General features: G+C 68.6%; 47 protein-coding genes and 1 pseudogene (2 of these 48 running past the window's edge). 27 read left to right on the forward strand and 21 right to left on the reverse strand.

Annotation, left to right across the window (positions count from 1 at the left end; translation table 11 throughout):
• Window positions 1–202, forward strand: partial view of a benzoate/H(+) symporter BenE family transporter gene (locus AC3IPM_RS19320; protein WP_489301840.1) — the 3' end only. 989 nt of this gene lie to the left of the window's left edge; 202 of the gene's 1,191 nt are visible here — the last part of the coding sequence; the start codon falls outside the window, past its left edge; its stop codon occupies window positions 200–202.
• A gap of 71 nt (window positions 203–273) precedes the next feature.
• Here the strand turns inward: AC3IPM_RS19320 and AC3IPM_RS19325 are convergent, their stop codons facing one another.
• Genes AC3IPM_RS19325 through egtB form a run of 3 tightly spaced genes read right to left on the reverse strand, consistent with a single transcriptional unit; the run spans window position 274 to window position 4,782 of the window.
• Window positions 274–2,454 carry a lytic murein transglycosylase gene (locus AC3IPM_RS19325; protein WP_489301841.1) on the reverse strand — a complete coding sequence of 727 codons (2,181 nt, stop codon included), beginning with the start codon at window positions 2,452–2,454 and terminating at the stop codon, window positions 274–276.
• A gap of 55 nt (window positions 2,455–2,509) precedes the next feature.
• Complete coding sequence (gene egtD, locus AC3IPM_RS19330) at window positions 2,510–3,484, reverse strand: L-histidine N(alpha)-methyltransferase (RefSeq protein WP_489301842.1); 975 nt, start codon at window positions 3,482–3,484, stop codon at window positions 2,510–2,512.
• Window positions 3,481–4,782 (reverse strand): ergothioneine biosynthesis protein EgtB, encoded by a 1,302-nt coding sequence (gene egtB, locus AC3IPM_RS19335; protein WP_489301843.1) that lies wholly within the window; start codon window positions 4,780–4,782, stop codon window positions 3,481–3,483. The genes egtD and egtB overlap by 4 nt, the downstream gene beginning before the upstream one ends.
• A gap of 167 nt (window positions 4,783–4,949) precedes the next feature.
• On the opposite strand from egtB, the gene AC3IPM_RS19340 reads away from it, so the two are divergent.
• A complete protein-coding gene (locus AC3IPM_RS19340) occupies window positions 4,950–6,257 on the forward strand; it encodes a GGDEF domain-containing protein (protein ID WP_489301844.1) in 1,308 nt (435 codons plus the stop codon).
• Here AC3IPM_RS19340 and AC3IPM_RS19345 read toward each other — a convergent pair.
• On the reverse strand, window positions 6,236–6,631 hold the full coding sequence (locus AC3IPM_RS19345) for a YchJ family metal-binding protein (RefSeq protein WP_489301845.1): 396 nt from the start codon (window positions 6,629–6,631) through the stop codon (window positions 6,236–6,238). The genes AC3IPM_RS19340 and AC3IPM_RS19345 overlap by 22 nt on opposite strands.
• 114 nt (window positions 6,632–6,745) lie before the next feature.
• On the opposite strand from AC3IPM_RS19345, the gene AC3IPM_RS19350 reads away from it, so the two are divergent.
• A complete protein-coding gene (locus AC3IPM_RS19350; RefSeq protein ID WP_489301846.1) occupies window positions 6,746–7,519 on the forward strand; it encodes a sulfite exporter TauE/SafE family protein in 774 nt (257 codons plus the stop codon).
• Window positions 7,520–7,566: 47 nt separating this feature from the next.
• Here the strand turns inward: AC3IPM_RS19350 and AC3IPM_RS19355 are convergent, their stop codons facing one another.
• The 4 genes from AC3IPM_RS19355 to folE all read right to left on the reverse strand — a co-directional run bounded on the left by AC3IPM_RS19355 (window position 7,567) and on the right by folE (window position 13,959).
• Window positions 7,567–11,097, reverse strand: a complete 3,531-nt coding sequence (locus AC3IPM_RS19355; protein ID WP_489301847.1) for an SbcC/MukB-like Walker B domain-containing protein — start codon at window positions 11,095–11,097, stop codon at window positions 7,567–7,569.
• Window positions 11,098–11,116: 19 nt separating this feature from the next.
• Window positions 11,117–11,818 (reverse strand): DUF4194 domain-containing protein, encoded by a 702-nt coding sequence (locus AC3IPM_RS19360; protein WP_489301848.1) that lies wholly within the window; start codon window positions 11,816–11,818, stop codon window positions 11,117–11,119.
• Window positions 11,805–13,274: a DUF3375 domain-containing protein gene (locus tag AC3IPM_RS19365; RefSeq protein WP_489301849.1), complete on the reverse strand. Its 1,470-nt coding sequence runs from the start codon at window positions 13,272–13,274 to the stop codon at window positions 11,805–11,807. Before AC3IPM_RS19365 ends, AC3IPM_RS19360 begins: the two co-directional genes overlap by 14 nt.
• 82 nt (window positions 13,275–13,356) lie before the next feature.
• Window positions 13,357–13,959 (reverse strand): GTP cyclohydrolase I FolE, encoded by a 603-nt coding sequence (gene folE / locus AC3IPM_RS19370; protein ID WP_489301850.1) that lies wholly within the window; start codon window positions 13,957–13,959, stop codon window positions 13,357–13,359.
• A 160-nt stretch (window positions 13,960–14,119) separates the two neighbouring features.
• Between folE and AC3IPM_RS19375 the strand changes: the two genes are divergently transcribed.
• From AC3IPM_RS19375 to AC3IPM_RS19400, 6 genes are all read left to right on the forward strand, one after another.
• Entirely contained in the window at window positions 14,120–14,575 is a 456-nt protein-coding gene (locus tag AC3IPM_RS19375) for a MarR family winged helix-turn-helix transcriptional regulator (RefSeq protein ID WP_489301851.1), read from the forward strand.
• Window positions 14,576–14,659: 84 nt separating this feature from the next.
• On the forward strand, window positions 14,660–14,869 hold the full coding sequence (locus AC3IPM_RS19380; RefSeq protein WP_019183984.1) for a DUF1656 domain-containing protein: 210 nt from the start codon (window positions 14,660–14,662) through the stop codon (window positions 14,867–14,869).
• Window positions 14,866–15,774 carry an efflux RND transporter periplasmic adaptor subunit gene (locus AC3IPM_RS19385; RefSeq protein ID WP_489301852.1) on the forward strand — a complete coding sequence of 303 codons (909 nt, stop codon included), beginning with the start codon at window positions 14,866–14,868 and terminating at the stop codon, window positions 15,772–15,774. The genes AC3IPM_RS19380 and AC3IPM_RS19385 overlap by 4 nt, the downstream gene beginning before the upstream one ends.
• The gene (locus tag AC3IPM_RS19390) at window positions 15,771–17,228 is read left to right on the forward strand and encodes an efflux transporter outer membrane subunit (RefSeq protein ID WP_489301853.1); all 1,458 of its coding nucleotides are present in this window, start codon (window positions 15,771–15,773) and stop codon (window positions 17,226–17,228) included. Before AC3IPM_RS19385 ends, AC3IPM_RS19390 begins: the two co-directional genes overlap by 4 nt.
• Before the next feature lie 5 nt (window positions 17,229–17,233).
• Window positions 17,234–19,282 carry an FUSC family protein gene (locus tag AC3IPM_RS19395; RefSeq protein WP_489301854.1) on the forward strand — a complete coding sequence of 683 codons (2,049 nt, stop codon included), beginning with the start codon at window positions 17,234–17,236 and terminating at the stop codon, window positions 19,280–19,282.
• A gap of 76 nt (window positions 19,283–19,358) precedes the next feature.
• A complete protein-coding gene (locus tag AC3IPM_RS19400) occupies window positions 19,359–19,754 on the forward strand; it encodes a hypothetical protein (RefSeq protein ID WP_489301855.1) in 396 nt (131 codons plus the stop codon).
• A gap of 13 nt (window positions 19,755–19,767) precedes the next feature.
• Here AC3IPM_RS19400 and recD read toward each other — a convergent pair whose 3' ends face one another.
• From recD to recC, 3 genes are read right to left on the reverse strand one after another with little or no spacing between them, the layout of a single operon-like run.
• Window positions 19,768–21,663 carry an exodeoxyribonuclease V subunit alpha gene (recD, locus tag AC3IPM_RS19405; protein WP_489301856.1) on the reverse strand — a complete coding sequence of 632 codons (1,896 nt, stop codon included), beginning with the start codon at window positions 21,661–21,663 and terminating at the stop codon, window positions 19,768–19,770.
• Entirely contained in the window at window positions 21,660–25,328 is a 3,669-nt protein-coding gene (recB, locus tag AC3IPM_RS19410; protein WP_489301857.1) for an exodeoxyribonuclease V subunit beta, read from the reverse strand. The genes recD and recB overlap by 4 nt, the downstream gene beginning before the upstream one ends.
• The gene (recC, locus tag AC3IPM_RS19415; protein ID WP_489301858.1) at window positions 25,325–28,669 is read right to left on the reverse strand and encodes an exodeoxyribonuclease V subunit gamma; all 3,345 of its coding nucleotides are present in this window, start codon (window positions 28,667–28,669) and stop codon (window positions 25,325–25,327) included. The genes recB and recC overlap by 4 nt, the downstream gene beginning before the upstream one ends.
• Window positions 28,670–28,879: 210 nt before the next feature.
• Between recC and AC3IPM_RS19420 the strand changes: the two genes are divergently transcribed.
• The 6 genes from AC3IPM_RS19420 (at window position 28,880) to AC3IPM_RS19445 (ending at window position 33,000) form a co-directional block, all read left to right on the forward strand.
• Window positions 28,880–29,668: an ABC transporter ATP-binding protein gene (locus AC3IPM_RS19420; protein WP_489301859.1), complete on the forward strand. Its 789-nt coding sequence runs from the start codon at window positions 28,880–28,882 to the stop codon at window positions 29,666–29,668.
• Window positions 29,668–30,417, forward strand: coding sequence for an MlaE family lipid ABC transporter permease subunit (locus AC3IPM_RS19425; RefSeq protein ID WP_489301860.1), 750 nt, complete (start codon window positions 29,668–29,670; stop codon window positions 30,415–30,417). Before AC3IPM_RS19420 ends, AC3IPM_RS19425 begins: the two co-directional genes overlap by 1 nt.
• A 95-nt stretch (window positions 30,418–30,512) precedes the next feature.
• Window positions 30,513–31,040: an outer membrane lipid asymmetry maintenance protein MlaD gene (mlaD, locus tag AC3IPM_RS19430; RefSeq protein WP_489301861.1), complete on the forward strand. Its 528-nt coding sequence runs from the start codon at window positions 30,513–30,515 to the stop codon at window positions 31,038–31,040.
• Entirely contained in the window at window positions 31,037–31,693 is a 657-nt protein-coding gene (locus AC3IPM_RS19435; protein ID WP_489301862.1) for an MlaC/ttg2D family ABC transporter substrate-binding protein, read from the forward strand. The genes mlaD and AC3IPM_RS19435 overlap by 4 nt, the downstream gene beginning before the upstream one ends.
• Window positions 31,683–31,994, forward strand: coding sequence for an STAS domain-containing protein (locus tag AC3IPM_RS19440; RefSeq protein WP_489301863.1), 312 nt, complete (start codon window positions 31,683–31,685; stop codon window positions 31,992–31,994). The genes AC3IPM_RS19435 and AC3IPM_RS19440 overlap by 11 nt, the downstream gene beginning before the upstream one ends.
• 1 nt (window position 31,995) lies before the next feature.
• Window positions 31,996–33,000 carry an MlaA family lipoprotein gene (locus AC3IPM_RS19445; protein ID WP_489301864.1) on the forward strand — a complete coding sequence of 335 codons (1,005 nt, stop codon included), beginning with the start codon at window positions 31,996–31,998 and terminating at the stop codon, window positions 32,998–33,000.
• 65 nt (window positions 33,001–33,065) lie between these two features.
• On the opposite strand, the gene AC3IPM_RS19450 is transcribed toward AC3IPM_RS19445, so the two are convergent.
• Entirely contained in the window at window positions 33,066–38,363 is a 5,298-nt protein-coding gene (locus AC3IPM_RS19450; protein ID WP_489301865.1) for a putative Ig domain-containing protein, read from the reverse strand.
• Between the two features lie 268 nt (window positions 38,364–38,631).
• On the opposite strand from AC3IPM_RS19450, the gene AC3IPM_RS19455 reads away from it, so the two are divergent.
• The 4 genes from AC3IPM_RS19455 to AC3IPM_RS19470 are packed head-to-tail and all read left to right on the forward strand — an operon-like array spanning window position 38,632 to window position 40,888.
• Window positions 38,632–39,168 (forward strand): phage tail protein, encoded by a 537-nt coding sequence (locus AC3IPM_RS19455; protein WP_489304222.1) that lies wholly within the window; start codon window positions 38,632–38,634, stop codon window positions 39,166–39,168.
• 50 nt (window positions 39,169–39,218) lie between these two features.
• Window positions 39,219–39,752, forward strand: a complete 534-nt coding sequence (locus AC3IPM_RS19460; RefSeq protein WP_489301866.1) for a phage tail protein — start codon at window positions 39,219–39,221, stop codon at window positions 39,750–39,752.
• Window positions 39,753–39,779: 27 nt separating this feature from the next.
• Window positions 39,780–40,319, forward strand: coding sequence for a phage tail protein (locus AC3IPM_RS19465; protein ID WP_489301867.1), 540 nt, complete (start codon window positions 39,780–39,782; stop codon window positions 40,317–40,319).
• Entirely contained in the window at window positions 40,319–40,888 is a 570-nt protein-coding gene (locus AC3IPM_RS19470; RefSeq protein WP_489301868.1) for a GNAT family N-acetyltransferase, read from the forward strand. Before AC3IPM_RS19465 ends, AC3IPM_RS19470 begins: the two co-directional genes overlap by 1 nt.
• On the opposite strand, the gene AC3IPM_RS19475 is transcribed toward AC3IPM_RS19470, so the two are convergent.
• The 6 genes from AC3IPM_RS19475 to AC3IPM_RS19500 form a co-directional block, all read right to left on the reverse strand.
• Window positions 40,881–41,171, reverse strand: coding sequence for a DUF6916 family protein (locus AC3IPM_RS19475; protein ID WP_489301869.1), 291 nt, complete (start codon window positions 41,169–41,171; stop codon window positions 40,881–40,883). The two genes, AC3IPM_RS19470 and AC3IPM_RS19475, sit on opposite strands and share 8 nt — an antisense overlap.
• A gap of 98 nt (window positions 41,172–41,269) precedes the next feature.
• The gene (locus tag AC3IPM_RS19480; RefSeq protein ID WP_489301870.1) at window positions 41,270–41,830 is read right to left on the reverse strand and encodes a glutathione peroxidase; all 561 of its coding nucleotides are present in this window, start codon (window positions 41,828–41,830) and stop codon (window positions 41,270–41,272) included.
• A gap of 58 nt (window positions 41,831–41,888) precedes the next feature.
• Window positions 41,889–42,248 carry a hypothetical protein gene (locus tag AC3IPM_RS19485; RefSeq protein WP_489301871.1) on the reverse strand — a complete coding sequence of 120 codons (360 nt, stop codon included), beginning with the start codon at window positions 42,246–42,248 and terminating at the stop codon, window positions 41,889–41,891.
• Between the two features lie 75 nt (window positions 42,249–42,323).
• Window positions 42,324–43,907: a DNA recombination protein RmuC gene (locus tag AC3IPM_RS19490; RefSeq protein WP_489301872.1), complete on the reverse strand. Its 1,584-nt coding sequence runs from the start codon at window positions 43,905–43,907 to the stop codon at window positions 42,324–42,326.
• A gap of 35 nt (window positions 43,908–43,942) precedes the next feature.
• On the reverse strand, window positions 43,943–44,596 hold the full coding sequence (gene nfsB / locus AC3IPM_RS19495; protein ID WP_489301873.1) for an oxygen-insensitive NAD(P)H nitroreductase: 654 nt from the start codon (window positions 44,594–44,596) through the stop codon (window positions 43,943–43,945).
• A 25-nt stretch (window positions 44,597–44,621) separates the two neighbouring features.
• A complete protein-coding gene (locus AC3IPM_RS19500) occupies window positions 44,622–45,629 on the reverse strand; it encodes a zinc-binding alcohol dehydrogenase family protein (RefSeq protein WP_489301874.1) in 1,008 nt (335 codons plus the stop codon).
• 88 nt (window positions 45,630–45,717) lie between these two features.
• Between AC3IPM_RS19500 and AC3IPM_RS19505 the strand changes: the two are divergent.
• The 3 genes and pseudogenes from AC3IPM_RS19505 to AC3IPM_RS19515 form a co-directional block, all read left to right on the forward strand.
• A pseudogene (locus AC3IPM_RS19505) lies at window positions 45,718–46,682 on the forward strand (LysR family transcriptional regulator); the annotation flags it as partial.
• 18 nt (window positions 46,683–46,700) lie between these two features.
• Window positions 46,701–47,327 (forward strand): leucine efflux protein LeuE, encoded by a 627-nt coding sequence (leuE, locus tag AC3IPM_RS19510; protein WP_489304224.1) that lies wholly within the window; start codon window positions 46,701–46,703, stop codon window positions 47,325–47,327.
• A 163-nt stretch (window positions 47,328–47,490) separates the two neighbouring features.
• A complete protein-coding gene (locus tag AC3IPM_RS19515) occupies window positions 47,491–47,901 on the forward strand; it encodes a hypothetical protein (RefSeq protein WP_489301875.1) in 411 nt (136 codons plus the stop codon).
• Here AC3IPM_RS19515 and AC3IPM_RS19520 read toward each other — a convergent pair.
• Window positions 47,864–48,766 carry a LysR family transcriptional regulator gene (locus AC3IPM_RS19520; protein WP_489301876.1) on the reverse strand — a complete coding sequence of 301 codons (903 nt, stop codon included), beginning with the start codon at window positions 48,764–48,766 and terminating at the stop codon, window positions 47,864–47,866. The two genes, AC3IPM_RS19515 and AC3IPM_RS19520, sit on opposite strands and share 38 nt — an antisense overlap.
• 123 nt (window positions 48,767–48,889) lie before the next feature.
• On the opposite strand from AC3IPM_RS19520, the gene AC3IPM_RS19525 reads away from it, so the two are divergent.
• From AC3IPM_RS19525 to AC3IPM_RS19535, 3 genes are all read left to right on the forward strand, one after another.
• Window positions 48,890–49,885, forward strand: coding sequence for an aldo/keto reductase (locus AC3IPM_RS19525; RefSeq protein WP_489301877.1), 996 nt, complete (start codon window positions 48,890–48,892; stop codon window positions 49,883–49,885).
• 92 nt (window positions 49,886–49,977) lie between these two features.
• Window positions 49,978–50,400: a hypothetical protein gene (locus AC3IPM_RS19530; protein ID WP_489301878.1), complete on the forward strand. Its 423-nt coding sequence runs from the start codon at window positions 49,978–49,980 to the stop codon at window positions 50,398–50,400.
• Between the two features lie 134 nt (window positions 50,401–50,534).
• Window positions 50,535–51,950: an amino acid permease gene (locus AC3IPM_RS19535; protein ID WP_489301879.1), complete on the forward strand. Its 1,416-nt coding sequence runs from the start codon at window positions 50,535–50,537 to the stop codon at window positions 51,948–51,950.
• A gap of 154 nt (window positions 51,951–52,104) precedes the next feature.
• Here AC3IPM_RS19535 and AC3IPM_RS19540 read toward each other — a convergent pair whose 3' ends face one another.
• On the reverse strand, window positions 52,105–53,355 hold the full coding sequence (locus AC3IPM_RS19540; RefSeq protein ID WP_489301880.1) for a dipeptidase: 1,251 nt from the start codon (window positions 53,353–53,355) through the stop codon (window positions 52,105–52,107).
• Between the two features lie 237 nt (window positions 53,356–53,592).
• Window positions 53,593–54,762: a class I SAM-dependent rRNA methyltransferase gene (locus AC3IPM_RS19545; protein ID WP_489301881.1), complete on the reverse strand. Its 1,170-nt coding sequence runs from the start codon at window positions 54,760–54,762 to the stop codon at window positions 53,593–53,595.
• 394 nt (window positions 54,763–55,156) lie between these two features.
• On the opposite strand from AC3IPM_RS19545, the gene AC3IPM_RS19550 reads away from it, so the two are divergent.
• Both AC3IPM_RS19550 and AC3IPM_RS19555 read left to right on the forward strand, forming a co-directional pair.
• Entirely contained in the window at window positions 55,157–56,113 is a 957-nt protein-coding gene (locus AC3IPM_RS19550) for a TerC family protein (RefSeq protein ID WP_489301882.1), read from the forward strand.
• 97 nt (window positions 56,114–56,210) lie between these two features.
• On the forward strand, window positions 56,211–56,349 hold the beginning of the coding sequence (locus AC3IPM_RS19555) for a rhomboid family intramembrane serine protease (protein ID WP_489301883.1). It continues 668 nt past the right edge of the window; the window shows 139 of its 807 coding nt (coding positions 1–139); it begins with the start codon at window positions 56,211–56,213; the stop codon falls past the right edge of the window.

Here is a 56,349-nt window from a genome sequence, read left to right on the forward strand (position 1 = left end):
GGCGGGCATCGCGCTGTTCGGCACGATCGCCAACAGCCTGTCGATGGCGCTGCGCGAGGAGGCCGACCGCGAGGCGGCGCTGGTGACGTTCCTGGTCACCGCCTCGGGCGTGTCGCTGGCCGGGATCGGTTCGGCGTTCTGGGGGTTGGTGGCCGGTGGGATCTGCCTGCTGGCACTGCGGCCACGGACGCCGGCCGGCTGACCCGTCAGTCGCCGGCGAGGACCCGGATCAGGAAATAGAACGCGAATCCCAGGCATTGTGGGGACTGGCGCTCACAGGGGTGCCACCGAGAAGGTCTGCTGCAGTACATGGCGCCCGCCCGGGGCGAGGGTCACCACGTCCGGGCCGGCATTGGCCGCCTCCAGGCACACATAGTTGCGCCAGCCGGCACCGACGTCGGCCATCTTGGTCGCGCCCGCTTCGCCCGGGTTCCACGCCACCAGCGAGCGGCTGCCCTGGGTGGTGATCTCGATGCGCCGCTTCAGTGCCGGGTCCTTCAATACATAGCGACCGCCGGCCCGGGTATAGACGCGGTCACTGCGGCCAGGGTCACGCGGGTCGCGCAGGTTCCAGTCGCCCTGCTGGGTGCGGGCGGTGGCGTAGTTCTCGAACTTGTCCAGGTACGGCAGGCCGTCCAGGCCTTCAACGTTGACCTGCAAGGCGTCACCGACCTTGAAGTAGTTGTGCAGCGCCTGGGTGAAGCTGACTGTCTGGCTACCGGTGTTTTCGGTGACCAGCCGCTGTTCCAGGGTGCGGCCGATGCGCAGTTCCATGCGCAGGCGCAGGGAGAGGTTGTCCAACGTGGGCGGGGCGAGCGTCAGGACGACACTGCCATCGGCCTCGCGCCGCGCGTCCTTCAGGGTCCACGGCAGGGTGCGCACGAAGCCGTGCGCGGGCACGTCGTTGCCCTGCCCCTGGCGGCCGAAGTACGGCCAGCACACCGGGCTGCCGCCGCGGATGGGCGTGGGCAATGCCTGCGCGCTGGGCGACAGCCACAACACGTCCTGGCCACCTTTGGGGATGTAGGACAGCAGCTGGCCGCCGAACACGGCGATGGCCGCCGTGGCAAACGGGGTCTCCACCTTCCAGGCGGGGAAGCCCTGCACCGTGCCCAAGCTCAGGCCCTCAACCTTGGGCAGGGCCGCGCCGGGGCCGGCCGGGGACTGCATCAGGCGGGCATGGTTGGGCGGCAGGGTGAACACGGTGGATGCAGGCATGGCGGTCGTCGTGGCAATCGGGGTGGCGGGCGCACCGCGCAGGGCAGTGAGGATGCGTTGGCCGGCGCGGCCGTCGGCCGGGGCCAGGCCCAGGCGCTGCTGTTCGACCTGGATGGCGCGGCGGGTGGCGGTACCAACCATGCCATCGGCACTGCCGATGTCGTGGCCACGGGCGAGCAGCAGGGTCTGCAGTTCGCGGCGTTCGCGGCGACCGATGCCGGGGTCATCCGTGGGCCAGGCCGCCACGATGCCGGGGCCGCCGCGCAGGCGGTCGGCCAGGGTGGCAATGGCCAGGGCATAGCTTTCGGCGGCGTTGTAGGCGTAGATCGCGTCGTAGTTGCGGAACACCAGCCAGGCCGGCCCCTTGGCGCCGGTGGGCAGCAGCAGGGCGGCGTTGCTGTCGGCCGGCAATCCGGCCGGGGCCAGTGCGCCACCGCCGACCGGGACGATGCCCAGCGCGCGCCAGCTGGCCAGCGGCTTGCGCTGGGTGCGGCCGGCCAGGGCCGGATTGAAGCCCGCGGGCAGGGTCACTTCCAGGCCCCAGGGCTGACCGGTACGCCAGCCGGCCTTGCTCAGATAGTTGGCCGTGGACGCCAGGGCATCGGGAATGCTGGCGACCAGGTCGCGGCGGCCGTCGCCATCGCCGTCCACTGCGATGCGCGCATAGGTGGAGGGCATGAACTGGGTGTGCCCGAACGCGCCCGCCCAGGAACCGGTGAGGCCTTCGGCCTTGAGGTCGCCGGCGTCGAGCAGCTTGAGCAGGGCCAGCAGCTCGCCACGGAAGAACGGCTGGCGGCGACCGTTGCAGGACAGCGTGGCCAGGGATTGCAGCAGCGGGCGCTTGCCGAACACGCGGCCGTAGTCGCTCTCCACGCCCCAGACCGCCACGATGGTGGCGGGATCGACGCCGTACTGCGTCGAGACGGTGTTCAACAGGTCGCGATGCTCGGCCAGGCGCGCGCGGCCGTCATCCACGCGCTGGCTGTCGACCAGCGCGGCCAGGTAGTCCCACAACGGGGTGGTGAACTCGGGCTGCGCATCGAGCAGCGGCAACACGCTCAGGTCCGGGGTGAGCCCGGCGGTGAGGCGGCTGAAACCGGCGGCGCTGACGCCCTGTTTGAGCGCCTGCGGTTGCAGCGTGGCCAGGCAGCGGTCGAAGTCGTCCTGCGGCGCGGCCGTGACCGTGGCACTGGCCAGACAGAGGGCGCCGAGCAGGCAGCCGGTAGTGAACCTCATTGGCGGGAATCCTTGCGGCCAAGTGAGCCTGCATCATAGCGGCAAGCGCGCAGGCTCAGTCCGCCTGCAGCAGGCGCAGGCCAAAGGCAGGGGTGCTCGCATTCCAGTGTGCGGTGACGCGCAGGCCCGCCGCTGCGGCCAAGGCCGCGAAGGAGGCGTCGGTGTATTTGTGGCTGTATTCGACGGTCATCGCTTCGCCTTCGGCGAAATCGAACGCGTGTTCGCCGATCTGCACGGTCTGCGCGCGGGTGCTGACCAGTTCGGTTTCGATGCGCAGCCGCGGCACGCTGTAGCGGGCCCGGTGCTGGAAGCTGTCGAGGTCGAAGTCGCTGCCGATCTCGCGGTTGAGCCGGCGCAGCAGGTTGAGGGTGAACGCGGCGGTGACACCGGCGGCGTCGTTATACGCCGCTTCGATCAGTGCCGGATCCTTGTGCAGGTCGATGCCGATCAGGGCCAGGCCATCGCGGCCCATGGTCTGGCGCATGGCCTGCAGCAGTGCGATGGCGTCATCTTCGACGAAGTTGCCCAGGGTCGAGCCCGGGAAGAACAGCAACCGGCGCGCGGCCGGTGTCTGTGGCCGAGGCAGCTGCACCGGGCGGGTGAAGTCGGCGCAGACCGGCAGCATCTCGATGTCGGGCAGGGCCTGGGCCAGCCGCGCGATGCTGTCCAGCAGGGCCGCACGCGAGATTTCGATCGGGGTGTAGGCGACCGGTTCGGTCAACGCGTGCAGCAGGTGTTCGGTCTTGCGCCCACTGCCGCTGCCGAGTTCGACCACATGCAGGCGCGGGCCGACCACGCGTGCGATGTCGGCCGCGCAGTCCTGCAGCAGCTGCAGTTCGGTGCGGGTGGGGTAGTACTCCGGCTGGCGGGTGATCTGTTCGAACAGCGCCGAGCCGCGTGCGTCGTAGAAGTACTTGGACGGCAACTGGCGCGGACGCAGCGACAGCCCGCGCAGGATGTCGGCGGTGATCCGGGCGCGGTCAGGCTGCAGATCGGTCAGCGCCTCCAGCGCGTCGCTGACCGTGCTCATGCCGCGTCCCGGGCCAGGCGGACACCGGCGAACTGCCAGCGCGCCGAGGGGGCGAAGAAATTGCGGTAGCTGGCGCGGAGGTGATCAGCAGGGGTGACGCAGCTGCCGCCGCGCAGGACCCACTGGCCGCACATGAACTTGCCGTTGTACTCGCCGAGGTTGCCGGGGAAGGTGCGGAAGCCCGGATAGGCACCGTAGGCGCTGCTGGTCCACTCCCAGACATCGCCGAACAGCTGCTGCAACCCGGCAGCGCTGCCCTGCCCGCCCGCCGGCTGGCCCGCAGGATGCAGCAGGTCGGCGTCGGCGAAGTGACCCCGCAACGGCTGGCCGGCGCTGGCCGCTTCCCATTCGAATTCGGTGGGCAGACGTGCGCCGCTCCAGCGGGCGAAGGCATCGGCTTCGTAGTAGCTGAGGTGGCAGACCGGTGCATGCGGGTCCAGCGTACGCCAGCCGCCGAGGGTGAACTCACGCTCCAGGCTGTCATCCCAGTACAGCGGATGCTGCCAGTGCTCGGCCTGGCACAGCGCCCAGCCCTCGCTCATCCAATGCCCGGGTTCGCGATAACCGCCGGCCTGGACGAACTGGCGGTATTCGGCGTTGCTGACCGGACGGCTGGCCAGCGCATGCGCCGGCACCAGCACGCGGTGGACCGGGGATTCATTGTCATAGGCGAACGCGGCGTGATCGGGCCAGGCCGGGGCGCCGATCTCCACAATCTGTTCGGGGCTGGCGCACCACTGCAACGGCAGCGCGACGCCGGCTACGATCGGCAGGTCGTCGCGGTAGGCCGGCTGCAACGGGTTGCACCACAGCGCGTGCTTGATATCGGTGAGCAGCAGTTCCTGGTGCTGCTGTTCGTGGTGCAGACCGAGCAGCAGCTGCTGGCGTGCCGGCGGTTCGAGCGCATCGGCCTGCAGCAGGCCGATCACCTGCTGATCGACGAGGGCGCGGTAGTGCAGCACCTCATCCAGCGACGGCCGCGACAGCAGCCCGCGCTGCGGGCGGGCATGCGCCGGCCCGATGCTCTGGTAGTAACTGTTGAACAGGTAATGCCAGTCGGCGTTGTACGGCGTGTGCCCGGCCTGGCTGGCCAGCACGAAGCGTTCGAAGAACCAGGTGGTGTGGGCCAGGTGCCATTTGGCCGGACTGGCGTCGGGCATGCTCTGCACCATGGCGTCCTCGGCACTGAGCGGCGAGGCCAGGGCAACGCTGCGTGCGCGTACACCGGCATAGCGCACGGCAAGGGCGGCGGTGGGCGACGCCACGACGGGCGGCGGCGGGGCGACGGCGGTATTCATTGCGATCAGGATCTGGCAGCCCGGGTGAGCGCGACGTCATGGCAGTACTCACACCGCGTTGCCGCTCAAGTTGAATACGCGCCTGCCGCTACCGGTAGATCCTCGCCTGCGTGGCCCGGTCTGCACGATGCGGCCATGCCGCGCCGGCCCGTTCTGTGGAACCGTCCTTGCGGAATCACCTGCTACGCCAGCCCGGCCACTATCTGTTCGTTCTACCTGCGGTGCTGGTGGCGCTGGGCGTGTGGTCGGCCACGCCGGCCGACGAGGTGGGCAGCCCGGTGCATCGCATCCTGCCGTTGGTGCTGGCCTGCCTGGGCGTTGGGCTGGGCCTGATCTACAACCGCGTGCGCGCGGTCTGCGTGCTGCTGGCGATCGCGCTGGCCTTCGCGGTGCTGCATGGCCTGGTCGGCAGCTTTCTCAATACCGGCAAGGTGTCGACGCTGACCCCGCTGCTGTTCCACGCCGTTTCGCTGTGGCTGCCGTTGTTGTTGCTGGCGCATGGGCTATGGCCCGAACGCGGGCGGCTGCGCCAGGACCTGCTGCTGCGCGGGGTAGTCAGCGCCGCGGCGTTGGGGCTGTTCAGCCTGCTCGCCGCACAGGGGCCGCAGGGCATGCACGATCTGTTGTCCGACCAGCACTGGCCGTGGCTGCCGACCGGCTGGAGCCGGCTGGCACAGCTGCCGACGCTGCTGTTCTGCCTGGCAACCCTCGGGCTGGGCGTGCAGGCGCTGCGACAGCCGCGGCCGCTGCATACGGCGCTGCTGATCGCGCTGCTGGCGGTGTGGGCGATGCTGCCGCGGGTATTCCTGTCACCGGCGATGCTGCCGGCGCTGGCCAGCATGGCCTTGCTGCTGATCGTGTCGGCGATGCTGCAGGAATCCTTCCATATGGCCTACCGCGACGAGCTGACCGGGTTGCCGGGGCGCCGCGCGTTGAACGAGTGTCTGCAGCGGGTGGGGACGACGTACACGATTGCGATGGTGGATGTGGACCACTTCAAGCGCTTCAACGATACCCACGGCCACGACAGCGGCGACGACGTGCTCAAGCTGGTGGCCGCGCGGCTGGCCGAGGTGGGCGGTGGCGGGCGGGCGTTCCGCTACGGCGGGGAGGAATTCGCGCTGGTGTTCCTGGACCGCCCTGCCCCGGCCTGCGTGGCGGCGGTGGAGGCGATCCGGGCCACGGTGGAAAGTGCGCGCATGCAGTTGCGCGACCGCACGGCGCGGACCGGCGACGATGAACTCGGGCGGCTGCAGCGCGGTCGCGGCGGGGCCGGTACGGTGGTGCAGGTGACGGTGAGCATCGGCATCGCCGACAGCCGTGCCGGTGACAGCGCACAGGCGGTGATCAAGGCCGCCGACCAGGCCCTGTATGCGGCCAAGGATGCCGGCCGCAACTGCGTGCGCGCCCACGGCCAGCAACGGCCCGTGGCGGTGCGCAGCAGCAGCGCGGCTCAGGGCAGCGCGTCGAGGTAGAACCAGCGCCCGTCCTGGCGCAGGAAACGGCTGTGTTCGAGCATCTTGACCGCACTGCCGCCACCGACCTTGTAGCGCGCGGTGAATTTGACCTGGGCGTGGTCCGGGTCGGTCTGGGTGTGGGCGTGGAGGGTCAGGCCCAGCCATTGGGTGCGCTGGCCAGCCGCCTCGTCCAGCGAGAGTTCGGCCGGGCGCGTGTCGGGATGCCAGCTGGCCAACAGATAGTCCGCCCGTTGCCGCACGTAGGCGCTGTAGCGCGAGCGCATCAGGGTTTCGGCATCGGGCGCGGGCGTGCCGGCGTGGTACAGGCCACAGCAGTCGGCGTAGGCCAGCGGGCGGCCGCAGGGACAGGGATCGGTGGGGGCTTTGCTCATGCGGGCATTGTCGCGCCTGGGGCGTGCGGCGTCATGTGGGGTGGCTGCCACGGTGGTGTGGCAATGCGCGATCGCAGGCGTATGCTGGCGCGCCCTGCGTCGCGAAGTCCTGCCGTGCTTGAGATGGTTCCCCCTGAGCTGTACTGGTTGGTGGTGATTGCCTTCATCGCCGGCCTGGTCGATGCCGCCGTGGGCGGCGGCGGGCTGGTGCAGTTGCCCGGGTTGTTCACGGTGCTGCCGCAGCACACCCCGGCGATGCTGTTTGGTACCAACAAGTTCAGCTCGATGTTCGGCACCGGGGCGGCGGCGTGGCGCTATGCGCGCAACGTACGCTTCCCGTGGCGGCCGGTGCTGTTCGCGGCGGCCACGGCGTTCGTGTTCTCCTTCGCCGGGGCCACGGCGGTGAGCCTGTTGCCCAAGGATGCGGTGCGCCCGCTGGTGCTGGTACTGCTGGTGGCGATGCTGGGCTACACGCTGTGGAAGAAGGACTTCGGTGCCCTGCACCGGCCGCGTGAGATCGGCCGCAGGGAACTGGCCACGGCGCTGGCGATCGGTGCGGTGATCGGCTTCTACGACGGCTTCTTCGGGCCCGGTACCGGCAGCTTCCTGATCTTCCTGTTCGTGCGCTTCTTCGGGCTGGACTTCCTGCGTGCCTCGGCCGCCTCGAAGGTGGTGAACCTGGCGACCAACGTGGCCGCCATCTCGTTCTTCGTGCCGACCGGCAACATCCTGTGGCTGTTCGCCGTGCCGATGGCCGCGGCCAACATCGTCGGCTCGGTGGTGGGCACGCGGTTGGCCCTGCGTGGCGGCACGCCGTTCATCCGCAAGCTGTTCGTGGGCCTGGTGGTGGTGCTGATCGCGCGGATGGGCTGGGACACGTTCGCCTGACGGCGACACGGCGGGCCGGCGTAATGCCGACCCGCCGCGGCTGGATCTCAGCGCTTGGTCCGTGCGGTGGGTGCCTTGGCTGCCTTGGTTGCCGTGCGGGGAGCACTCGGCTTGCGCGCGGCGATCACCACTGGCTCGGGCTCCGGTGCGGCCACAACGGCCGGCGGCGGGGTCGGCGCGCTGTCGACCGGGGCCGCTTCCAGCACCGGTGGTGCGGCGGCGGTCTCACCGGTACGGGCGCGCTCGGGCAGCTTCAGGCGCCGGCCTTCTTCGTCGTACTCGATCAGCAGCACGCCCGAATCGTGGCGACCGCTGATTTCCACGAAGCAGGCACCACCGATGAACGGCTCCAGCGTCATCACCGACTTCAACGGGGTGGCCACCACCATCTGGAAACCGAAGTTGTCGAAGATGTTCATCGCCAGCGCGGTGAACTCGTTGTCGGCCTTGTCGAACGCCTCATCGAGCACCACGGCGGCGTAGCTGGGCAACTGGCCGTCGGCGCCACCGAGCTGGTAGCGCAATGCGGCGGCCAGGCAGGTGGTGGCCAGCTTCTGGCGCTGACCACCGGACTTGCCGGCACCGCTGCGATAGATTTCAACCTGCTGGCGGGTGGCGGCATCCAGTTCGACACCGATGAACTCAACATGCAGACGCACGTCCAGCACGTTCTCGCGCCAGCGCTTGTCTTCGCCTTCCTGCGAACCCAGGCGCTTGACCAGCGCACGCAGCACCGCGAACTGGGCTTCGGCCACCTCGCGTTCTTCGGTCTGGTGGTGCGAGAGCACGTCGCGCAGCTGCTGGTGGAACTCCAGCACCTCCGGCAAGCGCCGGTCGCTGAGCTCGATGGTCAGCAGGGTGCCGCGGTTGAACGGCACCTGCTCCAGGCTGGCGTTGACCTCATCCAGGCGCTGGCCGATCGACTTGCGCGCCTCGGCACTGTGCCGCTGCAGGGCCAGCAGGTTGTTTTTGCTCTGGTTCTGCAGCAGGTCGAAGAAACGCTCCTCATGCTGCGGCAGGCCATCGCGCTCCAGCCGCTGCAGGCGGGCGAGGAAGTCGTCGGCCGAGGCGACCGACACGGTGAAATCACCCGATTCCTCCGGCCACGCCTGGGCGAACCGGCGGAAACAGGCCACCAGCTGGGTCTCGACGCGATGCACGTCCTGCTGCGAGGCCGCGAGGCTTTCGTTGATGCCCTTGCTGATCTCGCGCATGTGCGCTTCGAGCGTCTCCAGGCTCAGGCCGCCCAAGGCGTCGAGGCGCTGCTGCAGGCCCGCGGCCTGGGTGACGCCGAGCGCAGGCAGCACCAGGGCACGGCTGCGCTGACGCTGGGCGTCGAGCTTGTCGCGCTCGCGGGCGATCTGGATCAGCTCGACGCGGGTGTCTTCGTAGGTCCGCCGTGCCTGCGCGATGTCCGCACGGGTCAGGTCGATCTGCTGCGCGAGGCGGGCCAGGTCGGCGTTGCCTTCGCGCAGTTCGCGCAGCGCCGATTCGATGTCCTGCAGGCGCTGGATGGAAGTGGCGACATCCACTTCCTCCCAGCTGAAGTTGACCAGCTGGTTGCAGGCCAAGCGCCGTTCGTTGTCGCGGTCGCGCTGGCCGCGCAGGCGCGCGACGTCCTCGTCGCACGCGGCGATGCGCTTGCCCAGCTCCTGCGCTTCCTTGTGGAACAGCGCCAGCTTGTCGCGGTTGTTGAAGCCCAGCAGCCAGCGGCGGCGATCATTGATCGCGCTGCGGTCGTCCTTCTCGAAGCGGTCGCCGGGATGCTTGACCTGGCCTTCGCGGGAGATACCGCGGTCGACGTCGCGCAGCTGTTTGGCATCCACGCACTCGTAGTCGTAGCGCTTGCCCAGCTCGCGGCGCAGCCACGGCTCGAAGACGCTGTCGCGGAATTCGAGCTTGTGCAGCAGCGAGCGCGCCGACGGCTCACGGGCGAAGGCATCATCGTTGCGGCGCACCCGATAGAAGGTGAGGCGCATGCCAAGGTGGGTGCGGTTCACCCACGCGTTGACCTCGTTGTAATGGCGGTCTTCCACCAGCAGCGATTGTGCGAAGCCGAACAATACGCGCTCGATCGCACCCTGCCAGGCGCCCTCGCCCTGGCGGACCTGGATCAGCTCGCCCACGAACGGCAGCGCCGCCTCGGGCACGCCGGTTTCTTCGGCCATGCGGCTGCGCAGCTTCTGCAGCGGCGCGGGAATACTCGACGGATTGCGTTCCATCGCCTCCAGTTCGGCGCGCACCTCGCCGAACCGGCGGGTGTCGTCCTGCTTGCCGGACAGGCGCTCGGTGATGGCATCGTCCAGTGCGGCGGCGGCCTGCTGGCGATTGTCCAGCTCGCCCTGCGCACGGTTGATCAGCTGTGCAAAGCCATGCGCGTCTTCAGGCACCACGTCCTGCAGGGCGTCGGCGGCGTGGCGGGCCTGTTCGCGTTTGGACTGACGACGGTCGCGCTCGGCCTGGGCACGCCCTTGTTCGCGCTCCAGCTCCTCGATGCGTTCGCCGCCCTGCTGGCGGCGCTGCAGCTCCAGGTCGCCCAGGTGCTCTTCGTGGTTGGCCAGCGTCTGCCGACGCTGGGTCTCTTCCCCGAGCAGGCCGCGATGCCGCACCTCGATGTCCTGCAGGCGCTTTTCCAGCAGCTGCTGCAGGCGCGACTCGCGGAAGCTGTCGAGCCCCAGCTTCAGGGTCTCTTCGTCGGCGCGCTGCAGGTTCATCGCCTTCAGCTCGGCGTGGAGCTCACGCGCGGGCAGCAGGGTTTCGACCTGGCGGCGCGCGGTCACCACCGCCTGATGGGCAGCGTCGAGTTCGGCGAAGTCGCTGACCAGGCGCTCGGACGCATCGAAGGTGCGCGGCGTGTCGAGCATGAAGTCGCGCAGGAAGACGTTGAGGTCGCCCAGGTTTTTGGCCGACTGCGTTTTGTGCAGCAGGCGCAGCGCCATGTCGTTGTCGATGCCGAGCAGGTTCCGGAAGCGTTCGGCGAAGCCGGTGAAGCTGTCGAAGTGGTGCACGTCGCCCAGCTTCTGCTTGAGCTTGCGCAGGTCCAGGTCGAAACCGCCCAGATCCTTGGCGACATCGAACGGGCGCTCGGCAATCAGGTAGTGCTTGCGCACATCGGCGGCGGCGGTACCGTTGCCGGCAATCCAGAACAGACGCACCAGGCTGACCACGCGGCCGTCGCCGGCCCGGTATTCGAGCACCAAGGCGGTCCAGGTGGCGCCCTTGCGCAGGTACTGGGTGGCGATTTCGCCGGTGCCGCGGTCCTGCTGGTCGGCCCAGGCACCGCGCACGTAGGACACCAGGTTGCGGTCGCGTCCGCTGCGCTCGGCTTCACGCGCGGCGGCGTTGAAGTCGACGATGGCCGGCGGTACCAGCAGCGCGGACATGGCATCGAGCAGGGTCGACTTGCCCGAACCCGAGCGGCCCACGAACAGGAAGCCGCGCTCGGCGATCGGCACCTCGGTCAGGCCGTTGAAGGTGCCCCAGTTGTGTACCTGCAGGCGGCGCATGCGGAACTGGCGCAGCCGCGGGTCGGACAGACCTTCGGTGAACAGGGCGGGAGTGTGCTTGGAAATGGCCATGCGTTGTCGGTCGTTCCGGTCAGGCTTGGGCAGCCGGGGTCTCGCGCAGCTGGCGGTAGACCGCCGACAGCGCAGAGACATCTTCGGCGGAGAACAGCAGCTTCAGTGCCGGCGATACTTCGTGACGATCTTCCTGGCCCGCCAGACGGGTCAGGATGTGGTTCTCTTTCATCTTCTGCACGGCCGCGGCCACGCGACGATTGAAGCCGGCACGGTCGGTGGACAGGTTCTTCTCGTAGATGGCCAGCGCGTCGGCCATCTCGGTATCGGCCACCACCGCGCGATTGCCGCGCGCATCGGCCTCGGCCAGTTGCTGGCGCAAGTACAGCAGCAGCACCGAGTCGATGAAGGTCAGCGGCGAGCTGCGCAGCAGTACCGGCGCCTCGATGTCCTCGGTGTCGGCCTGGCGGGTGAAGGCCACGCCGCTGTCGCGGTCCAGTACCAGTTCCAGGAACAGGTCGGCCAGCGCCGAGCGGATCGCCGCTTCGCTGCGGATCAGCGCGGGCCACAGCTTGGCGTGGCGCAGCTGGTCGATGCTCGGCCCGATCAGCAGCTGGCACAGCGCGCGACGCGCATCGAGCGGCAGGCGACCGGTATCACCGAGGTAGAACACGTCGTTGCTACGCCGCGGCAGCGGGGTGACCACGACCGGCTCGGCATCGTAATCGGCGGCCTCGGTATCGCTGCGGACGGCTTCAATGGGGTCTTCATGCCAGTTCATGGCGTTTCTCCTGGGTGAACCAAACCAGTGGAATGCGGGCGCGACGCCATTGGCCATCGCCGCCACGCCAATGGGCGATTTCCTGTTCGCCCTCCACCACGTTGCCAAAGCGGGTGCCCAGCGACAGGTAGCCGATGACGCTGCCCAAGCCCTGCGCGGCCTCGCGCTGGGTCAGGGCCTGGGCGATGGTGAGTTTGGGCTGCAGGCCCAGCAGGTCATGCAGGTCGCGGCGCAAGGTGCGGAAGTCGATTTCCGACGACGCCACGAGGTCGCCGACGCTTTCCAGGCTGATGCTGGCCGCGTCGTTGCGCTGCACGCTGCCATCCACATGCGCGCTGCGCGGATCGTGCAGCTTCCACTGCGACCATGAACGCGGGCGGCTGGTGGTGAGCTGCAGGTCGCGGCCGATGCCGCGCTGGGCGGGAAAATCATCGCGCAGCGCCAGCGCTTCGGACTGGGCCTGCTTGAGCAGCTGGGTGAGGCGGCGCTGCTCGAGGTAGCCACGGCTCTGCACGAAACCACGCAGGCTGCGTGCGAAGTGCTGCAGCACGTCATGCACCTGGCCACCGCGATCAAGCATGGCGCTGGTGAAGCCGCGCAGGAAGGTGCGCTCCTCGCGGGCCAGGCTGCGCGCGAAGCCGCGGGCGAGCACGGCCTCCAGCGCGGCATCCAGCTGGGCGCTTTGTTCGGCGTCGTTGAGCAGCCGCCAGAACGCCTGGAAGCTTCTGCCGGCGTCGCTTTCGCCAATGACATCCACGCCTTCGAAGAGCTTGGACAGCACGTCGCCACGCTCGCCTTCGTCATCGATGATGCGTTCGCGGAAGTCGCGGTTGAGCTTCTCGAAGTCATCACGGACGCGGCGGAAGTCCTCGGTCAGCTCATCGGCCAGGCCGATGATCTGGCGTGCACGTTCCAACGCGCGCTTGCTGTCCAGCGACACGATGCGGCCCTGCCCGACCTTCTCGATCTCCGCATCGATGCGGTCGCGCTCGTCGCGCAGCGCCGACAACCGGGCATCGGGATTGGATTCGGTCTGCGCGGCCAACTGCGAGAGCTGTTCGATGACCAGTGCCAGCCGGCTTTCGGTGGCCGCCACGCGGGTCTGTTCCAGGCTGTCGGCGAAGCGGATGGCCTGCAGCGCCTGGGTGGACAGTTCGTACTGTTCCTGATCGGCGCCCTCGGGCAGCCGCCGTTCCAGCCAGCCCTGTGCCAGCCAATGGGCGATGTAGGCCTGGGCGGTGCGCGGCAGATCGCGCGACAGCTCTTCGCCGTTGAGCTGGTCCAAGGCGCGTTGCAGGCGCTCATGCAGGACCGCGGCGGGCAGCGTGCGCTCCCCGTCCATCAGCAGGCTCTGCAGCAGGCCGATGATTTCCGGGGCGTTGGCCGCAGCCAGCAGCTTCCACTGCGGCTGTTCGCGCAGGTGGCGGTAACGGGTGATGCGTTCGCGGTGCTTCATGCAGGCGTGAGGGTCGGCAAAAATGGAGCGCCCACGGCGCGAGGCTGCGGCCAGCGATGGCCGCAGCGCGAATGGGATGTGCTCAGCGCTTGCCGCCTACTTCGATGAAGCGCAGGAACTCGGCGCGGGTGCGGGCGTCCTCGCGGAAGCTGCCCAGCATCTTGGAGGTGACCATGCTGACGCCGCGCTTGTGGATGCCGCGGGTGGTCATGCATTCGTGCCCACCTTCCACCACCACGCCCACGCCGACCGGCTGCAGGACGTCCTGGATGCACTGGGCGATCTGCGCGGTCATCTTTTCCTGGACCTGGAAGCGGCGCGCATACGCCTCGACCACACGGGCCAGCTTGCTGATGCCCACCACCTTGCCGGCCGGCAGGTAGCCGACGTGCACGCGGCCGATGATCGGCGCCATGTGGTGTTCGCAGTGGCTTTCGTACTCGATGTCGCGCAGCACGATCAGCTCGTCATAGCCGGCCACTTCCTCGAAGGTGCGCTCCATGTAGGCGCGCGGGTCATCGCGATAGCCGCTGAACCAGTCGCCATACGCCTCGGCCACGCGCCGCGGGGTATCCAGCAGGCCTTCGCGGGTGGGGTCTTCACCGGCCCAGCGCAGCAGGGTGCGCACGGCCGATTCGGCATCGGCCTGGGTGACCGGGGTGGCGTCGTTGTCTTTCTTGCTCATTACATACAGCACCCGAGGGGGGGTGAGCATCGTACCCGAGACAGCCCTCGGGCGTCCCCCGCCAAGGGTCCTGGCCCCGCCCCGTCAGGCCCGGCGTTGGGCCACGGTTATGCCGGGGGTATTGATAGGAAGCGAATTAGTAGTATCCTATCTATCTGCCATGAAACGCTCCCTCGACGAACGCACCCAGCTGCAGATGCAGCTCAGCTCCGGCCTGCTCCATTCAGGGCGGCAATGGCAGCGCCTGGCCGACCAGGCCCTGGGCAGCTACGGCATTTCGGCCGCGTGCACGATGCCGCTGCTGCTGATCGGGCGCGCCGGCGGGGGTATCCGCCAGGTCGCACTGGCCCAGCAGCTGGGCATGGAAGGGCCGTCGCTGGTGCGCCTGCTGGACAAGCTGGCGGCCAGTGACCTGGTCCGCCGCGAATGCGACGCCAGCGACCGCCGCGCCAACCTGCTGTGGCTCACCGACAAGGGTGAGGCGCTGGTCAGCGAGCTGGAAACCCAGTTGATCGGCCTGCGCGAGCGCGTGTTCGGCGAGTTGACCGTGGACGAACTGCGCACCGTATTGAAGCTGTGGCAGCTGCTGGCCGACGCCGCCGAACGCGTGACGTAAGCCCACGCCCCCCGTTGTGCCCCCGGTGCCGCGCAGCGATGCCGGGGCGATCCCCTTTCCGTTTCCCTGCGAACTTCTGCCTCGATGTACGGTGAATTCAGTCTCTATGGTGTGTTCGTCCCGACCCTGCTCGGGCTGATGCTGCTGGCGTACCTGCTGAAAAGCGGGCTGCGCGTGGTCCTGCAGCGCACCGGCGCCTACCGCCACATCTGGCACCCCGCCCTGTTCAACCTGGCCGTGTACGTGATCGTGCTCGGCGGGTTGTTTTCCCTGATGCGTTGGATGCAATCGTGAACAAGACCCTCAAGCGTGCTTTCCCGGTCGTGCTGACCGTCGTGGCGGTGCTGGCCGCCGTGCTGGTGCTGCGCCACCTGTGGGCGTACTACATGGATGAGCCGTGGACGCGCGATGCGCACGTCAGTGCCGACGTGGTGCAGGTGGCGCCGGATGTGTCCGGGCTGGTGGAAGCGGTGAAGGTGGCCGACAACCAGCCGGTGAAACGCGGCCAGGTGCTGTTCGTGGTGGATCGGGCGCGCTATGAGATCGCGCTGGAGCAGGCCCGCGCCACCCTGGGCGAACGCCGCGCCACGCTGGACCAGCTGCGCCGCGAGATCGCCCGCGACCGCAGCCTGCAGGACCTGGTGGCCGCCGAGGACGCCGAAGTGCGCCGCGCCAAGCTGCAGGCCGCACAGGCCTCCATGGCCACCGCGCAGGCCGCCGTCGACCTGGCCACGCTCAACCTGGCCCGCACCGAGGTGCGCAGCCCCAGCGATGGCCACGTCAACGACCGCACCGTGCGCGCCGGCGACTACGTCACGGCCGGGCGCCCGGTGATGGCGGTGCTGGACACCGGTTCGTTCCGGGTGGATGGCTACTTCGAGGAAACCCGCCTGCGTGGCGTGCATGCCGGGCAGAAGGTGGATATCCGCCTGATGGGCGAGACCCAGCCGCTGCAGGGCCATGTGCAGAGCATCGCCGCCGGCATCGAGGACCGCTACCGCAGCGAAGGCAGCAGCCTGCTGCCGAACGTGACCCCGGCCTTCGACTGGGTGCGGCTGGCGCAGCGCATCCCGGTGCGCATCCATATTGACCAGGTGCCTGCGGGCGTGAACCTGATTGCCGGGCGCACCGCCACCGTCACCATCCAGCCCGATGCCGCCACGGCCACGCCGGCGCACCCGGCACAGGCGGCGTTGTGAGCCGCCCGCTGCTGCGCCCGCTGCTGCTGGGGCTGGCGCTGACCAGCCTGGCCGCGTGCACCACGGTGGGCCCGGACTACGCGGTGCCGGCCGGTTCGGCGTTCCAGCGGCCGGAGGCCAATGCGGCCTTCATCGATACCGGCAACCCGCAGGTGGCGGCCGGTGCCGCGCTGCCTGCGCGCTGGTGGGAGCTGTATCAGGACGACACCCTCAACGCGCTGGTGCAGCAGGCGCTGCGTGACAACGTAGAGCTCAAGGTGGCCGCGGCCAACCTGCGCCGCGCGGCGGCGATGTACGAGCAGGCGCTGGATGCCGGTGGCTTCGAGTACGAAGCCGAAGCGGGTGTGAGCCGCGCGCAGCTGTCGGCCGAGTCGTTCCTGCTCGAACACGAACTGCCGCCGATCAACCTGGCCGACGGCAAGTTCGCGGTGTCCTACCAGTTCGACCTGTTCGGCAAGCTCAAGCGCGCCGCCGAAGCCTCGCACGCCGACGAGCAGGCCAGCGCCGCGGCGATGGACCTGGCGCGGGTGTCGTTGGTGGCACAGGTGGCCGGCAGCTATGTCGAGATCTGCCATGCCAACCACGAGCTGCATGTGGCCGAACACTCCCTGCAGCTGCAGCAGCGCAGCCGCGAGGTGACCCAGCGGCTGATCAACGCCGGCCGCGGCACGCCGCCCGAACTGGCCCGCGCCAACGCGCAGGTGGCGATGCTGGAAGCGGCGCTGCCGCCGCTGCGCGCCCAGCGCCAGGCCTCCGAATATCAGTTGGCCGCCCTGCTCGGCCACACCCCCGGGCAGCTGCCCGACGGCGTGGCCGCGTGCAGCCAGGCGCCGACCCTGGCCCAGCCGCTGCCGGTGGGCGACGGCCGCGCGTTGCTGCAACGCCGCCCCGATGTGCGCCAGGCCGAGCGCCGTCTCGCCGCCGCCACCGCGCGGATCGGCGTGGCCACCGCCGAGCTGTATCCGGACATCCGCCTGGGTGCGTCGGTGGGTGCGGCCGGGCTGCTGTCCGACTTCGGCCAACCGCTCACCCAGCAATGGTCGCTCGGGCCGCTGATTTCCTGGACGCTGCCCTCCTCGGGCACCCACGCGCGCATCCACGCCACCGAAGCCGGTGCCGATGCGGCGCTGGCCGAGTTCGACCACAGCGTGCTGCAGGCGTTGCGCGAAACCCAGACCGCGCTGAGCCGCTACGCGCATGACCTGCAACGGCTGCAATCGCTGCAGACCGCGCAGCAGCAGGCCGCACTGGCCGCCGCGCAGAACCGCCGGCTGTACCAGGGCGGGCGCACGCCCTACCTGTCCAGCCTGGATGCGGACCGCACCCTGGCCGGTGCCGATGCCACCCTGGCCACCGCACAGGCGCAGGTCTCGCGCGACCAGATCCAGCTGTTCCTGGTGCTCGGCGGTGGCTGGAATGCCGATGCCGTGGCCACCGGGACGGCGTCGAGGTAACCCCCATGCTGCTGCGCGACCGATCCGCCTGGCTGTTCTCGATCAAGACCTTCCTGGCTGCGCTGGCCGCGCTGTACATCGGGCTGGCCGGCAACCTGTCGCGGCCCTACTGGGCAATGGCCACGGTGTACATCGTGACCCAGCCGATGCTCGGCCCCACCCGCGCCAAGGGCGCCTACCGCATCATCGGCACGCTGATTGCCGGTGCGGCCACGTTGTGGATGCTGCCGCACCTGGTGGAAACCCCGCTGCTGCTCAGCGCGGCGATGTCGCTGTGGCTGTCGGCGTGCCTGTTCATCGCCCTGCTCAACCGCGGCCCGCGTGGCTACGCGTTCCTGCTGGCCGGCTACACCACGGCCTTCATCGGTTTTCCGGCGGTGACTTCGCCGGACACCATCTTCGACACGGTGGTGGCGCGCAGCGAGGAGATCATCCTGGGCACGGTGGTGGCGGTGCTGTTCGCCTCGCTGTTCTTCCCGACCTCGGTGCAGCCGATGCTGCGTTCGCGGATCGGCAACTGGATGGGCGATGCCGCGCAGTGGTGCCGGCAGATCCTGCTGCGCGGCAACGCGCATGCGCCACGCAACCGGCTGGCCGCCGATCTGGTGCAGTTCGAGGCGCTGATCGAGTTCCTGCGTCGCGATGATCCGCGCCATGCTGGTGCGGCGGTGTCGATGGAGCGGCTGCGCGAGCGCATGCTGCTGATGCTGCCGGTGTTGTCCTCCATCGCCGACCGGCTGGGCGCATTGCGCGCCGGTGGGCGCGCGCTGCCGCCGGGGCTGGAGCCGCTGGTGGCCGACATCGCGCAGTGGCTGGAGCAGCCCGGGCACAGCACGGCCAGCGAATACGCCGCGCTGCGCGGACGCATCCTGGCGCTCAAACCCGCGGTGGACGGCGAACTGGACCACCTGCTGCTGGTCACCCTGCTGCTGCGCCTGGAGGAACTGGTGGACCTGTGGCAGGACTGCAGTGCGCTGCAGCAGGCCATCGAAAACGGCAGCGCTCCGAGCGACACCGCGCACTACCGGATCCGCGCCAAACGCATCGGCCACAACCGCCACGTCGACTACGGCATGGCGCTGTTTTCAGCCGCCAGCGCCGGGGTGGCGTTGATGACCTACTGCGCGCTGTGGATCGGGCTGGGCTGGGAGGGCGGTGGCAATGGCGCGATGATGGCCGCGGTGGCCGCCGCGTTCTTCGCCGCGCAGGACGACCCGGCACCGAGCATGCTGTCGTTCCTGCTGTGGGCGATCGTGGCCAGCCTGGTGGCCGGGGTGTATCTGTTCGGCATCTTCCCGGCGGTGCACGACTTCGGCAGCCTGGCACTGGTACTTGCGGTGGTGTTCCTGCCGGTGGGCCTGCTGCTGCACAAGCCGCAGACCGCGCTGATCGGGCTGCCGCTGATGGTCAACCTGGTGGCGCTGCTGAACGTGCAGAACACCTACAACGCCAACATCCAGAGTTTCATCAATTCGGCAGTGGCGATGTTCATCGGCATCGGCTTTGCCGTGGTGATGACCCGCCTGTTCCGCTCGGTGGGTGCCGAATGGACCGCGCGCCGGCTGGTGCGGCAGGGCTGGAGCACGCTGGCCGAGGCCGCCGAAGGCCGTGGCCAGCAGGACCGCCAGCAGTTCGCCGCGCGCATGCTGGACCTGCTCGGCCTGCTCGCCCCGCGCCTGGCCGCCACCCCGGAAGGCAGCGACATCGCCTCGGTGGACATGCTCACCGAGGCGCGCATCGGGCTCAACATCCTGCAGCTGCGCCGCGCCCGGCAGGGCCTGCCGCTGGCGAGCATGCAGGCGATCGAGGCGATCCTGGACGATATCGCCGCGCACTACCGCGCACAGGTGGCGCAACGGCGGCCGCTGCCGGCACCGGTGGGCCTGCAGGCCAAGCTGGAGGCCTCGCTCAAGCGGGTGCAGACGGTGGACCCGGGCAAGGCACGCGATGAGGCGCTGATGGGCGTGCTGGGGCTGCGCTATGCGCTGTTCCCGGAGGCCGCCGCGGTGGTGGCCCGTGCTGAAGACGCCGGCGCGCTGCCCACTGCGCGCTGAACCGTGCCGGCCGCGTCGCGCCGATCAGCGTATCCTGCGGCCCATTCCCCCTACTGAAGCAATCAAGGCCCCCCCGATGAGTTACGACATGATGGTGTTCGACCCCGCCGTGGCCCCGCGCGATGCGGCGGCATTCCTGGAGTGGTACGACGCCCAGACTGAATGGAAAGAGACGCACGACTACGACGATGCGGCCGTGTCGGTGCCGGCGCTGCAGGCGTTCTTCGCCGCGCTCGTCGAGCATTTCCCGCCGATGGATGGCCCGTTGGCCGATGACGAGGATGAGCGCCCCGAAGTGACCGACTACAGCGTCGGCCAGCACGTGATCTACGCCTCGTTCGATGATGAAGTGGCCGAGAACGCGCATGGCTTGGTGCAGGTGCTGGCCAATACCCACCAGCTGGGCTTCTTCGATGTCAGCGGTGACGGCGCCATCGTGTTTCCCGATGGCACCGTGGTGATTCCGGAGTAAGTCAACGGCAGGGTCAGAACAACTGACCCTGTGCGGGCGCCGTGGCCGGTCCCTCCAGGACCGGCACGGCCTCGCCCCCCTGCAGCCGCGCCGCCAAGCCGGACAAGCGGCTGGCATGCCGGCCCAACGCGGCCTGCAGTACGTCCGCACTGCCCAGTACATGCAGCGATTGCCGTGCCCGGGTCATGCCGGTGTAGACCAGCTCGCGGGACAACACGCGGTTGTCGCGACGTGGCAGCTGCAACCAGACCGCATCGAATTCAGACCCCTGCGCCTTGTGTACGGTCATCGCGAAGGCGCTTTCGTGCGCCGGCAGCGCGGCCGGATGGAAGGCGCGTGGGTGCTCGGCGGTGTCGCCCGGGAACCACGCCATCATGCTGCCCTCGGCGCTGCGCAGGCAGATCCCGATATCGCCGTTGAACAGGCGGTGGCGGTAGCTGTTTTCGGTGATCAGCAGCAGGCGGCCGTGGAAGTAGCCGGGGCCGACGCCTGGCCGTGCGGCGCCCGCCAACAACGCCTCGATCCGGGCGTTCAGGCCACGCGCACCCTGCGGGCCTTCGCGCAGGGCGGTGAGCAGGCGCAGGCGACCGGCATCGGCCAGTGCCTGCGCCGGGTCGGCGGCTTCGCCCAGCCTGCGCCAATGCGCCAGCAGGGCCTCGCGGTGCTGCTGCAGCGGATCGCCCTGGTCTTCGTGGAAGTGCACGCCCGCCAGTTGGCCACCCCGCAGCAGCTGCAGGGCCAAGCCACTGTCGCCTTCACGCACTGCAGCGGCCAACGGTGCCAGCGCCAGGTCATCGCTCTGCCGGTAACCGCGCTGCAGCTGCACGCGCCGCCCGGCGAAGGCCTGCGGCGGTGCCAGCGGTTGCAGCACGTCTTCGCGCAGCAGCGGGCGCAACGGCGCCACATCCTCGGCCTGGGTGCCCAGGCCATCACCACTGGCCTGCAGGATCGCGCTGAGCACATCGCCGGCTTCCACCGAGGGCAGCTGGTCCGGATCACCCAGCAACACTACGCGGGTGCCGGTGGCGATCGCATCGACCAGCTTGGCCATCAGCGGCAGGTCGATCATCGAGGCCTCGTCGACCACGATCACGTCATAGGCCAGCGGATTGTCGGCGTGGTGGCGGAAGCGTGGCGAATCGGGAATCACCCCGAGCAGCCGGTGCAGCGTGGTGCCGGTGCTGGGCATGGCATCGCACAGCCCCGCGTCGATGCCGACCAGGCGCAGCCGCTGCACCGCCTGGCGCAGGCTTTCGGCCATGCGCTCGGCGGCGCGGCCCGTGGGTGCCGCCAATGCCACCCGCGGCAGCGACTGGCCGGACTGCGCGGCCTGTGCGGCCAGCAGCACCAGCAGGCGCGCGATGGTGGTGGTCTTGCCGGTGCCGGGGCCGCCGGTGACCAGCACCAGCGGATGCCGCAATGCGATGGCCGCGGCCCGCGCCTGATGGTCGATGCCTTCGCGCGCCTGCGGGAACAGCTGGGCAAACAACGTGGCCAAGGCTGCCGGTTCCGCGGCAGGCAGCGGGTGCCCGGCGATGCGCTGCAGGCCCAGCGCCAGCCGACGCTCGTACTCGCGGTAGCGGCGCAGGTAGAGCAGGCCGTTCTCCAGCACCAACGGCGTATCGGCGGCCACGGCATCGGCGTGCGCGGGCTGATCAACCCAGTCCGACGCGCGCAGCTGCTGCAGCCAGAGGTCGGCATCGGGCCAATCGATGCCGGCGTCGACCAGGCGCTGTGGCTGGTGCGGATCCAGGCCGGCATGGCCCTGTGCAATTGCCAGCGAGGCCAGTGCAGCGGCCGCCAGCACGTTGTCCGGCGTCTGCGGCTGCAACCGACGCAGGCTCTGCGCCAGTGCGTGGTCCAGCGTGCGCAGGGCACCCTGGCGATACAGCGCGGTGAGCAGGCTCATGCTTCACCCCGCGCGCGTGCCACCAGCGCGGCATGTGCCTGGCCGCCACCGGCGAACAGCGCATCGAGCGCATCGACCAGCGCCGCATCGAAGCGGTGCGTGTACAGCCCCGGGGCCAGTGGATCGGTCGCATCCAGACCGCGGCAGAACAGGTAGCGGATGCCGCCCATATCGCGTTCGTAGTCGTACTGCGCGCCCAGCCGGAAGCGCAGCCAGCGGTGCAGGGCCACGGTGTAGATCAAGGCCTGCAGGTCGTACTCGCTGTGCTGCATGGCGCTCTTCAAACGGGCCGCGTCGTAGCCGGGCAGGCGGTTGGACTTGTAGTCGAGCACGTACCAGCGCCCGTGCTGCACGTAGGTGAGATCGATCTTGCCGGTCATCAGCCCTTCCAGCTGACGGCGCGTGCCGAAGCCATGGCGATCACGGACCAGCTCGTAGCGGTGCAGCAGCTGCAGCAACGCCGGCACCGCGGTGGGCTGCATGGCGAAGTGGAACTCGATCTCGGCGCGTCGCGCCTCCGGTGCCAGGCCATGCAAGGCACCGCCCTCGGGCAGCGGCACGGTCAATGTCTGCCCGACCAGCGGGGTCAGCACGGCCACGCCGTCCTCCAGATCCAGGTCGGCATAGCCTTCGCTGCGCAGCGATTCGCGCAGCACCTCGGCTTCCTCGCCGGGTGCCGTATCACCGGCGTGCCAATGCGCCCATTGTGCGAAGTCGGTGTTCTCCAGCGCATCGTGCAGCACGTTGCCGAAGCGGCTGCCCATGAAGCGGGGATCGATGTCGGCCGGAGCATCGGCCGCCGCCACCGGCGTCTCGGCCTCCAGCGCCAGCTCGGGGCCGGCCGGTTCGTCGGCGGCGGGCGCCGGCGCTTCGGTCGCCGCGGCATCGGTGTCATGGCCGGCATCGGCATGCGCCAGCTGGGTGAAACTGTAGACCCACCAGTCGTGCGGCACCCGTCGGGTCAGCGCGCGTACCGGCGGCAGCACGCCTTCGCGTTCCAGCGCCAACGCTGGCGGACGCTGTTCGGCCGGGCCTTCGATCACGGCGATGTCCGGGTGCGCACGCAGCGCGTCCAACCCGGCCAGCATCGGCGCCAGGCGGGTGCGTGCCATGCCGGCCAGGTCGCCCGCAGCAATCCACAGCGCGTGCTCGGCGCGGGTCAGCCCGACATAGAGCAGGCGCGCGTCTTCGGCCTGTTGCTCCTGCGCGGCACGGCTGGCGGCCTGGCTCCAGGCCTCGTCCTTGTCCAGTTTCCAGTGCAGCTCGCGGCGGCCGTTGGCATACACGGTGCAGTGCGCATCGGTATTCGGTGCGCCGCCATCGATGCCGATGAAGGGCAGGAACACCAGCGGGTATTCCAGCCCCTTGCTCTTGTGCAGGGTGATGATCTGCACGCGGCGCGCATCCGATTCCAGCCGCAGCAGCTGCTGCTCATCGTCCTGGTCGGCGTGCGCCATCTGTGCCTGCAGCCAATCCAGCAGGCCATGCATGCCCAGGGTCTGGCCCGCGGCCTGCTGCAGCAGCTCACCCAGCTGCAGATAGTTGGTCAGCCGGCGCTCGCCATCGAGCAGGCCCAGCAGGCGCTCGGCATGCTCGGCGCACAGATCGGCGATCACCGCGAACGGTCCGCCGCGCAGCCAGCGCTCGCGCCACAGCAGCAACAAGGTCTGGAAGCGGCGCTGCGGGTCGCCGTCGCGCTCCATCGCATCGATCGCGGCGGCGCTCTCGCCCAGCAGTACCGTCGACAACGCTGTGCGCAGGCGGCCCTCGTCGGCCGGTTGCAGCAACGCCAGCAGCAGCACCCGCAGCTCGCGCGCCTCGGCGGTGGCATACAGGCTCTGCTTGCCGGCGGCGACCGCCGGAATACCCACCACGCTCAGCGCCTGCTGGATCCGCGTGGCCTCGTGGTGACGGCGTACCAGCACTGCGATATCACCGGGCTGCACCGGTTTGCCCTGCAGCAGCGCGCGCCCCTGGCGGGCGTCGCCGAGCACCTGGTGGATGGCCGCCACGCAGGCGTCGGTGGCCTGCTGCCGCGACGGATCGGCCTTGAGCTCGGCACCGTCGGCGCTGCGCAGCAGGCGCAGCGTCACCCCGGGGGCGGGCGTGTCATCGCGCAGGTAATCCGCATCGCTGCGGGTGCTGCCCGGCAGCACCGGTTCAAAGCCGATATCCGCTTCCAGGAAGGCCTGTTCGCCGGCGTTGTCGTACAGCGCCTGCAGCGCACGCAGCACGCCGGGGCGCGAGCGGAAGTTGCGGTTCAACGCGGGCGCCGCGACGGCATCGCGCTTGGCCTTGAGGTAGGTGTGGATATCGCCACCGCGGAAGCCATAAATAGCCTGCTTGGGATCACCGATCAGGAACAGCGCCGGGGCCAGCCCGGCCGCGCGGGTTTCCGGCGAATCGCCGAACACGCGCTGGAAGATGCTCCACTGGCGGTCATCGGTGTCCTGGAATTCATCGACCAGCGCAATGCGGTACTGCGCGCGCAGCTGCTGCACCAGCGCGGCGCGGTGTGGGCCTTCCAGCGCGTCGGCCACGCCATCGATCAAATCATCATAGGTCTGCACCCGGCCCACCCGCTTGAGTTCGGCCAGGCGCGCACGCGCTTCCGCGCGCAACTGGTGCAGGAAGCCGACGGCCTGCGCGCGCTGCCATTGCGCCTGCGCATCGGCGGCATGCCACCAGCGTTGCAGCGCATCGAACAACGGCGACTGCGGGCACTGGCCCTGCTGGTCTTCCTTGCAGAAAGCCAGCAGCTGCACCGGCAGCAGCTTGCCCAGGTGGCCTTTGTCCTCACGCACCCACGCCAGGCGTTCGCGGCCGGCCAACAGCGCGTCGAAGGCCTTGTCGAAACTGGGCCGTTTGGCACGGCGACCATCGAACACCTTGCGATCGAAGGCGCTGGCGATCTGTGCCTGCGCCTCTTCGGTATGGGCGTCGATGGCGGCCCCCAGCTGTTCGGCAGCCGCCTGCAGCGTGGCGGCGAGATCCTCGCCGAGCGCTTCGCCACCGCCGTGTGTGGAGGGCGCCGGCACCAGCGGCAGCGGCTTGATCAACGCCGACAGGTCGCGCGCCAAAGCCTCCGGGCCGCCGCTCCAGAGCCGGGTCAGCGCCTCAACCGTGGCCGGGTCATTGGCATGTACCCGCCACAGGTCGGCGGCGAGCTGGTCGTGCAGTTCGCGTTCGCTGGGCAACAGCGTGGGTGGGTCGAAGGTATGCCCGCTTTCCAAGGCATGCTCGCGCAGCACCCGCGTGCAGAACCCATGGATGGTGAAGATGGCCGCCAGGTCGATCTCGTCGGCCGCGGTCTGCAACCGCCGCGCAAGCGCGGACGGGGTTTCCTCGCCGCGCGCCAGCTGGCGCTGCAGGATGTGGCGGGTGAGCAGCACGTCCGGGCCGTCGTCGGCGTGCGGCGCGCGCTCCACCAGCTGCGCGGCCAGCGCCAGGCGCTCGCGGATGCGCTTGCGCAGTTCCTGGGTGGCGGCATCGGTGAAGGTCACCGCCAGGATCTGGCCGATGCGCCAGCCCTGCTCCACCACCAGTCGGGTAAACAGCGTAGCCAGGGTGAAGGTCTTGCCGGTACCGGCGCTGGCCTCGATCAGCTGCACGCCTTCCAGCGGCAGCGCCAGGTAAGGATCGTCGAGTAGAACGGGGGCGCTCATGCGGCGGCTCCGTCATCGTGGAAGCCGCCGAATACGCGGCCCTCGCGTACGGCGCTGAACACCACGAAGCTGTTGTGCAGCAGTTGCTGGTAATGGCTTGGATCGGTGAACGGATCGCGCCCGCGCAGCGCCAGCTGGTACGCCGCTTCGCCGGCCTCGGCCCAGCGCCGGTCGCCGCCGTGCCACTGGCCGCGTGCTTCGGCCTCGCGCTTGGCGGCCGGCGCGTTGTAGATCGCCCAACCCGTGTACGGCGCGTACCACAGCGGCGCGCGCAGACCGTCCTCGCGCAGCTGCAGCAGCGCACGCAGGGCGGCCTTGGCCTGTGCCGGGGCAAGCGCGGGCAGAACGTGCGGGCCCAGCCCGGCATCGCCGCCATCATGGAACTGCACCAGTGGCAGCGCATCGCCGGCCGCGTTGGCCAGCAGCCAGTCCAGGCCATGACGGATCGCAGCCAGGCCATTGAGGCCACCCGGGCGCAGGCGCACGATGCCGTGCGGATGGATATCGTCCACCCGCCCATGCAGGCGCAGGCCGTCGATCTGGACCTCGTAACGGCGGCTGTCGGCGGCCGAGGCATCCATCCACTGCGCCAATGCCCGTGCATAGGGCCGGGTCTCGTCCTGCAATGCCTGGAACTGGCGTTCGCCCAGTGCGCCGGAGGGCAGCAGCGCACGGGCGCGCAGGCGCGGGTACAAGGGCGTGTCGTCGCCGTGCAGGGTCGCTTCGATCACGGCCTGCTGCAGCTGGCGCTGCTCGCGGCCGCGGCCAGCCATCACCAGCGGCTCCAGGTCATCGGCGCTGTCCAGGGCATCGGGCAGGCGCAGGCCGAGCCGCTGCGAAAGGAACTGCCCGGCCGGGTCGGACAGGAAGCGGCGCAGGCCATCCAGTGACAACTCCGGGTCCGGGCCGGGGTCCAGCGGCGGCAGTACCTGTTCGAACCAGGCCGGCGGCGCGCGCCGCGCACTGCCCAGACTTCCGGCGGCCGGGTACCACTGGCGCCGATAGCTGAAACGCCGCGGCTCGTCACCGCCACCGAAGGCCGCCGGCGAGAACGGCTGCAGCGCATGCCGTACGGTCAGCGCGCGCACCACGGCCGGTGGATCCTGGTGGTACTCGGCGGCGGCATCGATCAACTCGCTGACCAGCACCGAGGGTTCGCGCACGCTGCCATCGCGCGGATCCGCGCCGAGGTAGCTGAGATAGAACACGTCCTGCGCCGAGGCGAACAGCTGCAGGAACAGGAAGCGGTCATCCTCGCGCAGCGAGCGGTCGCCATGCCGGCGCTTGTCGGTGCCGAGCTCGGCGGTGAGCTGGTTGAGCCCGGCGGCGGGATCGCGGCGCGGAAAGTCGCCATCGTTGAGGCCGAGCACGCAGATCACCCGGAACGGCAACAGGCGCATCGGCACCATGCGCCCGAAGCTGACCCCGCCGGTGAGCAACGGCGCACGCGTGTCGGCCTCGGCCAGCACCCCGGCGAAATGCGCGCGCACCACTTCCGGCGGCACCGCGGCGTCGAAGCCGGCGCGCTCGGCGTCGCGGGCGAATTCGTTGACCAGCTTGCGCAGCCGTTCCAGCGCGCGCTGGCCGCTGGGCGCACTGGGCGGCTCCGGCAGCAGCGCCTCCAGCAATGCCAGCAGGCGCTGGCGCCAGTGCGCCGGGGTCAGGGCCTCGCCGAGCACACGCTGATAGCGCGCCAGCACGCGCAACAGGCGCAGCAGCCGGTCCAACGCATCCAGCGCACTGCCTTCCAGCTCCGGCCACGGCGCCACCCCGTCGATATCGCCATCGCCGCCACTGGCGTGGCCGAGCAGCAACCGGTCCAGCGCGAACTGCCAGGTGAACGCATCATCGCTCGGCGCCTGGTGCTGGGCGCGGTGGCTGGCGTCCAGGCCCCAGCGCGCGCCGGCTGCCTGCAGCCAGTCGTGCAGCCGGTCGAACGCGGCCGCATCCAGCCCGGCCGCTTCGGCCAGCGGGCCGCTGGCCAGCAGGTCCAGCACTTCGTTCAAGCCGAAGCGCGACACCGGCAGGCCCAGCAGGTGCACGAATACATCGGCCAGCGGTTCGCCGGCCAGCGGGCTGGTGTCGGCCAGCGCATAGGGAATGTGGTCATCGCCCCCGCTGCGGCCGCCGAACACCGCCTCCAGGTAGGGCACGTAGGGATCGATGTCCGGCGCCAGCACGGCGATGTCGCGGGCCTGCAGCGGCGGATCGAAGCGTGCGTCCTGCAGCAGCCCGCGCAGCTGGTCGTGCAGCACCTGCAGTTCGCGCAGGCGGGTGTGGCAGGCGTGCACCTGCAGGCTCGGGTCGTTGGTCAGCAGTGCGGGGCGCAGCATGCCGGAGGGCAACCCGCGACGGTGGAACAGGTCGCGCTGCAGGCGGTGCAGCAGGCTGTCGGACAAGCCGCCGTGTTCCAGGGTAGGGCGAACATCGTCTTCGGGATCGTCGTAAGCGGCGATCTCCCCGGAGGGGTGCACCACTTCATAGCTGCCCAGCACCGCCATGAAATCGCGCCCGGCCGCGCCCCACGCCTGCAGCAGCCGGTTCTCGCCCGCCGCTTCACCGAACGGGTCGGCAGCGCCGCTGCGCAGTTTCTCGGCCAGCGTCTGCAGGTCGCCCCAGTACGCCTGGGTGGGGGTGGGCAGGTAGAAATGCAGGGTGCCCACCCGCGCCTGGGTGGCCACCACACGCAGCACGTCCGGGGAGACGTTCAAGGTGGCGAAGGCGAACATGCGCGGTGGCAGCCCCTGCGGCAACGGCCGGCCAGCCCCTTCGAAGCGTTCCAGGTAGGCGTGGATGCGCCGCGCCCGGTACTGGTGCCCGCTGGCGATATGCCGCCACAGGATCGCCTGCGGGTCCTGCGCATCGGCACCGGCCTCCCAGCGCAGCAGCCAGTCGCGGCGCCAGGCCTGGTACTTCTCGAACACCGCCGCCAGCTCACCGGCCAGCGCCCACGGCTTGAGCGGATCGTGCACGGACAGGTAGCTGTGCAGCGCACCCAGCGCCGGCTGGGCCATCAGCGCCGGGTCGGTCAGCGCCGCGTACAGCCGCCAGCGCAGCGCCGCCGCGGTGAGGTCGTCGTGCTCGCCCGGCACATTGGCGTTCAGCGCGCGGGCCACCAGCTCACCGGGGGTGAGGAATTCCAGATTGGCGGCAATGCCATACTCAGCCGCCAGGGTGGACTGCAGCCAGCGGCGCATCGCCACCTGCGGGATCAGCACCACCTCCGGCACCAGAATCGACTGCCCGGCCACCGGCTCGCGCACCGTGCGGGCCAGCAGCGCGGCCAGGACGTCGAGCGAATTGGAGTGGTACAGGCGGAAATCGGCAACAGCGTCGGTCATTGTCACAGTGTGCCGCAGCGGCCGTCCATCCCGTAGCTGGACGTACTGTCGGCGGGTCGAAAACGTCGATGCCGGCGGCCGACACGGTGTGTTGCGGCCCCGGCCAGCGGCGATCCGCGGCGGCCATGCCAGAATACTGCACGGTCCAGTTCGCTTATGTTCAGCCGTTCACCACGATCTTACAACGTTGGAATTTTGTTAATGGCGTCCATGACGGCTTCCGAAGAAAGTCTGGTGCAGTTGTCCAACGTGCGTATCGATCGCGGCGGTCGTACGATCCTGCGCGACGTTTCGCTGTCGGTCCCGCGCGGCAGCATCACCGCCGTGCTGGGCCCGTCGGGCAGCGGCAAGTCGACCCTGCTGGCGGCGCTGACCGGCGAACTGCGCCCGGCCGCCGGCGATGTCACCCTGTTCGGCAAGCCCATCCCCACCGGCGCCAGTGCGCTGCTGGAGATGCGCAAGAGCGTGGGCGTGCTGCTGCAGGGCAATGGCCTGCTCACCGACCTCACCGTGGCCGAGAACGTCGCCCTGCCGCTGCGCACGCATACCCGCCTGCCCACCGCGGTGCTGCGCCGGCTGGTACAGATGAAGCTGCACGCGGTGGGCCTGCTGGCCGTCGCCGATGCCTGGCCGCGCGAGCTGTCTGGCGGCATGGCGCGCCGGGTCGCGCTGGCCCGCGCGCTGGCCCTGGACCCGCCGCTGATGATCTACGACGAGCCGCTGACCGGGCTGGACCCGATCGCCTCTGGCGTGATCATGAGCCTGATCCAGCGCCTCAACCACAGCCTGGGGCTGACCAGCATCATCGTCAGCCACCATGTGCACGAGACCCTGCCGATCTGCGACCAGGTGATCGCGATCGCCAACGGCGGCGTGGTCTTCCAGGGCAGCCCGGCCGAACTGGATGCCAGCCAGGACCCGCTGCTGCGCCAGTTCCTGCACGGGCAGCCGGATGGCCCGATCGCATTCGATGCCGCGCCCCGCGCGAAGGTGGCCTGATGCCGTTCGTTGAGGCTACCCGCTCGCTGGGCCGCGCCGGCCTGTTCTCGCTGACGGTGCTGCGCGGCTCACTGCCGACCGCCGACTTCCTGGCCGAGCTCACACGCGAAATCTACAAGATCGGCGCGCGTTCGCTGCCGATCATCGCTGTTGGCGGCGCGTTCGTCGGCCTTGTGTTGACCCTGCAGGGCTACCGCACGCTTACCACCTTCGGCGCGGCCGATGCGCTGTCCACCCTGCTCGGGCTGTCGCTGTACCGCGAACTGGCCCCGGTGCTGACCGCGTTGCTGTTCATCGGCCGCGCCGGCAGCTCGATCGCCGCCGAACTGGGGCTGATGCGCGCCACCGACCAGATCAAGGCGCTGGAGCTGATGGCGATCGACCCGATCGCCAAGGTGGTGGCGCCGCGCTTCTGGGCGGCCGTGCTGACCGTGCCGCTGCTGACCGGCATCTTCTGCTCGCTGGCGATCAGTGCCAGCTACTTCGAGGCCGTGCATGTGCTCGGCCTGGACAACGGGGTGTTCTGGTCGGCGCTGAGCAACAGCGTGGACTTCTGGGACGACTTCGGCGTGGCGATGCTGAAGTCGGCGATCTTCGGCGGTACCGCCGCGCTGGTGGCCTCCTATGTCGGTTTCCATGCCGAGCCGACCATCGAAGGCACCTCGGTGGCCACCACCCGCGCGGTGGTCAACGCCTCGCTGCTGGTGCTGATGTTCAACTTCGTGCTGTCGGCAATGATGTTCACCTAGGTACCCGCCATTGGCGGGTACGCATGACGGCTACGCAATGAAACCCGCTCCGGCACACCCGCCGGGGCACCTGACAAAAGAACAGTGAGAAACCCATGGCCATCCGCGGTCCCAGACTAGAATTTTCCGTCGGCGCGTTCCTGCTGCTGGCGCTGGCCTCGCTGCTGGTGCTCGCCGTGGCCTCCACCAACCAGCGGTGGGGCCTGGGCAGCGACGGCTACGAGCTCAAGGCACGCTTCACCCAGATCGGCCAGCTGCGCAAGCAGGCCCCGGTCAAGATCGGCGGCGTCACGATCGGCCAGGTTGCCGCGATCGAGCTGGACCCAACCAAGTTCGACTCCATCGTCACCCTGAAGCTGGACGGCAAGTTCAAGGACCTGCCAGCCGACACCTCCGCAGGCATATTCACCAGCGGTTTGCTCGGTGAGAGCTATATCGGACTGCAGCCGGGCGGTGATCCGGACGTGCTCAAGTCCGGCGACGAAATCGTCTTCACCCAGCCGGCGGTGGACCTGCTGCAGCTGGTCGGCAAATACATGTTCAGCGGCCCGGCCAATACCGGCGGCGCTGCCCCCCAAGATGGCAACGGCGCCGCAGCGCCTGCAAAGGAACCGCAACCATGAACAACAAACTGATCCCGGCCCTGCTCGCCACGGCCCTGCTCGCCAGCCTGCCCGTGTTGGGTTTCGCCCAGGCCGCGCCGGCCGCCGCCTCGGCCCAGCAGGGCCAGGCCAGCAAGGTGGTGCTCGATGCCAGCACCCGCATCCTGGCCACCCTGCAGCAGCGCCGCGCGGAGTTCCGCAGCAACCCCACCGCGCTGCGCAGCTACATCAACGGCGAGCTCACCAAGACCTTCGACCGTGACTATGCCGCCCGCCTGGTGCTGGGCATCCATGGCCGCGGCGCGTCCGATGCCGACGTCAAGCTGTTCGCCGACGCGATGGCCGACAACCTGATGCAGCGCTACGGTTCGGCCCTGCTCGACATCCAGGGCAAGCCCAGCTTCCGCCTGAAGTCCGAGCAGCCGCTGCCGGGCAACCGCGGCATGAAGGTGTCCACCGAACTGGTCCGTGCCGGCAGCGAAGCCACCCCGGTGGAGTACCTGATGCGCAACACCAACGGCCAGTGGAAGATCTTCGATGTGATGATCGAAGGCATCTCCTACGTGCAGACCTTCAAGACCCAGTTCGATGCCCCGCTGCGCCAGAAGTCGATCCAGCAGGTGGCCACCGAACTGCGCAACGGCAGCATGCAGGCCGCCCCGAGTGGCAAGTAACCCGGCCAGCATCAACCGCCAGGGCACGTCGCTGCTGTTCAGCGGCGTGCTGGATCGCGCCGCGGTCAGTGCGTTGTGGAAACCCCTGCAGGCGCTGGACGGCGTGCAGGTACTGGACCTGACCGGCGTGCCGCGGATCGACAGCGCCGGGCTGGCGCTGCTGGCCGAACTGGCCGCGCAGCTGCGTGCAAAAGGCGTCACCGCACACTTCAACGGCAGCCCTGCCGGCTTCAACGAACTCAGTGCCGCCTACCGGCTGGCACCGACCCTGGATTTCAATGCCCCCACTGCGGCGAGCTGACATGAACGTCATACGCACCCTTCCCCTCCTTGTGCTGGCCACCGCACTGACCGCCTGCGCCGGCAAGCCCGCACGCGAGGCCGCACCGGCCAGCGTGGCCGTGGCCGACGCACCGGCCGCCAGCGACAGCATCGACACCCCGATGGATGCCGTTGCCGCACCGACCGACCGCGTCGCCCCGGCGCCGGTTGCCACGGACAGCCCTACGCCGGTGGCAGCCGCGACCGGCACCGAGACCGCGCCGACCGACGCCGAAGACGACTTCGCCGCCCTGTACGGTGGCCCGGCGCCGAGTGCCGACGGCAGCGAACCGGCGCGCCCGGCCTACGATCCGTGGGAACCGTTCAACCGCAAGGTGCACAGCTTCAACAATGTGGTCGACCGCGCCGTCGCCCGTCCGTTGGCTACCGCCTACACCAAGGTGGTGCCGCGCTTCGCCCGGACCGGCGTGAGCAACTTCTTCAGCAACCTGCGCGCCCCGGTGACCATCACCAACCAGCTGCTGCAGGGTCGCCCGGCCGATGCCTGGGACAGCCTGGGCCGCTTCGTCATGAACTCCACGCTGGGCCTGGGTGGCTTGTTCGACCCGGCCAGCAAGGCGCTGGTGCCGCGCCGCAGTGAAGACTTCGGCCAGACCCTGGGTGCCTGGGGCTGGCGCGGTTCGCGTTACGTGGAACTGCCGTTCTTCGGCCCGCGTACCGTGCGCGACGTGTTCGGCCTGGCCGGCGATATTCCGCTGTCGCCGATCCGCACGATCGAAGAAGACAAGATCCGCATCGGCCTGCAGGGCCTGCAGCTGGTGGACATGCGCAGCCAGCTGATGGCGCTGGATGACATCCGCGACAACGCCGTGGACGAGTACGCGTTGACCCGCGATGCCTGGCTGCAGCGCCGCAACTACCAGATCGAGAACGACCTGCGCGACAAGCACACACGCGGCAAGGACGCCGACGACACCGCACCGATTCCGGTCGATGCGATGCCCATGCCGACCTGGGGCAATTGAGCAAAAAGAAACCCCGCCTTGGCGGGGTTTCTTTTTTGCTTCGTCCCGGCAGCGTCGGGGGTGGATCAGAGCTGCTTGTCCAGACTGATCTGCACCCCGTGGTCGCGGTCGTCGCCACTGCCCACCAACCCGCGATAGTCCACGCGCAGGCCCCAGGCACGTCCGAAGTCGAACATCACCCCGGCGCCCAGCATCCAGCGGCTGCGGTCGAAGCCGTCCAGCGTGGTGTTGTAGAACGGCACTCCCACCAGGTCGGCGTACTGCATCGTCGCGGTGCCGCTGCCGGTGAAGTCGTGCTGGTACTCCACCCGCAGCTGCGGGGTCCAGTTGCCCCACCCTGCCGTCTGTCGCACTTCGATGCGCAGGCCGGCGTTGCCGGTGCTGGTGTCCACGTCCTGGTCGCCGTAGCGCAGTGCGAACAGATCACTGCCCTGCTCCACGTAGCGGTCCAGCGTGCCCCGCGCCGCATCCAGGCGCGCATACGGGGTGAACTGCCAGTTGCCGCGGGCGAGGTCGGCGCCGAAGGCCACCGATGCCAGCCACTGGTGGCCATCACGGCGGGCGTGGACGAAGCTGCCATCGCTGGTGACATAGCGGCGCAGGTCGTAATCGATCAACTGGTGACCCACCAGCGCATCCACGAACAGGTGCTGGCCCGGGCTGTAGCTGCCGTACAACGCCAGCGTGTAGGCCTGGCCATCGCTGCGGCTGCCGTTCTCACCCACGTCGGTGCGGTCGCGGCCGTAGCCCAGGCCGGCGCCGAGCGCGAGACCATCGCTGACCCGCAGGTCGGTGCCCAGGGTGACGCCATCGGTCTGGAAGTCGGTGCCGGCACGACGGCCGCCATCGGTACGTCCGGAGCGGATCGCCCCGCCCACCCAGAAGCCGAGCGGTGCCTGCGACGGCTCGGCCGAAGACATCGGTGCCTCCAGCCCCGGTTCGCGATCGAACGGCTGGCGACGCTGCGCATCGCACCCGGCGCCGGGCAGCGTGCCCACGGCCGGTTCGCAACGCTGTGCCCCGTAGGCCAGGCTCACATTGTTGCTGAAGCCATTGCTGCGGCTGGCCCCATGCAGGCGCTGCATGCGCTGCTGGAAGTTGTCGATCTGCGAGGAGGCGAAGCGACGGGCCGCATCGGTCTGTGCCGACAGCAGACCGCGCACTTCCGGGTCGCGGGTCGGGTCCGGGCGCTGCGCGATCTGCACCGTGTAGTCGCGCTTGCCGGTGAAGCCCAGCGCGTCCGTGGCGGTCACCGTGAAGGCAAAGCCACCGGCAGCGGTCGGCGTCCCGGTCAACGCACCGGACGTGGCCAGCGCCAGACCGCCCGGCAATGCGCCGGTGGTCACCGCGTAGGTGTAGGGCGCGGTGCCGCCGGCGGCCGTCAGCGTCTGCTGGTAGGCATTGGCAAACAGGCCGGCCGGCAGCGTGGCCGGGGTCAGGGTCAGCACCGGCGCCGCCACGTTCACGCTGTAGGCCTGGCTGGCCGTGCCAGTGGTACCGGCCGTGCTGTCGGTAACGGTCACGCCGAAGCTGAAGCTGCCCGCCGCGGTCGGCGTACCGGACACACGGCCCGTGGCCGCCTCCAGCACCAGCCCGGCCGGCAAGGCACCGGAACTGACCGCGAAGGTGTACGGGGCCACGCCACCTGCGGCAGTGAACGCCACCTGGTAGGCACTGCCCGCCGTGGTCGCCGGCAACACGCCGGCCACCGGGCTCAGGCTCACGCTGGGCGCGGCGACCTGCAGCGTGTAGTTCTGCGCCACGCTGGCCGGCGTGCCGCCGGTGCTGTCGGTGATGGTGACCGTCAGCGCGAACGTGCCGGACTGCGTCGGTGTACCCGACAGCGTGCCGGTGCTGCCATCGAAGGCCAGCCCCGCCGGCAGTGCGCCACTCAGCACCTGGCTGTAAGGCGCGGTACCGCCGCTGGCGGTGATCACCTGCTGGTAGGCGCTGCCGGCCGTGGCCGACGGCAAGGTTGCCGGTGTCACCACCAGCACCGCGCTGCCGACGGTGAGCGTGAATGCCTGCCCGACGGTGAACGGCCCGTTGCCGGTGCTGCTGTCGGAGGCGGAAGCGTTCAAGGTGAACGAACCCGCTTGGGTCGGCGTACCGCTGACGGTAACGCTGTTGGCGGTGGTGGCGGTAATCGCCACGCCCGCCGGCAGACCGGTCACCTGATGGCCGGTGAACGGCAGGCTGCCACCGGACCAGGTGAAGGTCTGGCTGTAGCTGGTACCGGCTACGGCACTGAAGACACCGCTGGCGGACACGCTGATGGTCGGGTTGCCAACCGTGATGGTGACCGTGCCCGGCGCCGAGGTACCGCTGCCGTTGGTGGCGGTGTAGGTGAAGCTGTCAGCGCCGGCATGACCGGCAGTGGGCTGATAGCTGAGGGTGGTGGCGCCGGTCACCAGCACGGTGCCGTGCGCAGGCGCCGTCGCCACGGCTACCGAACTGGCCGCACCACCAGACAGGCTCAGCATGACCGGTACTGCCGCGCTGCCATAGGCGACCGAAAGCACGCTGGTGCCGGCTATCGGCGTTGCATCCGAGACGGTGATCGCAGCAGGCACGGACGACGTGTAGGGCCCGCTGCCGGTACTGCTGTCGGTGGCGGTCACGATGAAGTTGAAGGTTCCCAGCGCCGTCGGCGTACCGCTGATCACACCCAGCGACGACAAGCTCAGCCCAGCCGGCAGCGCACCTGCGGCGATCGTGTAGGCATACGGGGCGGTGCCACCACTGGCCGGCCCAACGCTGCCCGTATATGCCTGCCCGAGCGTTGCGCCGGGCAGCGCAGGTGCAGGAAGTGACACTGTGGGCGTGGCCACATTCACCGAATAGGCCCGTGCGGCGTTGTTGGGGCCAGGGATGGTGCTGCTGTCGGTCGCCCTCACGGTGAAGTTGAACGTGCCACCCGCGGTGGGCGTACCGGCCAGTACACCGGAGGCACTCAGGCTCAGACCCGTCGGCAGGATGCCCGTCGTGATCGCATAGGTGTACGGGGCAGTGCCGCCGGTGGCCGTCACCGTCTGGCTGTACGCGGTTGCCACGGTGCCTGCCGGCAACGTGGTCGGTGTCACCCCCATCTGCTGGTCGTCATTGAGAATGGTGATGGTGCTCTGCGGATCGGCCAGCGTGGCGTTTGCCGCGCCGGTCAGATTCACCACGAAGGTCTCGTCGGTTTCCGGCAGGGAATCGCCATTCACCAGCACCGCCAGGGTCTGCGTGAGCGCACCCGGGGCGAAGGTAAGCGTACCGCTGGCGGCGGTGTAGTCCGTCGGCGCGGTGGCCGTGCCATCGGCGGAGGCGTAGTTCACCGTGACGGTCTGCGCACTGGCCGCCGACAGGGTGACAGTCAGCGTTGCCGTGGTGGTACCGGCGTTGCCTTCGATCACCGAGACATCGTTGATGGACAGGCTGGGCACCGGATCATCATTGAGGATCGTGCCCAGGCCCTGCCCATCCGCGACGGTGGCGCCGCTGACATTGCCGACGTTGACGAAGAACGTCTCATTGGGCTCGTTCAACGTGTCGCCGCTGACCTGCACGTTGACCGTTGTACTGGTGCTGCCTGCCGGAATGATCTGCCCGGTCAGGGCCAGTGCGGAATAGTCGGCACCGGCGATGGTGGCGGTGCCGTCGGCGGTGGCGATATCGAAACTCACCCCGCCCGGGCCGGCCGGTGCGCTGAGACTGACCGTGAAGGTAAACAGGGTGACGCCCGCATTGCCCTCGTTGGCACTGACGTCGCTGACGCTCAGCGCCGGCAGGTCGTCATCGCGGATCGTACCGGTCGCCGATGCGGGGGCGCCGACCGTGTAGCCAGCACCGGCGGCCAGGGTAAGCACTACCGTTTCATCGGCTTCCACCGTGCTGTCTGCGGTGGGCGTGACGGTGACGGTGCCTGTGGTGGCGCCGGCGGCGATCACCAGCGGTGACACCACCGCGGCGTAGTCCGAGCCACTGGTGGCGGTGCCGCTCACGATGAAGCCCACCGATACCGGCGTCAGACTGGCCTGGTTGAGGGTCACGGTGTAGACCAGCGGGCTGCCGCTGTCTTCATTCACGCTTGCCGGCGCCACGGCGATGCTGGCCGAGGGCACGTCATCGTTGAGGATCGTACCGGTAGCGCTGGCCGGGGCACCCACGGTGTATCCGGCGCCCGCGGCGACGGTCAGGATCACCGTCTCGTCCGCCTCCACCAGCGCATCGGCGGTCGGATTGATGATGACGGTGGTGGTGGTGGCACCGGCAGGAATGCTCGCGGTGGCCACACCGCCGGTGTAGTCCGTGCCGCTGGTCGCGGTGCCGGTAGTGGTCAGGTTGACCACCGTGGCCGAGGCCAGGTTGAGGCTGCGGGTAAGCGTGTAGACCAGGTTGGTCGCGCCGTCTTCACTGACACTGGCCGGGGCCACCGCGATGCTCACCGACGGTGCCGCACTGACGGTCAGGGTGAAGTTCTCCACTTCGAAATAGCTGCCGCTGCCGGTGCTGCTGTCGGTCACCCGTATCGTGAGCGGATAGCTGGCCGGCGCGGCACTGGTGGTGCCGCTGATCAACCCGCCATTGCTGAGCGTCAGGCCCGCCGGCAGCGTGCCGGTTTCCACCGCGAAGATGTACGGAGCGACGCCGCCGTTGACCGCCAGCGTCTCGGAGAACGCAATGCTCTGGATGGCCGTGGCCGACGCCGAGGTCAGCGACAAGCTGGGGTTCTGCACCGTGCCACTGTAGGTCTTGTCGACCGTGGCCGAGGTGCTGTCGGTGGCGCGTACGCTGACGGTGTAGGCACCGCGCACGGTGGGTGCACCGCCGAACGTGCCCGCAGTGAAGGTCATGCCAGGCGGCAAGGTGCCGCCCACCAGTGTGTAGGTGTAAGGACCGGTACCGCCGGTGGCGCTGAGCGAGGTCGACACCGGGCTGCCGGCGGTCAGGGTCGGCAGCGCCGCAGGGGCCACCACGATGCTCGAGTTGGCCGGGGTGATGGTGATCGTGACCCGCACCGCGCCGCCGTTGCCGGAGGCTTCACCGTCGGTGAACTCGAACGCGTCGGTGGTGGTGGCGCTGCCGTCATGTCCGTAATCAACGTACCAGCGGGTGCCCGCCACACGCAGGTTGGCCGTGCCATGCAGCGGTAGCGCAGGGCCATCCACTGGACCAAGGCCGAAGAAGGCCGGCCCTGCCGCGCAGTCGGTGATCTCGATCGATACCGTGCCGCCGTTGGCCACGGTGGCGTTTTTTGCCGCACACACCGGCGAGGTGTGCGCGGCCCACGCGGCACCGGGCCAGCACAGTGCGGCGAAAAACAGGAATGCGGAGTACGCGAAAAGACGCGCGATGCGCGTGCGGATACGGAATGCCATGACCTTTCCCCCTTGGAAAGAATCCACCTGGATGCAAAACAACATCGAGGTGCGCGTCCCATGCCGGCTGTCCCGGAAGCTTGCTGCCCCCGTCCTTCCCTGACCTCGCCAGCGGCAGGCATTCCACGCCTCCCCCCTTGGCGCCATTGGAACAGAGTCGTCGGGGCGAGGGAAGGGCCCTGGGGAGGGGCTTGTGAACATCCTGAATGGCGTTCAGAGTATGCCCGCGCCAGTCCGGCGCCTACGCTCAGCATCCAAGGGGGATCAGATGAGCGAGTATTTCCTCGGCCAGATCATGATGGCCGGCTTCAGTTTTGCGCCTCGCGGTTTCGCACAATGCAACGGGCAGCTGTTGCCCATCCAGCAGAACGCCGCGCTGTTTACCCTGCTGGGCACCCAGTACGGCGGCAACGGCTCAACGAACTTCCAGCTCCCCGATCTTCGCGGCCGGGCACCGGTGGCATACGGCAATTCCGTGGATGCGAGCTGGCAGCCACCCGCCACATTGATCGGGCAATCCGCCGGCGTCGAGAACGTCACGCTGCTGGCAAACCAGCTGCCGCCGCATGGGCATCAGGTGATGGGCGTGGCGGCTCCGGGCGACAACCGCAACCCCAGCAGCCGCGCGTTTGCCGGTACCAACGGGGGCGTCAAGTTCTACGCCACCCAGGGCGGTACCGAGGTGCTGCAGGCGCCCGGCTCGGTGGCACCGGCAGGCGGCAATACACCGCACCCGAACATGCAGCCCTACACCACGCTGAACTTCTGCATCGCCCTGACCGGCATCTTCCCGCCGCGCAACTGATCGTATTGCGCAGGGCCGGTGGCCCTGTTTCACACAAGGAGCACGACCAGATGAGCCAACCTTTTGTCGGTGAAATTCGCATGTTCGGGTTTGGGCGCGTCCCCAATGGCTGGTTTGCCTGCGATGGGTCGCTGGTAGCCATCGCCGAGTACGAAGTGTTGTTCGTCCTGCTCGGTACCACCTATGGCGGCAATGGGCAGACGACGTTTGCCGTGCCCGATCTGCGCGGCCGGTTGCCGCTTCACCAGGGCCAGGGCCAGGGCCTGACGCCGCGCGTGATCGGTATGACGTCAGGCACCGAATCGGTGACGCTGACTACCACGCAGATGCCGTCGCATACCCATGCACTGGTGGCCACCAGCGTCGCCGCGTCGCTGGATACACCGACGGCCACAGCCCTGCCTGGCGCAGTCAGCGGCGAGACGTTCTACGTCAGTGACGTGGTGACCGACGCTACCGCGATTCCGATGGAACCGGCGGCGGTATCCGCCAGCGGCGGCAGCCTGCCGCATGAGAACTGCATGCCCACCCTGACCGTGCAGTACTGCATCGCCTGGGCCGGTATCTACCCGTCGCAGTCCTGACCTCCCTCAACGCGTAGAGAGACGACCATGTCCGACTCGTTCATCGGTGAAATCCAGATGTTCGGCTTCAACTTCAATCCGCAGGGATGGGCGTTCTGCAATGGCGCCACCCTGCCCATCCAGCAGAACTCCGCCCTGTTTTCGCTGCTGGGTGTCCAGTACGGCGGCAATGGCCAGACCAACTTCCAGCTGCCCAACCTGGTGGCACGGGGTGCGTGTACACAAGGCCAGGGCCCGGGCCTGACGTCACGCACGATCGGGGAAACGTTCGGGGTCAGCAGCGTGGCGCTGAACAGCCAGGAGATGCCTGCGCACCAGCATACCCTGACCGCCTACCTGCAGTCCGACACCGCCAAGCGCACCGGCATGCCGGTCGCTGGTGGCGGCTTGTCCCAGCCCGGTGCCAACGCGGTCAAACCGTTCAGCGCCGCCCCGCCCAACACGGTGATGTCGCCGAACATGCTCAAGCCGTTCACCAGCCCTGCCGCGGCGCACCCGAACCAGCAACCCTACCTGGCGGTGAATTTCTGCATCGCCCTGCAAGGCATCTTCCCCTCGTTCGGATGATGCCGTTTGATGCGCTGACGCCGTTTCCGGCAGCGCGACGCCCCGCGCTGGCCGCCATCGCCCCCGGGCGTTGGCGCTGGCGTGGGCTGCGTGACGATGACCACGCCTGGCTGGCCGCGTTGTATGCCAGTACCCGCGCGCAGGAACTGCAGGCGGTGCCGTGGCCGGCGCCGGCCAAGCAGCAGTTCCTGGCCCAGCAGTTCGCCGCGCAGCACCAGCACTATCTGGCCCAGTACCCGCAGGCGCACTACCTGGCAATCGAATGCGACGACCAGCCGGTGGGCCGCTGCTACATCGATGAAACCGGCGAAGACGATCTGCTGGTGGACATCAGTCTGTTCCCGCAGTGGCGCGGCCAGGGTATCGGGCGGGCGGTGATCGCCTGCCAGCAGCAGGCGTCGGCAGCGCGCGGCCGCGGCGTGGCCCTGCATGTGCTGATCCACAACACCGCCGCGCGACGCCTGTATGAGCGGTTGGGCTTCGTGGTGGGCACGGACGCGCAGAACGGCCTGTACCTGCCGATGCGCTGGCAACAGACCGCACGCGATCCGGCTCAGACGGTCAGTTGAAGACGGCCTGGTAGAGGAACCCGGCGCGTTCCTGCGCGATCGGCACGAGGAAAATGCCGACTTCACCCACCCGTGCGTGCCGCAGCGGATAGATCTTCTGTGGGAACACGATCGGCGCACCGTTGCGGAACAGCAACGAGAACGGCGCCCGCGGGGCGTCGGGGCGCGCTGCGGACAGCGGGCGTGCCTCCACCAATACGAAGTCCACCTGCATGCCATCGAACTCGGCGGCGAACGTCTCGTTCACGCAGCCGGCGAAGTGTTCCAGCGTCAACAGTTCCATGTCCTCTCCCCTGTGTGCTGCCGCGGCCGTCGCGGCAGCGCTCATCCTCGCCGCAACGGGTGACGCGCACAAGCGTCACCCGTTGCAGTCTGGAGCGCTCAGGCAGCCAGTGCAGCGTCGATCGCCGCCACCAGGCGTGCGTCATCGGCCGGCACATCCGGAGCGAAGCGCGCAATGACCTGGCCATCGCGACCGATCAGGAACTTCTCGAAGTTCCACAGCACGCCCGGTGCGGCATTCACCACCAGCTCCGGGTACTTGGCCACGGCGCCCTGCAGCTTTTCGCGCATCGGGCCTTCGCCGGTGGCGCTGGGCTGGGCCGCGGTGAGCTGCTGGTACAGCGGATGGGTGTCGGCACCGGCGACGCTGATCTTGGCGAACATCGGGAAGCTGACGTTGTATTCCAGCTGGCAGAACTGCTGGATCTCCGCTTCGTTGCCCGGCTCCTGGGCCAGGAAGTTGTTGGCCGGGAAGCCGAGCACTTCCAGGCCGGCATCGTGCTTGTCGGCGTACAGCTGCTGCAGGCCTTCGTACTGCGGGGTCAGGCCGCACTTGGAGGCGACATTGACCACCAGCAGCACCTTGCCGCGGTAGTCGGCCAGCGAGGCCGGCTGGCCTTCGATGGTGTTGACGGGGATGTCATAGACGGTCTGGGTCACTTCGGATTCCTGATGTTGGCGCAATGGAAGGCGCGGCGGTGCCGTGCCCGGTAAAAAATCAGTCAACGCAGATCGTGCCCAGTGCCACGCCGCCGTCGATGCGCTGACGGCAACCGAAGTTCTGGCTGACATCGCGCTGGCAGGTGCCGCTGGTTTTCGCGCCTGGCGCCACCGCATCCGCCGCCAGGCACTGGCCGGTGCAGTCGGACGTGGCGGTGCAGGCCTTGCCGGCGTCGGCGTAGGTCACCACGCACTGCGCGCGCTGCAGCCGGCCCAGCGGCTGCAGGCTGCCTCCTGCGGCAGTGCAGGCAGCCGCGTCATTGCCGGGAATGCCCGTGGCGGCCGTCGACGCCGCGGGCGTGGTACTGGCGCAGCCGGCCATGGCCAGCAACAGGGAAAGCAGGAGGGTCAAGCGCATGCGGGCGTTCCTTGGGCGAGCGGAAAGGGGCACAGCATGCGCGAACCCGTGCATGCGCGGTATCGACGTGGTGTGTCAGTCCGGTGTGTTTGCACCTTCGTCCACCGCGCTGTCCTCATCCTCACCGGCGCCGTCTTCGAGCAGGTCCTGGCTCTGTTCGGCCGTGAGCGATTCCACCCCGCGCAGGCGGCGTTCGATGGTGCGGGTCTTGCGGCTGGCCTCGCCCAGGCTGCGGCCCACCGTGCTGATCTGCTTCTCGGCCTTTTCCAGGATGCCGGCGAACTTGCCGAACTCGCTCTTGACCGCACCCAGCAGGCTCCACACTTCGCTGGAGCGCTGTTCGATGGCCAGCGTGCGGAAGCCCATCTGCAGGCTGTTGAGCAGTGCGGTGACGGTGGTCGGCCCGGCCACCACCACGCGGTGTTCGCGCTGCAGCAGGTCGACCAGGCCGGGGCGACGGATCACCTCGGCGTACAGGCCTTCGGTGGGCAGGAACATCACCGCGAAATCGGTGGTGTGCGGCGGCACGATGTACTTGTCGCTGATCGACTTGGCCTGGACGCGGATCGCCCGTTCCAGCTGTGCGCCCTGCACACGCACGCCATCGGCATCGCCCTGTTCCTGCGCGTCGAGCAGGCGCTCGTAGTCTTCGCGCGGGAACTTGGAATCGATCGGCAGCCACACCGGCGTGTCCTCATGACCACGCCCTGGCAGGCGCACGGCGATGTCCACGATCTCCCCGCTGTCCGGGCGCACCTTGACCCCGCGTGCGTACTGCTCCTGGGTGAGGGTCTGCTCGAGGATGTTGTCCAGCTGCACTTCACCCCAGCTGCCGCGGTTCTTGACGTTGGTCAGCACACGCTTGAGGTCGCCCACGCCGGTGGCCAGCTGCTGCATTTCGCCGAGGCCACGCTGGACCTGCTCCAGGCGATCGGAGACCAGCTGGAACGACGCACCCAGGCGCGCTTCCAGCGTGGTCTGCAGCTTCTCGTCCACGGTGACGCGCATCTGGTCGAGCTTTTCGGCGTTGTCGGTCTGCAGGCTCTTGAGCTGCTGCTCCAGCGTGGCGCGCATCTCGCCGATACGCGCCTCGTTGCGCTGGGTCATCTCCTGCAGGCGCAGGCCCAGCGATTCGCCCAGGCGCTGCTGCGACTGCGCGGTTTCCTCGCGGCCCTTGCGCGCGTCCTCGGCCAGCGCCTGGCGCAGGGCGGTCATGTGCGTGTCGGTGCGCGTGGTCAGTTCCACCAGCTGTTGGCCGAAGGCCTCGATACGGGCCTGCTGTTGTTGGCCGAACACGTCCAGCTGCGCGCGCATGTCGTGCAGGCGCTGGGCCAGCAGTTCGCCGGTGCGCTGCTGGGCCAGCCCGCTTTCTTCGCGGGCCTTGCGTGCGTCTTCACCGAGCGCGTCGCGCAGCAGGTCCAGGCGCTGGTCTGTACGGGTGGACAGGTCGGTCAGCGCGCGTGCGAAAGATTCCAGCCGCGCGTCCTGCTGCCGCCCCAGGCCTTCGAGCTGCTCGCGCAGCTCGCCGCGGCCCACCCGCGCTTCATCACGCAGGGCCTGTTCAAGCCCGCCGTGCTGGGAACGCCGCAGCAGAACCAGCAGCTGCAGGACGAGGACGGCACAGACCAGGCCGCCGAGGATCAGGAATTCGGTTTGCATGGCGCAAGTGTAGGCCGGCCAGGCGGGTCTGCGGACTACAGGTGGGTGAACACCTGCTCGCGCGGCAACCGCGACTTGGGCAGGTCGGCGTTGAAGTTGGCCTCACTGCCGTAGCCCAGTGCCACCAGCACCACGCTGGTGAGGCCGCGCTCGTGCAGGCCCAGTTCGGCATCCAGCACCGCCGCGTCGAAGCCTTCCATCGGGGTGGCGTCGATGCCATGCACGCCGGCCGCCAGCAGCAGCGTGCCCAGTGCCAGATAAGTCTGCTTCTGCATCCAGTGCTGCGCGTCATCCAGGGTGTGGCGGTGCAGGTTGACGTAGTGGTGCAGCGCGCCGTGCTGCCCGGCGCGCGCGTCGGGCGTGGGGAAGCGGCCGTCGGCGGCCTCCTGCTCGATCAGCTGGTCCAGGTGCGCATCGTCGATGGCGGTACGGGTGGCGAACACGATCACATGCGAGGCGTCGGTGATCTTGGCCGTGTTGTAGGGCTGGCCCGGCTGCGTGGCGCGGGCGATGCGGGCGCGGGCCTCGTCGGTGCCGGCCACCAGGAAATGCCAGGGCTGCGAGTTCACCGAGGAGGGCGCGTGGTGCAGCACCTCCAGCAGGTCGTTCAGCACGGCTGGCGGCAGCGTGCGGGTGGGATCGTAGGCTTTGGTGGTGTGGCGGCGGCGCGCCACGGGTGCGAGGGTCATGCGGGTGGGTTCCATTGGAGGGGGATCAGAAGCCTTCGAGCACGAGCTTGCCGCGCGCGCGATGGCTTTCCAGCAACGCATGCGCACGGCGCAGGTTGCTGGCGTTGATGCGGCCGTAGTGCTCACCCAGGGTGGTGCGCAGCACGCCGGCATCAACCAGCGCGGACACGCGTTCGAGCAGGTCGTGCTGGCGCTGCAGGTCCGGGGTATTGAAGCTGGAGCGGGTGAACATCGATTCCCAGTGCAGCGACAGGCTCTTGCGCTTGAGCGCCATCACATCAAGCTGGCCCGGGTCGTCGATCAACGCCAACTGGCCCTGCGGGGCCAGCGCGGACACGATCTGGTCGTAGTGCTGGTCGGTATGGGTGAGGCTGGCCACATGCTCCACCGCATCGATACCCAGCCGCTGCAGGCCATCGGTCAGCGGCTGCGCATGGTCGATCACGTGGTGCGCGCCCAACCCGTAAACCCAATCCTGGGTATCCGGGCGCGAGGCGGTGCCGATCACGGTCAGCCGGGTCAGCTGGCGCGCCAGCTGGATCAGGATCGAGCCGACCCCGCCGGCCGCACCGATCACCAGCAGGGTCTGGCCCTCGCCGCCGTCTTCGGCGATACGCAGGCGATCGAACAACAGCTCCCAGGCCGTGATCGCGGTCAGCGGCAGTGCCGCCGCGGCGGCATCGTCGAGGCTGGCCGGCTTGTGGCCGACGATGCGCTCATCCACCAGCTGGTACTCGGCGTTGCTGCCGGCCCGGCCGATCGCGCCGGCGTAGTAGACCGCGTCGCCGGGCTGGAACAGGCTGACCTCGCTGCCCACCGCGTCCACCACGCCCACCGCATCCCAGCCCAGCACGCGCGGTTCACTGACCGCCACGCCGATACGCACCTTGGTATCGACCGGGTTGACCGAGATCGCACGGACCTGCACGCGCAGGTCGCGCGGGCCGGGCTCGGGCAACGGCAGGGTGATGTCGAGCAGCGCGCCGGGGTCGGCGATGGGCAGGCCGTGCTGGGTGTAAGCAACCGCTTTCATGGGCATATCCCGTAGAGAAGGTGCCCAGCGTGCGCGTAGCCGGCCCGATGAGAAAGGCGCAGAATCGGACAGCACTTTCACTGCTGGAATGAAAATGGTCCGATTCGACGACCTCGCCCTGTTCGCCCGTACCGCGGCATTGGGCAGCTTTTCCAATGCCGCACGCGAGGCCGACCTGCTGCCCGGCCAGGTCGCCGCGGCGGTGGCGCGGCTGGAGCGCGAGCTGGACCTGCGCCTGTTCGTGCGCTCCACGCGCAGCCTGCGCCTGACCGCCGAGGGCGCGCTGTACCTGCCCTACGCACAGGAGGTGCTGGCCACGCTGCGCGAGGGCGAGGCGCGGGTGCGCGGCGAGGATGCCGAGCTGCGCGGCACGCTGCAGGTGGCCGCGCCGTCGGACCTGGGCCGCAACCTGCTGCTGCCCTGGCTCACCGAATTCCGCGCCGCACACCCGAAGCTGCAGTTGCGCCTGCAATTGTCCGATCAGGTCACCGACGTGTTCCGCGATCCGGTCGACATCGCCTTTCGGCTGGGCCGTTTCGACAACGCCAGCTACGTGGCGCTGCCGCTGCTGCCGGGCAACCGCCGGGTCCTCGCCGCCGCACCGTCCTACCTGGCCCGGCATGGCACACCGGAAAATCTGGAAGCGCTCAAGGACCACCACTGCCTGCTCTACCAGCTGGCCGGGCGTGCTTACGACCGCTGGAACTTCGAGCTCGACGGCCGCCGCCTGGTGGTACCGGTGCGCGGCAACATGGTCTGCGACGATGCCGACGTGGTCCGCCGCTGGGCCGTGGCCGGCGAAGGCATCGTGTTCAAGTCGTGGCTGGACGTATGCGAGGACGTGCGCGCCGGGCGCCTGCAGGTGTTGCTCGATGGCGTCGGCGACAGCCTGCCGTTGAACCTGGTGTGCCCGCATCGCAAGCAGTTCTCACCGGCGATCCGCCAATTGCATGCGTTGTTCGAACAGCGCCTGCAACCGCTGCTGAAGGGGTTGCCCAGCGGCGCACGCTGACGCTATCGGCCACCGCGCCGGTACCGGACAATGGCCCACCCCGTTGTCGAGTCGCCGCCATGCCGTGGATGGGCATCCAGGATCTTGGAACCTTCGTTGCCGCCGTGCTGGTCTTCCTGGCCCTGCCCGGGCCCGGCACCTTCACCCTGCTCACCGCCACCGGGCGGGGCGGCGTACGCGGCGGCTATACCGCGCTGTTCGGGCTGCTGCTCGGCGACCAGATCCTGATGTGGCTGGCGGTGGCCGGCGTGGCCGCCCTGCTCAAGGCCAACCCGCTGGTGTTCCACGCGGTGCAGTACCTGGGCGCGGCCTACCTGGTGTGGATCGGCATCGGCCTGCTGCGCCAGCCGCGCGGCGCCAGCGAGGAAGGCGGCATCCGCCTGCAGCCCGGGCACTACTTCCGCCAGGCGGTGCTGATCAACCTGCTCAATCCCAAGGCGATCATCTTCTACATGGCCTTCCTGCCGTTGTTCATCGATCCGGCGCGGCACCAGGGCGTGACCACCTTCGCGACCATGGCGGTGATCATCTTCGTCATGGGGCTGGCGTACTGCTCGGTGTTGATCGGGGTGGGCAACCTGGCCCGGCGGCGTCTGCTGCAGCATCCGAAGATGGCCGTGTGGCTGCGTCGCGCGGCGGGGGTGTTCCTGATCGGCTTCGGGGTGCGCCTGGGGGTCAGCGGCTGACGCTGCGCATCATTCGGAATGGAACCATACGCATAGGCACGGTCTAACTTCCGCGCCGGGTCGATCCAAACTTTGAGATTCCCCTGCGTGCCGACGCGGTGTCCAATCGGCCCCAGCGCCAACGGATGCCGTGCCGGCGTCCGCGCGTTGCCGCGAGGATCCCATGCCACCAGCCGCTGTCTACTTCGTGCAGCACCTGAGCGGCCATGACGAGCGTCTGTTCGGCATGGCCACCGGCCGCGTCAATCTGGCCCACCCGGCGGTCGGCCGGATCATGGCCGGGCTGCAGCCCCTGGACCGCATCGACCTGCGGGTGTGCCGCTTCGACTGCCAGGCCAGCCTGGTGCGGGGCCTGCGCCATTGCATCGCCGGGGCCGAAGCGGCCAACCAGGGCTGGCGCGTGTTCGATGCCGACGGTGTACTGCGCTGCAAGCGCTTCCCCGGCGATGCACAGGTGATCTTTCCGCATGGGCACGCCGCGCAGGCGCTGTGGACGCGCGCGCTGCAGGCGGCCGGGCCCGAACCGGGCGAGATCGCTACAGCGGCCGCTGCGCCTGGCGCAGGTGGTCGATGAACACCCGCAGCTTGGGTGCCATCTGCTCGCGCGCCGGGTAGTACAGGTGGAAGCCGGCGAACGGTTGCTGCCAGTCCTGCAGCACGCAGCGCAGCCGCCCGCTGGCCACGTCCTGGGCCATCACCGCGGCAAAGCCCTGCGCCATGCCCATGCCCTCGCGCACTGCGGCATGCACCAGCGCGGCATCGTTGAACACCAGCCGCCCCTCCACCGCCACCTCGAAGTCGCGCCCGTCGCGGGTGAACTCCCACGGCATCAGGCGCCCGTTGCTGCGCCGGTGCACGATGCAGGCGTGCTCGACCAGGTCGGCCGGGGTCTGTGGTTCGCCATGCGCGGCGAAGTAATCCGCGGTGGCCACCACCACCTGCCGCTCCAGTGGCCCGATCGGCACCGCGATCATGTCGCGGGCCAGGCATTCACCCAGCCGGATGCCGGCATCGAAGCCACCGGCGACCAGATCGGCCAGGGCCGGTTCCACGAACAACTCCACCTGCACCTGCGGATAGCGCGCCAGGAACGCGGGCAGGTGCGGCATCACCAGCAGTTCGGCCGCGATACGCGGCACGTTGACGCGCAGCGTGCCGGCCGGCACCTCGCGCAGGCTGTCCAGGTCCTCGAAGGCGGCTTCGATCTGGGCCAGGCCCCCACGCACCCGCTCCAGGAAGCGCGCGCCATGTTCGGTCAGGCCCACCCGTCGTGTGGTCCGGTGCAGCAGCCGCACGCCCATGCTGGCCTCCAGCGCGCGCACCGTCTGCGACAGCGCCGAGGGCGAGACACCCAGGTCATCGGCGGCACGGGTGAAACTGGCATGGTGCGCAACGCGGGCGAACGCGACCACGGCCGGCAAGGGGTGCTGGGAGGACATTGTGAAGCCTGCCTTCAAAGAGGATGCGGCTGACGACGGTTTATCCACATAGTACAGCGGAGGATGCTGGGGCTCCGCCAGGCACCGCCTGTCGTCACTTCCCCCGCTTCCGGAGATTCCCCCATGCACACCCGCACCCTTGGCCAGCACGGCCCCACCGTTTCCGCACTCGGCCTTGGTTGCATGGGCATGAGCGCCTTCTATGGCGGCCGTGGCAGCGATGCCGAGGCCATCGCGGTGATCCACCGCGCGCTGGAGTTGGGCGTGAACCTGCTCGACACCGCCGACATGTACGGCCCGCATACCAATGAAGTGCTGGTCGGCAAAGCCATCGCCGGCCGCCGCGACCAGGTGTTCCTGGCCACCAAGTTCGGCATCAAGCTGGAGCCCAGCGACAGCGCCGCGCGCAGTGTCGATGGCCGCCCCGAGTATGTGATCGCCGCCTGCGAGGCCAGCCTCGCGCGGCTGGGTGTGGACCACATCGACCTGTACTACCAGCACCGCGTGGATGCCAGCGTGCCGATCGAGGACACGATCGGGGCAATGGCGCGGCTGGTGGAACAGGGCAAGGTGCGCTTCCTCGGCCTGTCGGAGGCCTCGGCCGCCACCATCCGCCGCGCGCATGCGGTGCACCCGATCACCGCCGTGCAGACCGAGTACTCGCTGTGGTCGCGCGACCCCGAGGACAACGGCGTGCTTGAAACCGTGCGCGCGCTGGGCATCGGCTTCGTGCCGTACTCACCGCTCGGCCGTGGTTTCCTGACCGGGGCGATCCGCAGCCCGGACGATTTCGATGCCGACGACTACCGCCGCCACTCGCCGCGCTTCCAGGGCGACAACTTCGCGCGCAACCTGGCCCTGGTCGATGCAGTCACCGCCATGGCCCAGGACAAGGGCGTCAGCCCCGGGCAACTGGCGCTGGCCTGGGTGCTGGCGCAGGGAGAGAACCTGGTGCCGATTCCCGGTACCAAGCGCATCGCCTACCTGGAGGAAAACCTGGGGGCGATGCAGGTGCAGCTCAGCGCGGCCGAGCTGGCCCGGATCGATGCGATCTTCCCGCCGAATGCCGCCGCCGGCCCGCGCTACGCCGAAGCGGCGATGGCCACGTTGAACCGTTGATCCACTGCGGCGGGGCCGGTATCCCCGGCCCCGCCCAGCACGCACGCGCGGATCGGCCGACAATGGGCCTCCTTCCGCACACGGACGTCGCCATGCATCGGTTTGCCCTGCTGCCCCTGCTGCTGATCGCCCCCTTGGCGCACGCCGACGAGATCCGCTGCCTGACCGGCGGCGAGCGCCAGCAGATCCATCTGGAATGGAAACTGCCCGGCAGCAACGCTGGCGAGGAACGGCTCAGCCACGTCCGCTACGCCGGCAAAAGCCAATGGCTGCGCCTGACCCTGCAGACCCAGGACAGCAGCGAAATGGCCGAAGGTCGCCCCTGGCAGTTCGACACGGTGTGGAACGAGCACCTGGACGGCAAGGTGACCGGGCGCTATGAGATCAGCACCCAGGGCGCGCGCATCTATGGGTTTACCTACGTCAACGCGCGCAATGGCCGTACAACCGAGTTCAGCGAGGACCTCGCTGCCCTCACCGAACACGGTTGCCACTGGGACCCGGCCACCCGCTGATTGTGCCGGTTTCGTCACCCCTGCCCCAGTCAGAGTGCCCCCACGCCGGTGCGCGACGCTTGGCAGTAGTAATGCTGCGCCGCGTTGGGTAAAACTCGCAGACTTGTCGTTAACAGTCATCTTCGCGAGGTCCCATGTCATCGTTGCTCCGGCGCAAGTCCCTAGACCAAGTCACCGTCCATGAAGCCGGCAGGCGACTGGTCCCGACCCTGAGCTGGCCGCATCTGATCGCATTGGGCATCGGCGCCATCGTCGGCACCGGCATCTACACCCTGATCGGGGTGGGCGCCAACCTGGCCGGCCCGGCCGTGTTGATCTCCTTCGCCATCGCCGGCGCGGTCTGCGCCTGCGCGGCGCTGTCCTACGCCGAACTGGCCACGATGATGCCGGCCGCCGGCAGCGCCTACACCTACAGTTACGCCGCGCTGGGCGAGGTGGTGGCCTGGGTGGTGGGCTGGAGCCTGATCCTGGAGTACTCGCTGGTGGTGAGTACCGTGGCGGTGGGGTGGTCGGGCTACTTTGTCGGCTTCCTGCACGGCTGGGGCATCGAGCTGCCGTTGATGCTCAGTGCCGGCCCGCACGTGGCAGGCGGTTTCATCAACCTGCCCGCCGTGCTGATCACCTTCGTGGTGGCCGGCATGCTGATGGCGGGCACCAAGGAAAGCGCCACCCTCAATGCGATTCTGGTGGTGGTCAAGATCATCGCCCTGACCGTGTTCGTGGCGATCGCCCTGCCGCACTTCGACACCGGCCACATGGAGCCGTTCATGCCGTTCGGCTTCGTCAAATCGCTGGGCGCCGATGGCGTCGAGCACGGCGTGATGGCCGCGGCGGCAATCATCTTCTTCGCCTTCTACGGCTTCGATGCGATCTCCACCGCCGCCGAGGAAACCAAGAAGCCGGACCGCGACCTGGCCATCGGCATCATCGGCTCGATGGTCGGCTGCACCATCATCTACGTGCTGGTGGCGCTGGCGGCCGTGGGCGCGATGAGCTACACCGTGTTCGGCAAGAGTGCCGAACCGCTGGCGCTGATCCTGCGCGAACTGGGCAGCCCGGGCCCGGCCAAGTGGATTGGTGCGGCGGCGGTGATCGCCCTGCCGACCGTGCTGCTGGCCTTCCTGTACGGGCAGAGCCGCATCTTCTTCGTCATGTCGCGTGATGGCCTGCTGCCGCGTGGCCTGTCCAAGGTCAGCGCGCGCACCGGCACCCCGATTGCAACCACGCTGTTCACCGCCGTGCTGGTCGCTGCGCTGGCCGGCGTGGCGCGCCTGGATGAAATCGCCGCACTGGCCAACGCCGGCACGCTGGCCGCGTTCACCGCGGTGGGCCTGTGCCTGGTGGTGCTGCGCAAGCGCGAGCCGAACCGCGTGCGCAAGTTCCGCACCCCGCTGGCCTACATCGTCGGCCCGCTGGCGGTGATCGGCTGCGTGTACCTGTTCTTCAGCCTGCCCAGCAAGACCCAGCTGTACTTCCTGGCGTGGAACGTCGTGGGCCTGATCGCGTACTTCGCCTACGGGCGTCGCAATGCGGTGATCAACAAGGCCTGATGGAGTGAGCGTGCCGACCCTCGATGGTCGGCACGTCCACCGGTAGAGCCGAGCCATGCTCGGCTGCTTTTTTGCCGCGTTGCCGAGCATGGCTCGGCACTACCGGGTGTTGATGTTGCCGAGCATGGCTCGGCACTACCTTGTGTTGGTGCGATCAGCGCTTTGCCGCGGCGATTTTTGCTGCGTGATCCTGCGCCTGCTGCATCACCCGCAACAGGTTGCCGCCCCAGATGCCCGCAATCTGCTTTTCGCTGTAGCCCTTGCGCAGCAACCACGCGGTGATCTTCGGCAACTGGCTGACGTCGGGCAGGTCGGCCAGGCCGCCACCGCCATCCCAGTCCAGGCCGATGCCTACATGCTCGGGGCCAACCACCGTGAGGATGTGCTCGAAGTGGGTGAAGAAGTCGTCCAGGGTTGCCTTGCGCACCGGGTAGCGCTGGTCGATCGCTTCCAGCCCCTGCTTCAGCGCTACGCCCTGGGCCATGCTCAGCCCGTCGTAGTTGGTGCCCAGCTGTTCCATCAACTTGCTCTCCGCTTCCGAGCGCTGCTCACTCTTGCCGGTGTCGATCAGGTAGCCGCCATAGGCGTTGACCTGGATCACCCCACCGGCCTTGGCCAGCTGCTTCAAGCGCACGTCGTCGAGATTGCGCGGATGGTTGTAGATCGCCTTGGCCGAACTGTGCGACAGCACGAAGGGGACCGGCAGGCGCTCGATCAGGTCATCGAACACCGCATCGGAGGCATGCGACTGGTCGATCACGATGCCCAGCCGCACGGCTTCATCCACCAGCGCCTTGCCGGCCGGGCTCAGCCCTTTCCATTCGGCGCCCTTCTTGTCGGTCGCCGAGTCGGCGAATTCGTTGTTGGCGAAATGCACCGTGCTGAGCAGGCGCAGGCCGGCCAGGTGATAGAAGCTCAACAGCGAGGGGTCGTCCACCAGCGGGCTGGCGTTCTCCATGCTGATGTAGACCACGCGCTTGCCGGCCGCCTTGATCCTGGCGGCATCAGCGGCGGTCAGTGCCAGCTGGAAGGTGTCCGGGTGCGCGGCCAGCATTTCGCGGATTTCCATCAGCCGCAGTAGGCCGTGGTCGCGCTCGTTGCGATGCGCCTGTGCGCTGCGGTCGCCCTGGTCGGTATAGATCGCCCAGAAGCCACCGTCCAGCCCGCCCTCGACCATGCGCGGGTAGTCCACCTGCGACAGCGCGTTGTGGTCATGGCGCTGCTGGATGTCGAAGCCGGCGCGGCCGAAGTTGGCCGGCGTATCCAGATGGCTGTCCAGGGTCAGCAGCTTGTGCTGCAGGGTGTTGGCCTTGGCCAGCTCCTGCGCCGTGAACTCGATGGCGTGGGCCGACAGCGGCGTGCACAACGCCAGCGATACCATCAAAGACAGACTGCGCAACATCATGACGCCTCACCCCGCGGTTGGAAGCATCCGACCTTACCGCTGTCGGACGCCTCACGGTAGAGCCGAGCCATGCTCGGCTGCTCTTGGCGGCGACATAGAAATCTACCGGTAAGGCCCTTGCCGAGCATGGCTCGGCACTACCGGGATCGCGGAATCATCCGCAACGCGCACCGCCTTGGTAGAGCCGAGCCATGCTCGGCTGCACGTGGCGGTGGCATCCACAACGACCGGCCGGGATCAGTCCAGCACGCGGCAGAACACCGCCTTGAGGTAACGCGATTCCTGCACGTGGGCCATGAACGGGTGGTCCGGACCGGCACCGGAGACCTTCAGGATCTGGATGGTGCGGCCGGAGTAGAACGCTGCGCGGCGCAGCATGTCCAGGAACTGGTCCTCGGCCACCAGGCCGGTGCACGAGAACGTGGCGAACAGGCCACCGGGCTTGACCACGCCGAGTGCCAGCTTGTTCATGTCCAGGTACTTCTTCAGGGCGGTGATCACCTGGTCGCGGTCGCGGGTCATCTTGGCCGGATCCAGGATCACCACGTCGAACTGCTCGCCGCGGTTGGCCGCATCGCGCAGCCACGGGAACACGTCGGACTGGATGAACTTCGGGCGCACGTTGTTGAGACGCGAATTGCCCTTGGCGATCGCCAGCACGTCTTCATCGATATCGATGCCCACCACGTCGGAGGCGCCGCGCACGGCGGCATACACCGCAAAACCACCGGTGTTGCAGCACAGGTCGAGCACGCTCTTGCCGGCCACCTGCTGGCTCAGCCACTCGCGGTTTTCGCGCTGGTCGGCGAAGAAACCGGTCTTGTGCGCGCCGGCCGGATCGGCGCGGAACTTCACGCCGTACTCGGTGATCACCGACGCTTCGGTGGTGGTGTTGCCGTGGAAGTCGAAGCTTTCCTGCTTCTGCACGTGTTCGTCGGCGAAGCTGTGGAAACGGCAGCCCGGGAACTGCTCGCGCAGCGCCTCGTAGATCCATTCGCGGTGGCGGAACATGCCAGCGGCGAAGAACTCCACCACTACCAGGTCGTTGTAACGGTCCACCACCAGGCCGGACAGGCCATCGCCTTCGCTGTGCACCACGCGCCAGGCATCGGAGACCTCCTCCAGCTTGAGCACGTCACGACGCAGCGACACCGCCTGGGCGATCTTGCGCGAGAACCAGCCGGCATCGACCGGGATGGCGGGGTCAGTTTCCAGGATGCGCACGGCAATGCGCGAGTGACCGTTGTAGAAGCCACGCCCGATCCACTCTCCATCCACGCCGACAACGTCGACGATGGCACCGGGTTTGGGACGGACGGCCGGCTTTTCGACCAGTTTCTGGAAGATCCACGGGTGGCTGGAGCGCCAGGCGTTCTTGAGGCGGACAACGGGGGCAGGGGTATTCATGTGCGCATTGTATGACGCGCCACCGCATGCGCGCTGCCGCCCCACGGTCTGCTGCGCATACCGCGGGCCCCGTCATACCCGCAACCACACCCCTGCGCCGGCGGCGCTGCCCCCTGACTCAGGGGGCGATCATTCAGCACGAACCGGGCATGGAAACCATTTGACGCCGGCCCCGGCAGCCCGCAGAATCGGCCCCAGAAGGGGAGTAGCTCCCAGACGTTGTCGCCGTCAATTCGAGCCCGCAGGCTCCGGTGCAACGGCAGTCCCACCCATCGGGGCTGCGAGCGAGACCTTCGCCGTATGGCGAAGCTCTGTCCCTGGATCCCCCTGATCCTCCGTTGCAGATCCTCGCCGTCCGGCTTGAGGCTTTTTTCTTTATCCAACGGACAAACCCATGCAGACGATCGGTAATTTGTGGTTGTGGGGCGGCTTCGGCGCGGTGGTGATCATCGCGTTGCTGGTCGACCTTGTTTTGATGCGACACGGCGGCCCACACAAGGTCACCTTCAAGGAGGCCCTGTGGTGGTCGATCGGCTGGGTGGCCCTGGCCCTGGCCTTCAACGGTGGCCTCTGGTACTACCTGAACGAGACGGCTGGCCAGGTCGTGGCCAACAAGGTCGGCCTGGAGTTCCTGACCGGTTACCTGGTCGAGAAGGCCCTGGCGGTCGACAACATCTTCGTGTTCCTGATGATCATGGGCTATTTCGCGGTGCCCGAAGAACAGCGCCAAAAGGTGCTGATCATCGGCATCCTGGGTGCGATCGTGCTGCGTACGATCATGATCTTCGCCGGCAGCGTGCTGCTCACCAAGTTCCATTGGCTGCTCTACGTGTTCGGCGCCTTCCTGCTGTTCACCGGCTGGAAGATGTGGTTCTCGGCCGGCTCCGAGCCCGACCTTGAGACCAACCCGGCGCTGCGCTGGATGCGCAAGCACCTGCGCCTGCTGCCCGATTACGCCGGCAATGCGATGAGCGTCATGCGTGACGGCAAGCGCTGGTTCACCCCGTTGTTCGTGGTGCTGATCCTGATCGCGGTCACCGACGTGATCTTCGCCGTGGACAGTATCCCGGCGATCTTCGCCATCACCACCGACCCGTTCATCGTGCTCACCTCCAACGTGTTCGCGGTGCTGGGCCTGCGCGCGATGTTCTTCCTGCTGGCCGGCATGGCCGATCGCTTCCACCTGCTGCCGTACGGCCTGGCCCTGGTGCTGGCCTTCATCGGTATCAAGATGATGCTGATCGACATCTTCAAGATCCCCACCCCGATCTCGCTGGGCGTGGTCGCGGTGATCATCGCCGCCACCGTGGTGCTGAGCCTGAAGAACCCGCCGAAGACCGGCGACGCGTAACCCTGCGTGCCACCGGCGGGATTGTCCCGCCGGTGGTACTACTCTCTCCCGCCGCGTTGCCCTTGTGTTCAGCCCGGGCGACGCAATCCCTTAGGGTATGAACGCCAACCTGCCCCAGCCCCTGCCCGCCGGCGACGCGCCGGCCCCGCCCCGCAGCGACCGTGGTCGCGTGATGCGGGCGTTCAACTTCAGCCTGGCCTTCGTGCTGGTGCTGGTGGCGGTGTTCACCGCCCAAG

Source organism: Stenotrophomonas sp. GL_111, from assembly GCF_057835245.1.

What these genes read in the sequence shown, in the direction of transcription:
- AC3IPM_RS19365 (WP_489301849.1), bottom strand. Translation starts at nt 13,274, where the DNA reads ATGAAGCACCGCGAACGCATCACCCGTTACCGCCACCTGCGCGAACAG.
- AC3IPM_RS19525 (WP_489301877.1), top strand. Translation starts at nt 48,890, where the DNA reads ATGCACACCCGCACCCTTGGCCAGCACGGCCCCACCGTTTCCGCACTC.
- AC3IPM_RS19395 (WP_489301854.1), top strand. Translation starts at nt 17,234, where the DNA reads ATGCTGCTGCGCGACCGATCCGCCTGGCTGTTCTCGATCAAGACCTTC.
- AC3IPM_RS19470 (WP_489301868.1), top strand. Translation starts at nt 40,319, where the DNA reads ATGCCGTTTGATGCGCTGACGCCGTTTCCGGCAGCGCGACGCCCCGCG.
- AC3IPM_RS19490 (WP_489301872.1), bottom strand. Translation starts at nt 43,907, where the DNA reads ATGCAAACCGAATTCCTGATCCTCGGCGGCCTGGTCTGTGCCGTCCTC.
- AC3IPM_RS19380 (WP_019183984.1), top strand. Translation starts at nt 14,660, where the DNA reads ATGTACGGTGAATTCAGTCTCTATGGTGTGTTCGTCCCGACCCTGCTC.
- mlaD (WP_489301861.1), top strand. Translation starts at nt 30,513, where the DNA reads ATGGCCATCCGCGGTCCCAGACTAGAATTTTCCGTCGGCGCGTTCCTG.
- AC3IPM_RS19550 (WP_489301882.1), top strand. Translation starts at nt 55,157, where the DNA reads ATGCAGACGATCGGTAATTTGTGGTTGTGGGGCGGCTTCGGCGCGGTG.
- AC3IPM_RS19355 (WP_489301847.1), bottom strand. Translation starts at nt 11,097, where the DNA reads ATGGCCATTTCCAAGCACACTCCCGCCCTGTTCACCGAAGGTCTGTCC.
- egtB (WP_489301843.1), bottom strand. Translation starts at nt 4,782, where the DNA reads ATGAATACCGCCGTCGCCCCGCCGCCGCCCGTCGTGGCGTCGCCCACC.
- AC3IPM_RS19400 (WP_489301855.1), top strand. Translation starts at nt 19,359, where the DNA reads ATGAGTTACGACATGATGGTGTTCGACCCCGCCGTGGCCCCGCGCGAT.
- AC3IPM_RS19375 (WP_489301851.1), top strand. Translation starts at nt 14,120, where the DNA reads ATGAAACGCTCCCTCGACGAACGCACCCAGCTGCAGATGCAGCTCAGC.
- nfsB (WP_489301873.1), bottom strand. Translation starts at nt 44,596, where the DNA reads ATGACCCTCGCACCCGTGGCGCGCCGCCGCCACACCACCAAAGCCTAC.
- AC3IPM_RS19420 (WP_489301859.1), top strand. Translation starts at nt 28,880, where the DNA reads ATGACGGCTTCCGAAGAAAGTCTGGTGCAGTTGTCCAACGTGCGTATC.
- AC3IPM_RS19425 (WP_489301860.1), top strand. Translation starts at nt 29,668, where the DNA reads ATGCCGTTCGTTGAGGCTACCCGCTCGCTGGGCCGCGCCGGCCTGTTC.
- AC3IPM_RS19465 (WP_489301867.1), top strand. Translation starts at nt 39,780, where the DNA reads ATGTCCGACTCGTTCATCGGTGAAATCCAGATGTTCGGCTTCAACTTC.
- AC3IPM_RS19460 (WP_489301866.1), top strand. Translation starts at nt 39,219, where the DNA reads ATGAGCCAACCTTTTGTCGGTGAAATTCGCATGTTCGGGTTTGGGCGC.
- AC3IPM_RS19540 (WP_489301880.1), bottom strand. Translation starts at nt 53,355, where the DNA reads ATGATGTTGCGCAGTCTGTCTTTGATGGTATCGCTGGCGTTGTGCACG.
- egtD (WP_489301842.1), bottom strand. Translation starts at nt 3,484, where the DNA reads ATGAGCACGGTCAGCGACGCGCTGGAGGCGCTGACCGATCTGCAGCCT.
- AC3IPM_RS19475 (WP_489301869.1), bottom strand. Translation starts at nt 41,171, where the DNA reads ATGGAACTGTTGACGCTGGAACACTTCGCCGGCTGCGTGAACGAGACG.
- recC (WP_489301858.1), bottom strand. Translation starts at nt 28,669, where the DNA reads ATGACCGACGCTGTTGCCGATTTCCGCCTGTACCACTCCAATTCGCTC.
- AC3IPM_RS19545 (WP_489301881.1), bottom strand. Translation starts at nt 54,762, where the DNA reads ATGAATACCCCTGCCCCCGTTGTCCGCCTCAAGAACGCCTGGCGCTCC.
- AC3IPM_RS19345 (WP_489301845.1), bottom strand. Translation starts at nt 6,631, where the DNA reads ATGAGCAAAGCCCCCACCGATCCCTGTCCCTGCGGCCGCCCGCTGGCC.
- recD (WP_489301856.1), bottom strand. Translation starts at nt 21,663, where the DNA reads ATGAGCCTGCTCACCGCGCTGTATCGCCAGGGTGCCCTGCGCACGCTG.
- AC3IPM_RS19325 (WP_489301841.1), bottom strand. Translation starts at nt 2,454, where the DNA reads ATGAGGTTCACTACCGGCTGCCTGCTCGGCGCCCTCTGTCTGGCCAGT.
- AC3IPM_RS19530 (WP_489301878.1), top strand. Translation starts at nt 49,978, where the DNA reads ATGCATCGGTTTGCCCTGCTGCCCCTGCTGCTGATCGCCCCCTTGGCG.
- AC3IPM_RS19485 (WP_489301871.1), bottom strand. Translation starts at nt 42,248, where the DNA reads ATGCGCTTGACCCTCCTGCTTTCCCTGTTGCTGGCCATGGCCGGCTGC.
- AC3IPM_RS19360 (WP_489301848.1), bottom strand. Translation starts at nt 11,818, where the DNA reads ATGAACTGGCATGAAGACCCCATTGAAGCCGTCCGCAGCGATACCGAG.
- folE (WP_489301850.1), bottom strand. Translation starts at nt 13,959, where the DNA reads ATGAGCAAGAAAGACAACGACGCCACCCCGGTCACCCAGGCCGATGCC.
- AC3IPM_RS19520 (WP_489301876.1), bottom strand. Translation starts at nt 48,766, where the DNA reads ATGTCCTCCCAGCACCCCTTGCCGGCCGTGGTCGCGTTCGCCCGCGTT.
- AC3IPM_RS19435 (WP_489301862.1), top strand. Translation starts at nt 31,037, where the DNA reads ATGAACAACAAACTGATCCCGGCCCTGCTCGCCACGGCCCTGCTCGCC.
- AC3IPM_RS19450 (WP_489301865.1), bottom strand. Translation starts at nt 38,363, where the DNA reads ATGGCATTCCGTATCCGCACGCGCATCGCGCGTCTTTTCGCGTACTCC.
- recB (WP_489301857.1), bottom strand. Translation starts at nt 25,328, where the DNA reads ATGAGCGCCCCCGTTCTACTCGACGATCCTTACCTGGCGCTGCCGCTG.
- AC3IPM_RS19500 (WP_489301874.1), bottom strand. Translation starts at nt 45,629, where the DNA reads ATGAAAGCGGTTGCTTACACCCAGCACGGCCTGCCCATCGCCGACCCC.
- leuE (WP_489304224.1), top strand. Translation starts at nt 46,701, where the DNA reads ATGCCGTGGATGGGCATCCAGGATCTTGGAACCTTCGTTGCCGCCGTG.
- AC3IPM_RS19445 (WP_489301864.1), top strand. Translation starts at nt 31,996, where the DNA reads ATGAACGTCATACGCACCCTTCCCCTCCTTGTGCTGGCCACCGCACTG.
- AC3IPM_RS19515 (WP_489301875.1), top strand. Translation starts at nt 47,491, where the DNA reads ATGCCACCAGCCGCTGTCTACTTCGTGCAGCACCTGAGCGGCCATGAC.
- AC3IPM_RS19455 (WP_489304222.1), top strand. Translation starts at nt 38,632, where the DNA reads ATGAGCGAGTATTTCCTCGGCCAGATCATGATGGCCGGCTTCAGTTTT.
- AC3IPM_RS19535 (WP_489301879.1), top strand. Translation starts at nt 50,535, where the DNA reads ATGTCATCGTTGCTCCGGCGCAAGTCCCTAGACCAAGTCACCGTCCAT.